Annotated in this window: 46 protein-coding genes; 18 read left to right on the top strand and 28 right to left on the bottom strand. The window is 66.8% G+C overall.

What is annotated here, in order from left to right:
- The 7 genes from WBB14_RS13525 to soxB form a co-directional block, all read left to right on the top strand.
- The coding region (locus WBB14_RS13525; protein WP_424240281.1) for a c-type cytochrome at nt 1–288 on the top strand (288 nt) is incomplete at its 5' end.
- Between the two features lie 40 nt (nt 289–328).
- Nucleotides 329–796, top strand: a complete 468-nt coding sequence (soxY, locus tag WBB14_RS13520; protein ID WP_424240284.1) for a thiosulfate oxidation carrier protein SoxY — start codon at nt 329–331, stop codon at nt 794–796.
- 37 nt (nt 797–833) lie between these two features.
- Nucleotides 834–1,148 (top strand): thiosulfate oxidation carrier complex protein SoxZ, encoded by a 315-nt coding sequence (gene soxZ / locus WBB14_RS13515; protein WP_013396030.1) that lies wholly within the window; start codon nt 834–836, stop codon nt 1,146–1,148.
- An 87-nt stretch (nt 1,149–1,235) separates the two neighbouring features.
- Nucleotides 1,236–2,060: a sulfur oxidation c-type cytochrome SoxA gene (gene soxA / locus WBB14_RS13510; RefSeq protein WP_424240280.1), complete on the top strand. Its 825-nt coding sequence runs from the start codon at nt 1,236–1,238 to the stop codon at nt 2,058–2,060.
- Between the two features lie 10 nt (nt 2,061–2,070).
- On the top strand, nt 2,071–2,727 hold the full coding sequence (gene soxX / locus WBB14_RS13505; protein WP_424240279.1) for a sulfur oxidation c-type cytochrome SoxX: 657 nt from the start codon (nt 2,071–2,073) through the stop codon (nt 2,725–2,727).
- 23 nt (nt 2,728–2,750) lie between these two features.
- The gene (locus WBB14_RS13500) at nt 2,751–3,257 is read left to right on the top strand and encodes a TlpA family protein disulfide reductase (protein ID WP_424240278.1); all 507 of its coding nucleotides are present in this window, start codon (nt 2,751–2,753) and stop codon (nt 3,255–3,257) included.
- 34 nt (nt 3,258–3,291) lie between these two features.
- Nucleotides 3,292–5,001: a thiosulfohydrolase SoxB gene (gene soxB, locus WBB14_RS13495; RefSeq protein ID WP_424240283.1), complete on the top strand. Its 1,710-nt coding sequence runs from the start codon at nt 3,292–3,294 to the stop codon at nt 4,999–5,001.
- Here the strand turns inward: soxB and WBB14_RS13490 are convergent.
- From WBB14_RS13490 to WBB14_RS13470, 5 genes are all read right to left on the bottom strand, one after another.
- On the bottom strand, nt 4,986–5,399 hold the full coding sequence (locus tag WBB14_RS13490) for a DsrE family protein (protein ID WP_424240277.1): 414 nt from the start codon (nt 5,397–5,399) through the stop codon (nt 4,986–4,988). The genes soxB and WBB14_RS13490 overlap by 16 nt on opposite strands.
- An 88-nt stretch (nt 5,400–5,487) precedes the next feature.
- Nucleotides 5,488–6,027, bottom strand: a complete 540-nt coding sequence (locus tag WBB14_RS13485) for a hypothetical protein (RefSeq protein WP_424240276.1) — start codon at nt 6,025–6,027, stop codon at nt 5,488–5,490.
- 157 nt (nt 6,028–6,184) lie between these two features.
- Nucleotides 6,185–6,400 (bottom strand): hypothetical protein, encoded by a 216-nt coding sequence (locus WBB14_RS13480; RefSeq protein ID WP_424240275.1) that lies wholly within the window; start codon nt 6,398–6,400, stop codon nt 6,185–6,187.
- Nucleotides 6,397–6,984, bottom strand: a complete 588-nt coding sequence (locus tag WBB14_RS13475; protein WP_424240274.1) for an AAA family ATPase — start codon at nt 6,982–6,984, stop codon at nt 6,397–6,399. Before WBB14_RS13475 ends, WBB14_RS13480 begins: the two co-directional genes overlap by 4 nt.
- Entirely contained in the window at nt 6,981–8,159 is a 1,179-nt protein-coding gene (locus WBB14_RS13470; protein ID WP_424240273.1) for a phage tail sheath family protein, read from the bottom strand. The genes WBB14_RS13475 and WBB14_RS13470 overlap by 4 nt, the downstream gene beginning before the upstream one ends.
- A gap of 510 nt (nt 8,160–8,669) precedes the next feature.
- Between WBB14_RS13470 and WBB14_RS13465 the strand changes: the two genes are divergently transcribed.
- Nucleotides 8,670–11,141 (top strand): carbohydrate-binding family V/XII, encoded by a 2,472-nt coding sequence (locus WBB14_RS13465; RefSeq protein WP_424240272.1) that lies wholly within the window; start codon nt 8,670–8,672, stop codon nt 11,139–11,141.
- A gap of 137 nt (nt 11,142–11,278) precedes the next feature.
- Nucleotides 11,279–11,887: a LysE family translocator gene (locus WBB14_RS13460; protein WP_424240271.1), complete on the top strand. Its 609-nt coding sequence runs from the start codon at nt 11,279–11,281 to the stop codon at nt 11,885–11,887.
- Nucleotides 11,888–11,901: 14 nt separating this feature from the next.
- Here WBB14_RS13460 and WBB14_RS13455 read toward each other — a convergent pair whose 3' ends face one another.
- Nucleotides 11,902–12,696 (bottom strand): IclR family transcriptional regulator, encoded by a 795-nt coding sequence (locus tag WBB14_RS13455; RefSeq protein WP_424240270.1) that lies wholly within the window; start codon nt 12,694–12,696, stop codon nt 11,902–11,904.
- A 116-nt stretch (nt 12,697–12,812) separates the two neighbouring features.
- Between WBB14_RS13455 and WBB14_RS13450 the strand changes: the two genes are divergently transcribed.
- Together WBB14_RS13450 and WBB14_RS13445 are read left to right on the top strand one after the other, a co-directional pair.
- On the top strand, nt 12,813–13,985 hold the full coding sequence (locus WBB14_RS13450; RefSeq protein WP_424240269.1) for a thiolase family protein: 1,173 nt from the start codon (nt 12,813–12,815) through the stop codon (nt 13,983–13,985).
- A gap of 23 nt (nt 13,986–14,008) precedes the next feature.
- Nucleotides 14,009–14,404: a Zn-ribbon domain-containing OB-fold protein gene (locus WBB14_RS13445; protein WP_424240268.1), complete on the top strand. Its 396-nt coding sequence runs from the start codon at nt 14,009–14,011 to the stop codon at nt 14,402–14,404.
- Nucleotides 14,405–14,457: 53 nt separating this feature from the next.
- Here WBB14_RS13445 and WBB14_RS13440 read toward each other — a convergent pair whose 3' ends face one another.
- From WBB14_RS13440 to WBB14_RS13400, 9 genes are all read right to left on the bottom strand, one after another.
- Entirely contained in the window at nt 14,458–15,810 is a 1,353-nt protein-coding gene (locus tag WBB14_RS13440; RefSeq protein WP_424240267.1) for an MmgE/PrpD family protein, read from the bottom strand.
- A gap of 50 nt (nt 15,811–15,860) precedes the next feature.
- The gene (locus tag WBB14_RS13435; protein WP_424240266.1) at nt 15,861–17,057 is read right to left on the bottom strand and encodes an iron-containing alcohol dehydrogenase; all 1,197 of its coding nucleotides are present in this window, start codon (nt 17,055–17,057) and stop codon (nt 15,861–15,863) included.
- Between the two features lie 25 nt (nt 17,058–17,082).
- On the bottom strand, nt 17,083–18,270 hold the full coding sequence (locus tag WBB14_RS13430; RefSeq protein ID WP_424240265.1) for an acyl-CoA dehydrogenase family protein: 1,188 nt from the start codon (nt 18,268–18,270) through the stop codon (nt 17,083–17,085).
- Between the two features lie 91 nt (nt 18,271–18,361).
- Nucleotides 18,362–19,138, bottom strand: a complete 777-nt coding sequence (locus tag WBB14_RS13425) for an enoyl-CoA hydratase/isomerase family protein (protein ID WP_424240264.1) — start codon at nt 19,136–19,138, stop codon at nt 18,362–18,364.
- A gap of 34 nt (nt 19,139–19,172) precedes the next feature.
- A complete protein-coding gene (locus tag WBB14_RS13420; RefSeq protein ID WP_424240263.1) occupies nt 19,173–20,381 on the bottom strand; it encodes a CaiB/BaiF CoA transferase family protein in 1,209 nt (402 codons plus the stop codon).
- Nucleotides 20,378–21,625 (bottom strand): CaiB/BaiF CoA transferase family protein, encoded by a 1,248-nt coding sequence (locus tag WBB14_RS13415; RefSeq protein WP_424240262.1) that lies wholly within the window; start codon nt 21,623–21,625, stop codon nt 20,378–20,380. The genes WBB14_RS13420 and WBB14_RS13415 overlap by 4 nt, the downstream gene beginning before the upstream one ends.
- An 89-nt stretch (nt 21,626–21,714) precedes the next feature.
- Nucleotides 21,715–22,704 (bottom strand): Bug family tripartite tricarboxylate transporter substrate binding protein, encoded by a 990-nt coding sequence (locus WBB14_RS13410; RefSeq protein WP_424240261.1) that lies wholly within the window; start codon nt 22,702–22,704, stop codon nt 21,715–21,717.
- 392 nt (nt 22,705–23,096) lie between these two features.
- A complete protein-coding gene (locus WBB14_RS13405; RefSeq protein WP_424240260.1) occupies nt 23,097–23,825 on the bottom strand; it encodes a hypothetical protein in 729 nt (242 codons plus the stop codon).
- A complete protein-coding gene (locus WBB14_RS13400) occupies nt 23,822–24,694 on the bottom strand; it encodes a LysR substrate-binding domain-containing protein (protein ID WP_424240259.1) in 873 nt (290 codons plus the stop codon). The genes WBB14_RS13405 and WBB14_RS13400 overlap by 4 nt, the downstream gene beginning before the upstream one ends.
- Nucleotides 24,695–24,819: 125 nt before the next feature.
- On the opposite strand from WBB14_RS13400, the gene argH reads away from it, so the two are divergent.
- Entirely contained in the window at nt 24,820–26,352 is a 1,533-nt protein-coding gene (gene argH, locus WBB14_RS13395; RefSeq protein ID WP_424240258.1) for an argininosuccinate lyase, read from the top strand.
- Nucleotides 26,353–26,376: 24 nt separating this feature from the next.
- Nucleotides 26,377–27,339 (top strand): Bug family tripartite tricarboxylate transporter substrate binding protein, encoded by a 963-nt coding sequence (locus WBB14_RS13390; RefSeq protein WP_424240282.1) that lies wholly within the window; start codon nt 26,377–26,379, stop codon nt 27,337–27,339.
- A 45-nt stretch (nt 27,340–27,384) separates the two neighbouring features.
- Here the strand turns inward: WBB14_RS13390 and WBB14_RS13385 are convergent, their stop codons facing one another.
- From WBB14_RS13385 to WBB14_RS13340, 10 genes are all read right to left on the bottom strand, one after another.
- The gene (locus WBB14_RS13385; RefSeq protein ID WP_424240257.1) at nt 27,385–28,341 is read right to left on the bottom strand and encodes an acyl-CoA dehydrogenase family protein; all 957 of its coding nucleotides are present in this window, start codon (nt 28,339–28,341) and stop codon (nt 27,385–27,387) included.
- Nucleotides 28,334–29,509: an acyl-CoA dehydrogenase family protein gene (locus WBB14_RS13380; RefSeq protein ID WP_424240256.1), complete on the bottom strand. Its 1,176-nt coding sequence runs from the start codon at nt 29,507–29,509 to the stop codon at nt 28,334–28,336. Before WBB14_RS13380 ends, WBB14_RS13385 begins: the two co-directional genes overlap by 8 nt.
- A gap of 12 nt (nt 29,510–29,521) precedes the next feature.
- On the bottom strand, nt 29,522–30,190 hold the full coding sequence (locus WBB14_RS13375) for a CoA-transferase (protein ID WP_424240255.1): 669 nt from the start codon (nt 30,188–30,190) through the stop codon (nt 29,522–29,524).
- On the bottom strand, nt 30,187–30,855 hold the full coding sequence (locus tag WBB14_RS13370) for a 3-oxoacid CoA-transferase subunit A (RefSeq protein WP_424240254.1): 669 nt from the start codon (nt 30,853–30,855) through the stop codon (nt 30,187–30,189). The genes WBB14_RS13375 and WBB14_RS13370 overlap by 4 nt, the downstream gene beginning before the upstream one ends.
- Nucleotides 30,852–31,727 (bottom strand): MaoC/PaaZ C-terminal domain-containing protein, encoded by an 876-nt coding sequence (locus WBB14_RS13365; protein WP_424240253.1) that lies wholly within the window; start codon nt 31,725–31,727, stop codon nt 30,852–30,854. The genes WBB14_RS13370 and WBB14_RS13365 overlap by 4 nt, the downstream gene beginning before the upstream one ends.
- Before the next feature lie 7 nt (nt 31,728–31,734).
- Nucleotides 31,735–32,640 (bottom strand): SDR family NAD(P)-dependent oxidoreductase, encoded by a 906-nt coding sequence (locus WBB14_RS13360; RefSeq protein ID WP_424240252.1) that lies wholly within the window; start codon nt 32,638–32,640, stop codon nt 31,735–31,737.
- Nucleotides 32,641–32,652: 12 nt separating this feature from the next.
- A complete protein-coding gene (locus WBB14_RS13355) occupies nt 32,653–33,819 on the bottom strand; it encodes an acetyl-CoA acetyltransferase (RefSeq protein ID WP_424240251.1) in 1,167 nt (388 codons plus the stop codon).
- Nucleotides 33,816–34,190: a Zn-ribbon domain-containing OB-fold protein gene (locus tag WBB14_RS13350; protein WP_424240250.1), complete on the bottom strand. Its 375-nt coding sequence runs from the start codon at nt 34,188–34,190 to the stop codon at nt 33,816–33,818. Before WBB14_RS13350 ends, WBB14_RS13355 begins: the two co-directional genes overlap by 4 nt.
- Nucleotides 34,183–35,145, bottom strand: coding sequence for a Bug family tripartite tricarboxylate transporter substrate binding protein (locus tag WBB14_RS13345; RefSeq protein WP_424240249.1), 963 nt, complete (start codon nt 35,143–35,145; stop codon nt 34,183–34,185). The genes WBB14_RS13350 and WBB14_RS13345 overlap by 8 nt, the downstream gene beginning before the upstream one ends.
- Before the next feature lie 150 nt (nt 35,146–35,295).
- The gene (locus tag WBB14_RS13340) at nt 35,296–36,228 is read right to left on the bottom strand and encodes a LysR family transcriptional regulator (RefSeq protein WP_424240248.1); all 933 of its coding nucleotides are present in this window, start codon (nt 36,226–36,228) and stop codon (nt 35,296–35,298) included.
- 151 nt (nt 36,229–36,379) lie between these two features.
- Here WBB14_RS13340 and WBB14_RS13335 point away from each other — a divergent pair, with 151 nt between their 5' ends.
- The 5 genes from WBB14_RS13335 (at nt 36,380) to WBB14_RS13315 (ending at nt 40,925) form a co-directional block, all read left to right on the top strand.
- Nucleotides 36,380–37,174, top strand: a complete 795-nt coding sequence (locus WBB14_RS13335; protein ID WP_424240247.1) for an enoyl-CoA hydratase — start codon at nt 36,380–36,382, stop codon at nt 37,172–37,174.
- On the top strand, nt 37,174–38,310 hold the full coding sequence (locus tag WBB14_RS13330; protein ID WP_424240246.1) for a CaiB/BaiF CoA transferase family protein: 1,137 nt from the start codon (nt 37,174–37,176) through the stop codon (nt 38,308–38,310). The genes WBB14_RS13335 and WBB14_RS13330 overlap by 1 nt, the downstream gene beginning before the upstream one ends.
- Nucleotides 38,311–38,349: 39 nt before the next feature.
- Entirely contained in the window at nt 38,350–39,261 is a 912-nt protein-coding gene (locus WBB14_RS13325; protein ID WP_424240245.1) for a LysR family transcriptional regulator, read from the top strand.
- 111 nt (nt 39,262–39,372) lie between these two features.
- Entirely contained in the window at nt 39,373–39,741 is a 369-nt protein-coding gene (locus tag WBB14_RS13320) for a hypothetical protein (protein ID WP_424240244.1), read from the top strand.
- Complete coding sequence (locus WBB14_RS13315) at nt 39,738–40,925, top strand: M20 aminoacylase family protein (RefSeq protein WP_424240243.1); 1,188 nt, start codon at nt 39,738–39,740, stop codon at nt 40,923–40,925. Before WBB14_RS13320 ends, WBB14_RS13315 begins: the two co-directional genes overlap by 4 nt.
- A gap of 54 nt (nt 40,926–40,979) precedes the next feature.
- Here WBB14_RS13315 and WBB14_RS13310 read toward each other — a convergent pair whose 3' ends face one another.
- The 3 genes from WBB14_RS13310 to WBB14_RS13300 all read right to left on the bottom strand — a co-directional run.
- Nucleotides 40,980–42,161 (bottom strand): acetyl-CoA C-acyltransferase, encoded by a 1,182-nt coding sequence (locus tag WBB14_RS13310; protein WP_424240242.1) that lies wholly within the window; start codon nt 42,159–42,161, stop codon nt 40,980–40,982.
- Between the two features lie 14 nt (nt 42,162–42,175).
- Nucleotides 42,176–44,284: a 3-hydroxyacyl-CoA dehydrogenase NAD-binding domain-containing protein gene (locus WBB14_RS13305; protein WP_424240241.1), complete on the bottom strand. Its 2,109-nt coding sequence runs from the start codon at nt 44,282–44,284 to the stop codon at nt 42,176–42,178.
- Between the two features lie 29 nt (nt 44,285–44,313).
- The coding region (locus tag WBB14_RS13300; RefSeq protein ID WP_424240240.1) for an acyl-CoA dehydrogenase family protein at nt 44,314–45,113 on the bottom strand (800 nt) is incomplete at its 5' end.

The raw sequence follows: 45,113 nt of genomic DNA, 5'->3' as shown, positions 1-45,113 counted from the left end.
GCCAAGGCGGCGGGCGCGGACGATTTGGCGGGCGCGCGCCTGGCCTCGTCGGGCGCCTGCGTGGCCTGCCACGCGGCCGATCGCAAGATGATCGGACCCAGCTACCGCGACGTGGCGGCCAAGTACGGCGGCAACGCCGACGCGCATGCGCTGCTGATGCAGAAGATCCGCAAGGGCGGCGGCGGCGTCTGGGGCGCCATGCCTATGCCGCCGAACCCGGCCGTCAGCGACGACGACCTGAAACGCATCGTGGACTGGATTCTGGCCGGCGCACCCGCGCCGGGTTGAAACCTTAGGGAGAGAGGAGACGGCTATGACGCAACAACACATCGATAGGCAGCGACGCAAGGTGGTCGGCCTGGGCACCGTGCTCAGCCTGGCCGTCGCGGCGGGCCTGCTGCGGCCCAGCCAGGCCTGGGCGGTGCAGGTCGACTGGAACAAGCAGGCCTTCGACGCCAAGAGCATGCAGGACGTGATCAAGGCGCTGGGCGGCGGCGACGCCGTCGCCAGCGACCAGATCACGCTGGTGGCGCCCGACATCGCCGAGAACGGCGCGGTGGTGCCGGTGGGGGCCGTCAGCAAGCTGCCCAACACCGAACAGATCTCCATCCTGGTCACCAAGAACCCGAATGCCCTGGCCGCCAGCTTCACATTGCCCGCGGGCACCGAGCCCGAGGTGGCGACGCGCGTGAAGATGGGCCAGACCTCGGACGTGTACGCCCTGGTCAAGGCCGACGGCAAGTACTACACCGCGCACAAGGAAATCAAGGTGACCCTGGGCGGCTGCGGCGGTTGAGCGGCGGATGCGATAAGAGCAATCAAGGAGACAGCACATGGAAGCAAGGCCGATGCGGATCCGCGCCGCGGAAAAAGACGGTGTGATCGAGGTGAAGGTCCTGATGAGCCACATCATGGAGACCGGGCAGCGCAAGGACGCCGAAGGCAAGGTGGTGCCGGCGCATTTCATCCAGGACGTGGTGGTGAAGAACGGCGACAAGGTGGTCCTTGCGGCGCAATGGGGGCCGGCCGTGTCGCGCGACCCGTTCCTGTCGTTCAAGTTCAAGGGCGGCGCCAAGGGCGACAAAGTCAGCGTGACGTGGAAGGACAGCGAAGGCGCAACCCGCACGGACACCACCACGGTGACCTAGCGTTTCGGATGTGTGAAGGAAGGCGGACAAACAATAAACGCCCGCCGGCGCGAATCGCCGGCAGGGCAACCGCGTGAGGAGACATACATGGATAGGAAACGCATGGCTGCCGCCTGTGCGCTGGCCGGCTTCGCGCTGGCCGGGGCGCAACCCGCCGCGGCCGCGACCGAGCAGGACACGGCGCAAGGCATCGCGCAATACCGCGAAATGCTGGCCGACGGCAATCCGGCCGAGCTGATCGAGATGGCGGGCGAGGACCTCTGGAAGGAAAGCCGCGGCCCGAAGAACGCCACGCTGGAAAAGTGCGACCTGGGCCAGGGCGCCGGCGTGGTCAAGGGCGCGTATGCGCAATTGCCGCGCTACTTCGAGGATGCCGGCCGCGTCATGGACCTGGAGAGCCGCCTGGTCTATTGCATGGTGCAGCTGCAAGGCCTGGAGGCCGCCGAGGTCACCAAGAAGCCCTTCTCGGGCGATGGGCAGTACTCCACCGATATCGAGGCGCTGGTGGCGTATGTGGCGGGCATGTCGCGCGGCATGAATATCGCCGTGCCGCAGAGCCATCCCAAGGAGCAGGCCGCATACGCGCGCGGCCGTGACATCTTCTACTACCGCGGCGGCCCCTACGATTTCTCCTGTGCTTCCTGCCACACCGGCGACAACAAGCGCATCCGGCTGCAGGACCTGCCCAACCTGACCAAGCAGGAGCCCGCGCGCGCGGCCTTTGCCAGCTGGCCGGCCTACCGTGTGTCGCAGGGCGCGCTGCGCTCCATGCAATGGCGCCTGCAGGACTGCTTCCGCCAGCAGCGCATGCCGTTGCTGAAGTACGGTTCGGACGCGTCGGTGGACCTGACCGTATTCCTGGGTGTCAACGCCAACGGCGGCCAGATGATGGCCCCGGCCATCAAGCGGTAAAGGGGGAATCATGCGCAAGATACGCACGACCTGGCCCGGCCTGGCGGCCTTGGGCCTGCTCCTGGCGGCGAATGCCGGAGCGCAACAGCCGGCGCCGAAAGCGTCGGTCGACCACCAGGCGCTGGTGGCGGAGCTGAAGGATTCATTCGTCGAGCGCGGCCTCGCCAAGCTGGACCGGATCGACCAGTCGCCCATGCAGCGGGCCTGCTCGATCGCCGAGGCAGGCGGCGAGATGCCGGCGGATACTGCCCTCAAGATCACCCAGGAGGCCGCAGCCAACGTCAAGCCGCCCGCCGACGGCAACTACATCGGCGATTGGAAGCAGGGCGAGAAAGTGGCGCAGAACGGCCGCGGCCTGCAGTTCTCGGATACGGCCAAGACGATCAACGGCGGCAACTGCTATGCCTGCCATCAGATGACCAAGGCCGAGATTTCGTTTGGCAACATCGGCCCGTCGCTCTATCAGTACGGCAAGCTGCGCGGCAATGGCAAGGAAATGGTCGCCTATACCTGGAACAAGATCTACGACTCGCACGCCACCATGCCCTGTTCCAACATGCCGCGCTTCGGCGCGGCGGGCATCCTGACGGAACAGCAGCTCAAGGACGTGATGGCGCTGCTGCTGGATCCGCAGTCCGCCGTCAATGACGACCAGGCCAAGCCTTGAGCGCTACCGCGCGCGGAGGACGCATGAACGCTGTTTCCAGATACGGCCGCCTGCTGCTGGCCGCGGGCATGTTGGCCGCGGCGGCGGCGCATGCCCAGGCGCCGCCCAAGGTGGGGGACAAGCTCGTGATGCCGGACGTGCAGCTGCTGGACGGCACCCGGCTGTCCGCCGCCGATTTTGCGGGCAAGCCGCTGGTGGTGGAGTACTGGGCCTCCTGGTGCCCCTACTGCGCGCGGCAGAATCCGCATCTGCAGAAGCTCACCGAGGCGGCCAGCGGCAAGGGCCTGCGCATCCTGACGGTCAGCATTGACAAGGATGAGCAGGCCGCGCGCGACTACATCGCCAAACATGGCTACACCTTCGGCGTAGCCATGGACAACGAGGCCCTGCGCGCAGTGTTCGGCAAGCGCCGCGTTATTCCCGAAATTTTCGTGCTGGACGCGAACGGCAAGCTGCTTGAAGCCATCCCTGGCGAGATGTTCGAGGAGGACGTGCTCGAACTGCTGCGCTACGCCACGCCGCGCTCCTGAGCGCTTCCTTCCCACTTTCACGGTTGGACCGATGATCAATCGACGCGAGTTTCTTCAGATGCTGGCGGTCGCCTCCGCGGGCGGCATGGGCCTGTCGCACCATCCGCGCGCGGCGGCGCAGGCGGCGCAGGCTTTCTATGACGCGCCCGCTTTCGGCAACGTGCATTTCCTGCATTTCACCGATTGCCATGCGCAGCTCATGCCGATTTACTTCCGCGAGCCCAGCGTCAACCTGGGCATCGGGCAGGCTGCGGGCCGCGCGCCGCATCTGGTGGGTGAACATCTGCTCAAGGCCTATGGCATCGCGCCGGGCTCGGCCCAGGCCTATGCATTCACCTGCCTGGACTTCGCCCAGGCCGCGGGGCAGTATGGCAAGGTCGGCGGCTTCGCCCACCTGGCGACGCTGATCAAGCGCCTGAAGGCCACGCGGCCGGGGGCGCTGCTGCTGGACGGCGGCGACACCTGGCAAGGGTCGGGCACCGCGCTCTGGACCCGCGGGCAGGACATGGTGGACGCCTGCCTGCTGCTGGGCGTGGACATGATGACGGCGCATTGGGAGTTCACGCTGGGCGCCGACCGCGTGCAGGAAGTGCTGGAGAAGGACCTGAAGGGCAAGGTCGAGTTCCTGGCGCAGAACGTCGAGACCAGCGACTTCGGCGACGCGGTGTTCGCTCCCTATTCCATGCGCGAAATGAACGGCGTGCCGCTGGCCGTGATCGGCCAGGCGTTTCCGTATACGCCCATCGCCAACCCGCGCTACATGGTGCCGGACTGGACCTTCGGCATCCAGGAGCAGCGGCTGCAGGAAACCATCGACGAGGTGCGCGGCAAGGGCGCCCAGGCCGTGGTGCTGCTGTCGCACAACGGCATGGACGTGGACCTGAAACTGGCATCCCGCGTGCGCGGGCTGGACGCGATCCTGGGCGGCCACACGCATGATGGCGTGCCCGCGCCGGTGACGGTGCAGAATGCCGGCGGCAAGACGCTGGTGACCAACGCCGGCAGCAACGGCAAATTCCTGGGCGTGCTGGATTTCGACGTGAAGGACGGCAAGGTCGCGGATTTCCGCTACACGCTGATGCCGGTGTTCGCTCAGTACCTGCCGGCAGATCCCGCCATGGCGGGGCTGCTGGAGCGCATCCGTGCGCCCTATGCGGAGAAACTGGCGCAGCCTTTGGCCACCACCGAGGAAACCCTATATCGGCGCGGTAATTTCAACGGCACCTTCGATCAGGTGATCCTGGATGCGCTGATGCAGGTCAAGGGCGCGGAGATCGCCTTTTCGCCCGGATTCCGCTGGGGCACCAGCCTGCTGCCGGGTCAGCCCATCACGATGGAGCACGTGCTGGACCAGACCGCCATCACCTATCCCCATACCACCGTGACGCAGATGAGCGGCGCCACCTTGAAGACCATCCTGGAAGACGTGGCCGACAATCTGTTCAACCCGGATCCGTACTACCAGCAGGGCGGCGACATGGTGCGCGTGGGAGGGTTGCAGTATTCGATCGATCCGGCCGGCGCCGCGGGCGCGCGCATCAGCGACATGCGCCTGGGCGACGCGCCTGTGCAGGCCGACAAGCAGTACAAGGTGGCAGGGTGGGCGCCCGTGGCGGAAGGGGCCACCGGCGAACCCGTATGGGATGTGGTGGCGGCCTACCTGCGCGACCGCAAGACGATATCGCAGGTAAGTCCCAACCAGCCCCAGGTCAAGGGCGCGGCCGGAAATCAGGGCTTGATGTAGGAATAGCCTTCCTGTTGCAGCCGGGTGATGCGGACCACGCCGGACGGCGTGAAGTCCGCTTCCATCACGAACGCGTCCTTGGCGAGCTTGCGGTTCTTGAGCGTGATCTCGCACACCTCGAAGATCACGCCGCGCGCGGCCAGCGCGGAGATCAGCGGACCGACCACGGCCGCGTCCTTGTAATCCGTCATCAGGAAGTCTACGCCGTCGGCATGGGCCACCAGTTTGATGGTGGTGTCAGGCGCCGTATCCAGATGGTTGCGCATGTTGCGCAGCGCGGAAAGCGCCTGCGAGGCGGAGTCGTTGACGTGATAAACGACCTTGTCCGCGGCCAGCGCGGCTCCTGCCGCGCCCATCAATGCCATGCCCAACACCAATGCCAGCAGCTTTTTAAACATACTTGCCTCCCCTGGGTGCGGCAGCCGTGCCGCGGCGCATGGCCATGATATCAGCGCATGCGCGCCATGGGGCAATGCTTGCGTGGTGTCAGGCCGCTTGCGGCGCATCGCCGCCCGGTGCGCTGCGGCCGCGCGGTTTGCCATAGAAGGTGCGCGCGCACAAAAAGGCGCTCACCGCGCCGGGCGCGGCGCCCACGGTCAAGGGAAATCCGAGGAGTTCCTGCCATGGCCTGTCGTGGATGCCAAAGCCGAGCAGGAAGACAAAGCCGTAGAGCGCGCCGATGGCCGCCATGCCGGCGCAGGCGAGCCAGGACGAGCGCGCCGGCCGTAGCGCCCCGGCCACCACGCCGCATAGCAAGGCGGGGACGAAGCCGAAGAGGTAGAACCAGGGCAATCCGTACAGCAGCATGAGCAGGGTTTCCGGATCCCGGGTGGCGAGCGTCAAACCCGTGATGACGCCAGCGCCGCCGATGGCGGGAGCGGCCACGCCAAAGAGGGCGCCGCCGGCGAGCAGATCGCTGCCGAGGCGCCGGCCGCTAGCGTCCGCCGCGCGCTGCCGCTTCCAGCGGTAAGCAATGGCGGCGAACACGCCTAGAAGCAGAATGCCGACCGAAATAATGGGATTCATCGCGTCATGCAGGATGTGGACGGGATACGCGGGTATGCTTTCGGCGGGGATGCCGGAGCATGTGGCGCAACAGGCCTGATGATACCGTGCCGGCCTGCTACCTCTACGCGCGTTGCGTCCGGGCTGGACGCAACGCCATCCTGCAGCCGCGCGGAACTCAGGTCTCGGCGTTGCCGGCGCGCGCGTCGGCGCTGCCAGTGTTGTCGGCGAGGGCGCTCGCCCGCGCGGCGTCGGCCTCGCCGGCCTCGCGCTGATCCGCCGAGCGCCGCATCAGCCGCTTGCTGACCATGGCGGCGACGAAGGCATTGCGTCGGGCCGCGTCGTAGCCGGGGTGGCTGAGTTCGCGGACATAGTCGTTGATTACCGGTTTCATGGATATTCTCTCGTCTTGGCGCCTGGCAAGGGCCGGGCGTGTTGGCTTGGTTCGGCGCGGACGGCATGCAGCAGGCGCGCCATGGTGATTTCGGTGCTGGTGTCGGCAACCGGGAACGCGCGGCTCCAGAGGCGCACGCGCTGGTCCGCCGCAGCGGCCGGAAACTGGACCACGAGGCGTAGCCGCCTCAGGAATGCGCTGTCCAGGTTGGACTTCAGGCCCGCGGCGCGTAGCGCCAGGCCGCGGTATGACTCCATGGGTTGCAGCAGATAGCTGACTTCGATATTGGCGTAGCGGTCGTGGCTGTCCCTGACGTCGGTGCGCTTGCCGAAAAGCGCGTCGGCTTCGTCGAAGAACAGGATGGCGCCGCTCTGTGCGACCGATTCGAACAGGCGGTTCAGGTTCTTCTCGGTCTCGGCGAGGTACCGGCTGACGATCTTCGACAAGTCGATGCGATGTAGCTCCAGTCCTGTCTCGCGCGCCAGCGCCTCGGCCGCTGCCGCGGCTTGGGCCAGCGCGCGCGGGCGGCTTTGGCTACCGGTGTCCCACAGCGCGAGGAGGCGCGATTCGACAGGAGCACTCATGGTCGCTGTCCTTGCGTCTGGCCGGCCCGCTGTTGGACGCGGATGACCACGAACTCGGCCGGCTTGAGCGGCGCGAATCCCACCAGGATGTTGACTACGCCACGATCGATGTCTTGCTGGGTGGTGGTTTCCCTATCGCACTTGACCAGATAGGCATCGCGCGGCGTGCTGCCCTGGAAGGCGCCCTGGCGGAATAGCGCGTTCATGAAAGCGCCGACGCTCAGCCTGATCTGCGCCCAGAGCGGTTCGTCGTTGGGTTCGAACGCGGCCCACTGCGTGCCGCGGGCAAGCGATTGCTCCAGGTGCAGCGCCAGCCGGCGCACCGGCACGTACTTGTATTCCGATGCGAAGTGGTCCGTGCCTTGCAAGGTCCGAGCGCCCCAGCAGACCGCGCCGCGTCCGGGGAAGGCGCGCAGGCAATTGACGCCCAGCGTATTCAGGTTGCGGCTCTCGTCGTCGCTGACCGTGGAGGCCAGGGAAAGGACGCCGGTGAGGCCGGCATCGATGCCGGCCGGCGCTTTCCAGACGCCGCGATTGCCGTCGGTACGCGCATACAGGCCGGCGATGGTGCCGCAGGGCGGGGTCAGGCGGGGCTGGCCGATTTTCAGCGGATCGGCGGTCCGGGTCCAGGGGAAATACACCGCGGCATGGTCTGACCTGGGCAGCGCCGTACCCATGACCGCCGCCGCCATGGAGGCTGCCTCTGCTGCCTCCTGCGGCGCATCGACGATCATGAAGGCGCGCCGCTCCTTGCAGTAGGACACCGCATCGGCAAGCACGCCGTCGTGCGTGACGCCGGGCAGGCATAGCAGGTTGAACGGATGGGCATGGTCCAGCGCGTAGAGGCCCAGGCGTTGAGGGCGCTGGCCGATGAAGGCGGCATGCATGTCTTGCGGTCCGTTCTGAGCAGGCAGGCCCACGCGCACGACCCAGGCCTCGGCGCCGCCGTTCAGAAAAAATTGGAGCACCGCGTAGCCGAGTTCGCAGTCATCAACCAGGCCGCCGAACTCGCGTTCGTAGTCGGCAAAACCCAGGATACGGACCGGTTGGTTGAGCGGTCCGCGCATGGCCGTGCCCAGAAACGCGGCAACCGAGGTCGGCACGCCTGCAACGGCGTGCACGCCTACGGGCATTTCCTGGATATACACCCCGGGATGATTCAGGGCTGTTGCCATGAATAGCTCCTTTCCACGGCTACTTGACGGCGTGTGCTTGCAGCAGGAAAGTCTTCGAGGGACGGCCGGGACGCCGCGGACAGAGGTCCGGGCCTGGGCGCAACGCGCGGGAGTGCCGGCGTGTGGCGGGCGTTGCGCCGCGCTTCTAGTTGGATTGCAGCGGAAAGGCAATCGGGCAAAAGTAGCAGCCCTGATGAGATGTTTTATAGAAGGTCTGATAAAAGCCGGCAATAGCTTTTCAGCGGTGTTAACGTTCTGTTGCTTATTCAGAAGCCGGCCCTGTCAGGACGCGTGGGAGGGGGCCGTCATACGCATGGCCCGTGGCGACGGCGCTGCGGGAAATCCGAGTGGCCGGGGGCCCGACTGGCGGCTGCGGCCCTCAACGAGGAGCGCAAGATGCATAGCCTGATCCGACTGTGGCGCGTGCGTGATTTCCCGGCAGCGCGGTCAGCGCCCGCAGGCCCGCCCGGGCGTCTTTCACATCTTGCACTCGCCTTTGCCCTAGCAGGCATGGCCGCCAGCGCAAGCCTGGCGCCGACCGCCGCGGCCCAAGCGCAAGAGCAGGGACAGAACCCGGCCCAGGCGGCGCCGCCCCAATCCGATGCCCAGGCGGAGGCCGCGCGTTCGCTGCAGTGGCCGCGCAGCTTCGAGGCCGCCGACGGCACGCGGGTGGAACTCTATCAACCGCAGATCGACACCTGGAGCGCCGATCGTATTTCGGGCCGCATGGCGGTGGCAGTCGGCGCGGCCAAGGGCAATCCGACCTACGGCGTGGCTGATTTTTCCGCCCGGGCCGAGGTCAACAAGCCGGCGGGCCTGGTGCATCTGTCGGACATCCGGATCGAGCGCGTGCAGGTGCCCACCGCGCCGCAGGAAGCCGACAAGCTGCGCAAGCAACTCGAAGCGCGCCTGCCAGCCAAGGGCGTGGTTACGCGGCTTGATGCGCTGCAACTCAGCTACACCCTGTCCCAGAACAATCCGGCCACGAAGACCGTCCCCGTGAACAATGCGCCGCCGCGCATCATCTACCGCACGGTGCCGACCGTGCTGGTGCTGATCGACGGTGAACCCGCCCTGGCCCAGGTGCCCGACGCGGCTGGCTGGCGCCGGGTGGTCAACACGCGCGCGCTGATGCTGGCCAATGGCGCGGGCCGCTATTTCCTGCAGGCCGCCGGCCATTGGTACGAAGCGGGCAACGCCGCCGGGCCGTGGACGGACCTCCCGCAGCCGCCTGCCGCATTGCTGGCAGCCGCCGACGCGGCGCGCCGCCAGACCGAGCCCGATCCCTTGATGCCGCATGGCGGCAAGGCGCCGCACCGGGCGCCCGCCATCGCAGTGTCCACCGCGCCGGCCGAGTTGCTGGTGACCGTGGGCCAGCCGGAAATGCGGCCGGTGCCGGGGACCTCGCTGCTGTCGGTGGCCAACGCCGATCACGCCTTGTTCATGAATCCCGGCGACAACCGCTACTACCTGCTGGTGTCCGGCCGCTGGTTCCGCGGCGCCAGCCTGGACGGCCCCTGGTCCTTCGTGCCGGGCAAGCAATTGCCCCGCGACTTTGCGCGGATCCCTGCCCACGATCCGCAATCGGGCGTGCTGGCTTCGGTGCCGGGCACGCCGCAGGCCAAGGAGGCGCTGATCGCCTCGACGATCCCGCAGACCGCCACGGTGTCGCGCAACGCGGCGAAGCTGCAGGTCGAATATGCCGGCGGCGAGCCGACGCTGCGACCCATCGAGGGTACGGCGCTGTACTACGCCGCCAATTCGCAGGTGCCGGTGATCCAGGCCGAGGGCCGTTACTACGCCTTGTCGCGTGCAGTCTGGTTCGTGTCGGACTCGCCCCGGGGGCCATGGCGCGTGGCCGACCATGTGCCGGCCGCCATCTACGCCATACCCGTGAGTTCGCCGCTGCACTACGTTACCTATGTGCAGGTGTACGGCTCCACCGCGCAGAGCGTGGTGTTCGGCTATACACCCGGCTACATGGGCGTGGTGGCCAGTCCGGACGGCACCGTGGTGTACGGCACGGGCTACGCCTACCCGCCGGTCATCGTGCAGGACACCTGGGTCGGCTATCCGCCCAGCTATGGCTACGACGCGGCCTTCGCCACCGCCACCGGTTTTGCATTCGGCTTCGTCGCCGGGGAGACCTGGGGTGGCGCCGCGCCCTATTGGGGGCCCTATTGGGGCGCGCCCTACTGGGGCGGCGTCAACGTCAACCAGGTGGACGTCTATGGCGCCTGGGGCGGTTCCGGCGTGGTCACGCATGCGGCCGGCTGGAACGGCTGGACCGGCACCGAATGGCAAGGCACCCACGCCGAGGGCTATAACCCGCAGACCGGCGCGGCCTTCGAAGGCACGCGCGGCGCCGCTTACAACGAGTACACCGGCAATGCGGCCGCCGGGCGCCGCGACGCCTACACCAACCCCACGACGGGCGCCTCGGGCGCGGGCCGCGCGGGCGTGGTCGCCAACGATGACGGCCAATGGGCGGCGGGCCGCCAGGATGCGCGCACCAATACCAACACCGGCCGCACCACTATCTCTTCCGCCACGGCCACCGGCACGGCCGGCGAGGGGGCCAGCAGCGTGGACCGGCGCGGCGCCACCTACGACCGCAACACGGACAGCGGCATGGCATGGAACAACGGCAACGTGTATGCCGACCACAACGGCAATGTCTACGAGCACAACGACAATGGCTGGCAGCAGCACACCAGCTCGGGCTGGCAACCGGTGCAGCCCAGCGCCCAGTCCGGCAGCAACTACCTCAACGGCCAACGCCAGGCGCGCGACTATTCCAGCGAGCGCAGCGGCGGCATGGACGGCGGCGGCTGGCAGGATCGCGGCATGCAGGGCGGAGGCTGGCGCGACCGCGGCATGGGCGGCGCGGAAGGCGGCGGCTGGCAGGGACGCGGCATGGGCGGACGGGGTGGCGCGGGCGGCGGCTTCGGCGGATTCCATGGGGGAGGATTCCGCCGCTGAGCATGGCGCCGCAGGGCCGACTGGGACGGAAAGGGGGGCGATGCAGCCGCGGGCCGGTCCTCCATGCCGGCCGCATTTGCGCCTTCCCGCCGCTGCGGACTAGACTGGCCGCTTCCCCAACACTCACGCATTTCGCCATGGCGCTGCATAGCTGGCTCATCTACCTGGTCGCGGTCATCGGGTTGTCCGTCACCCCCGGACCGAACACCCTGCTTGCGCTGACGCACGGCGCCTTGCACGGGCACCGCAAGGCGCTATGCACCATCGCCGGCGGCGCGGTCGGCTTCGTCGCGCTGATCGCCTTGTCGATGCTGGGAATCAGCGCCCTGCTCAAGGCTTGGGGGCCAGCGCTGACCGTGCTGAAGTGGGCGGGCGGGGCCTATCTGATCTGGCTGGGCATCCAACTCTGGCGCTCGCCGGGCGTGCAGTTGCAGCCCGCTCCGGACATGCCGCGCGTACGTGGCATGCGCATGTTCAGCCAGGGTCTCCTGTCCGCGATCTCCAATCCCAAGGCGCTGCTGTTCTACGGCGCCTTCCTGCCGCAGTTCATCGATCCGGCCCGCAGCCTGTACACGCAGTTCGCGATCATGGCCGGGACATTCGTGGTGGTGGAGTTTCTGGTCGAGTACGTGCTGGCGCGGCTGGCGCATCGAGTGCGTCCCTGGCTGGAGCGCTCCGGCCGGCGCTTCAACAAGGTGTGCGGCGGCTTGTTCGCGGCCATGGGCGCGGCGCTGCCGGGGTCTTGATCTGCGCTGCGGGCCTATCTGCCCGCATCTCGTTCCAGCCTGGCCTGGATTTCCTGGACCGCGGTTTTCAGAACCTTCACCTTCGCGTCCAGCGGCGTGCCGCTGAGGCGATGCTTCAGGGCGGAAATGCTCAAGGCGCCGACAGGCCGCCCCATCGCGCCCAGGATGGGCATTGCGACGGCGCGCACGTCATCGACTTCCAGCACGTCATTGAGCAGATAGCCGTCCTGACGGGCCCGGCCGATGCGTTGCCACATGCCTTCCAGATTGAAGTTCGGGAACTGCTGCATGGTTCGCTCGCGATTGGCGAGCAAGATGCGTTCGATCTCATCGTCAGGCAAGGCGCTGAGGTAAGCCTGCGCACTGGCGCCGATATTGAGTGGGCGGCGGCGGCCAACATCCAGGACGAAGACCTTGATGGGGTAGGCGCCCTCGGCCCGAGCGATACACACGCCGTCCAGGCCCGACCGAATGGTGAGGAAGATGGTATCGCCGGTTTCATGGGCGACGCGCTGCAAAAAGGGTTGGCAGATGTCGCGCAGATCGTGCGGAGGCGATGCCGCCACGCCCATTTCGTAAACGAGCCCGCCCAGGAAATAGCGCTTTGATTTTTCGTCCTGGCGGATGAAGCCTTCGGCTACCAGCGCCTGGAGAATGCGATGGGTGGTCGGGCGGGTGAGGCCGACGCTCTGGTACAGGTCGACTAGACGCATGCCGGTACGCTGGTGAGTGGTGATAAGGCGCAGCAGCGTTGCGCAACGGTGGATGGTCTGGGTGCCGCTCTTGCCACTTTCCTGATCGTCGCTCATAAAATCTCGCTATATGGACCTTTTGTGTGGTCTTTCCAGCTCATTCCGGATAATTTGTCTGGGAGGGAGCTTATCTGACTCTACATCGATAGTCCACATATAGGGAGATTTTGGAGGTGGCAGATTTGAACGGAAAGGGCACGGCTGGGGTCGCGGCAATTGCCGGCGTGGGCCATACGGATTGGGTCGAGGATTACCGGCGGGTGCGCAAAGGCGAGAAGCCGTTCGATTCCTACGGCTACGCGACGCTGGCTTTCAAGCGCGCCTTGGACGATGCGGGCTTGCGGCGCGAGGATATCGACGGCCTGATCGTCGGACCGACGACCGCCTATGAACGCATGGGTGAAGTGCTGAACATCGATCCGCGCTGGGGCGGGCAGGCGGATGCCGTGCAGGCGGTGTTCCAGGCGGTGATGGCGATCAAGTCGGGATTGGCAGAGGTGGTGGCGCTGGTCTACGGCAATGACCAGCGTTCGGCCGCGGTGCAGTATGGCGGTCCGGAGGCCATGGGGGGCGGGGCCTTTCTGTCTTACGTTTATCACAGCCCCTGGGGGCTGACCTCGCAGGGCGCGTTGTATGCGTTGATGTTCCAGCGCTACAAGGAACTGTGGCAGGCCAGCGAGCGCGATCTGGGCCAGGTCGCGGTGGGCCAGCGCCAGTGGGCCAGCCTCAATCCGAACGCGATCATGCGCAAGCCGATCACGCTGGACGACTATATGGCGGCCGACTACATCGCGCAGCCACTGCGCCTGAACGACTACTGCCTGATCAATGACGGCGGGGTGGCGCTGATCGTGATGGAGGCCAGCCGGGCGCGCAAGACCGCTGCGCAGCCGGTGTTCATCGAAGGGATGGGCCGCTCCGACCTGAACCACCACGCGACCAGCCTGGGGCCGCGCCTGATGGACTTCTATCGTCCGGCGCAGCAGCGCACGGCCGAGCAGGTCTACGCAGCCGCGGGTGTGGGGCCCAAGGATATCGACGCTTTGCTGGTGTACGACAGCTTCAGCCCGCACATCCTGTTTGCGCTGGAAGGTTTCGGCTTTTGCGGACAGGGAGAGGCGGGACGCTTCATCGCCGAGCAGGGTATCGGGGTGGGCGGCAAGCTGCCGGTCAATACCAGCGGCGGGCATTTGTCCGAGTCCTATATGCAGGGCTGGAATCACCAGGTGGAGGCCGTGCGGCAGTTGCGCGGAGGCCTGGGCGAACGCCAGGTGCCGGATTGCCGGCATGTGCAGTACGTCTCTGACGTGGCTGGCAAAGCCATGTCGATCATCTACGGCCGATAAACATTCTTGCCAGGAACCAAATCATGAGCGCAACGCCCCGCCTGTATTCGCCCTATGACGCGCCAATGTGGGAGAGCATCAACCAGGAACAGATGCGCCTGCAGCGCTGTCCCGAAAACGGCGTTTTCCGCTATCCGCCCGGACCCGCCTGCCCGGAATCGCTAAGCCTGGACTACGAGTGGGCACCGATTTCGGGGAAGGCGAAAATCCTTTCATGGACGGTGTTCCATCGCAAGTACCTGCCCGCCTATCCAGCGCCCCACGTGGTCGTGGCGGTGCAACTGGAAGAAGGCCCGATCATGGTCTCGTACATGGATCATGGCGAGTTGGACGGCATCAAGCTGGATGCCGAGGTGCGCATGGTCTATGCCCATCATCCCGACGGCTATCGGGTACCCAAGTTCGAGCTGGCTGCCTGAGCGGGATGAGGCCGGTGGGGCGAATACCCTGCCGGCCTCGGATCGGGCGCCGGTCAGGCGCCGGGCAGCAAGGCCATCAATCTCCTGACGGGCAACCGCTCCAGCCGCAAGGCTTGGTCGAAGAAGGCTTCCCCGTCGGCAGGGCGGACGCCGCCGTGCTGCAGGCAGTCCCGCCATTTTTCGCGCAAGGCTTCCTCGCTCAAGGGAAGTTCCTTGGATCCGCGCAATTGGCGGACTTCCTTTTTCAGCGTCTGCCCGCTGCGCAGGCGCACCAGCAGTCGGTTCCAGCGAACAGTGGAGGGCTGCTCGTCTTCATGGCGGGTAATGCGTGGCATCAAGTCCTGGATCTCGGGTCGCTGCACCGCCTGGTCGGTGAAGCTGGCGAAGTTGATCTTGCCATCGAGTAGCGCAGCGGATATCGCATAAGGCATGCTGAACTTGGCCTCGAGGCCAGTGCCAGGCCGATCATGGATGAGCGGAACCATGCCCCGATGGTTAGACACGATATGCACGGATTCAACGTCCTGTGCGGTGAGCCGGTGTTCGCGCCTGAGATCGAGGATGCCGTCCAGGCTGCGGTGCGTGGCATAGCACAAGGGGTATTTTTTGATTTCGATGCCGCTGCTGGCGAGTTCGGGCGGCTCGGAGCCCAGCCCCGCCAGTACCGGCGCCAGAGGTTCGTCCTGGCCGTACAGGCGCATGAAGCCCTGCGGCCCATCCAGCGCGTCGATGGCGGCGTCCATGCCCAGCTCGGCCAGCAGGGCTGCGCGTAAACCCGAGGCGGCGCAATGTCCGGCCTGGAAGGACTTGGCCATGGTGCCGAAATTGCCGCGAGTGCCTGCCGCTTGGCCCACGGCGATGCCAATGGCGTGCACGGTCTGCCTTTCGCTCAGATTCAGCAGGCGGGCGCAGGCTACTCCCGAGGCCACGGTCCCTAGCGTGGTGGTGGCGTGCCAGCCCTTGGCGTAGTGCTCGTGCGCCATGGCGCGCGCCAGTTTCACAATGATTTCGAAACCGACGGCATAGGCGTCGACCAGTTGCGCGCCCGAAAGGCCGCGCGCCTGGGCCAGCGCCACCAACGGCGGAAGCAAGGCGATGCTGGGATGGCCGCGTAACGGCGAGCTGACGTCGTCGTAATCCAGGACGTGTCCCGCAACGCCGTTGCAGAAGGCTGCGGCTTCGGGCGAGAGCATTTCCCGCCTGCCCCAGACTTGCGCCTCGGCCGCGCCGCCGGTGGAGGCTCCGTACTTCAGGGCGATGGCGGACACCGGTTCGAGACGGCCGGCGATGGCGACGCCCGCGGTATCGATCAGGGCGCGGCCGACTTCCCGCGAGAGGTAGGCATAGGTTCCCGCCGCGGCTGGCGCGGCGGCATAGCGGGCAATGGCGATTGCGGCGGTAGTCATGAAAGTTTCCTGGGAATAGGGCAGCTCTGGGAACCGCGGATCTGCGGTGGTCAGAGCGCCTGGCGCAGCACGGCGGCAAGGCGATCCCGGTGCCGGGAAAGTTCCCGATGTCGGTCCGCATTGAAGTTGAACATCGCGGCATCGATAACCGCAGCCATGCCGTCGGCCGGCACGGCGAGTTCGCTCAGCCGTTCCGGCAGGCCCAATGGTCGCAACAGGACGCCGATGGCATCGACCAGCCGCGCGGGATCGGCGGCGGCCGCTGCCGGCAGGCCGAGCATGGCGCTCATTTCCCGCACGGCCTCCGGGCACAGGTCACCAAAGCAGGCGATGGCGGGGCCGGTCAGGATGGCGTGGGTGGCGCCTTGGTCCAGATGGGAATAGCGGTTGAACAGGGCTGCGCCCAGGGCATAGACCGCCCGCGCGATCCAATGGGCGTCGAAGGGGCGGCCGCCGTCGTCTTCGTCGCGGTTTTGCAGCAGGGCGGCGGCGCACATGTCCAGCCGGGCTGCAGCGTCGCGCGGATCGCGCAGCCGAGGCAGCGCCTGGCGTGCCAGCGCCAACGCATGCAGCCGCGATGCCTGCACCAGCGGATTGGCGCCGCGGATCGCGCCTGCGTTCATGAGCGCGCGCCAGAAAACGGCAACTCCGGTGGATACCGCCAGCGATGGCGGCGCCGTCAGCAGCGCCTCGCTGTCCCAGAAGATGGCGGCGGGACGAGTCTTGGGGTCGTAGAACTCCAGGCGGGCGCCGCCATCGGCGGCCCGTAGGGCGGCGCCGGACCGGTTCTGGGCCGAGGTGGCCGCCGTCAGCACATTGATGAGCGGAAGCTTGGGCTTGAGCAGCCGCGGACTCGCGGGCGGCATTCCTTCGGCGTAATGCGTCGCCAGGTCGAGCGGATCGCCGGATTCCGCAAGCAGGATGGCGACCACGCGCGCCGCCTTCAGCACGCTGCCGGCGCCTGCCGCGATCAGCAGATCAGCCTTGCAGGCGCGCGCGGCGGTGACGGCGGCAAGCACATCCTCCAGCGGCGCATCCTTGCCGATGCGCGTGTAGGCGCCCGCGCAGGATGCTCCCAGAAGCTCTTGCAGCCTGCGCAACAAGGAGGTGCGTGTTGCCACGCTCTGGCCGCACAGGATGAAGGCGCGCCGGGCGTTCAGCCTGCCGAGCTCCCGCGGCAAGTGCGCCAACGCATCGGGGCCCGCGTGCAGGCGCAAGGCATGGGAAATCGAGCTGTAGGAGTCCATGTCGCTGTGGCCTCTGCGCAGGCCTTCATGCGGACGGCAGGCCATTGCGCAGCAGGTCCCGCGCAATGATCCACCGGTGCACTTCGCTCGGTCCTTCCACGATGCGCATGACACGGCACATGCGCGAGATATATTCCAGCGGCAGTTCCTTGGACACGCCCATGCCGCCGAACAGCTGGATGGCGCGATCGACCACGCGCGTGATCATCTCCGTGCCTTGCACTTTCACCAGCGATCCGTCGCGGCGTACGTCGGCATCCCCCTGATCCATTTTCCATGCCATGCGATAGACCATCAGCCGCAGCATCTCGATTTCCTGGTAGCTGTCGGCGATCCACCACTGGACAGCCTGGCGGTCGGCCAGTGGGGCGCCGAACGTGTGGCGCGTATTGGCCTGCTCGATCATCATCTCCAGGCAGCGCGTGGCCAGGCCCAGGCAACGCGAGGCGATTTCCAGGCGCCGCACGCCCAGTCGCTTGGAGATCGGGGCGAATCCGCCTCCCACTTCGCCCAGCACCTGGCTGTCGTCGAGTTCGACGTTGTCCAGCACCACTTCATAGGGATGGTATTCGCCGATCATGGGAAAGGAGGTGGGAATGGTCAGTCCCGGCGTACCCTTGTCGACCAGAAATGCGGTGTAGGCGCCGCTTTTGCCCGCAGCGGGATCGGTCAGCGCCATCACAATCATGAAATCCGAACGGCGCGCGTTGCTGATCCAGAGCTTGGTGCCATTGAGCAGCCACTTGCCGTTCTTGCGCTCCGCTCGCGTCTTGATGGCGGCCGCGTCCGATCCGGCGCCCGGCTCCGACAGGGCCAGGCAGCTCTTCTTCTCGCCGCGAGAATAGGGCAGCAGGTAGCGGTCGACCTGATCGCCGCGGCACAGTTCCTTGAGCAAGAAAAGGTTGGGGCTCTCCGGAGGGAGGACGAAAGGCACGATACTGTGCTTGAGCTGTTCCACGACCAGGCATTTGGTCAGCATGCCGAGATCCTGGCCGCCGAACTCCTCGGGAACGTCGATACCCCACAAGCCGATGCTCTTGGCCTTGTCCTGCAAGGCGGCTTCGAGCTCCGGAGGAATGATGGGCGTATCGCTGAAGCCGCGCTCGGATTCGCGGCGGATGATCAGCGCTTCGTGCGGAATCAGTTCTTCCTTGACGAAGCGGGCGACGGTGTCCCGGACCATGCGGGACTCTTCGGGCAACTCGAAATCCATGGGTTCCTCTTCTTGCTGGATTGCCGTGATCGGCGTTCGTGATTGGGAGCGGCGCCTGTTGCGGCGCACTCACTGTTGCATTGCGGCGGATTCAGCGGCCGCGATAGATGGGTGCGCGTTTTTCCTGGAAGGCCAAGCGGCCTTCTATACGGTCTTCCGTATCGCGCAGCAGCCCGAACACATAGCGTTCGGCGTCGATGGCAGCAGGCAGCGGCATGTCCAGGCCGCTGTGGACCAGGCGCTTGATGGCGCGTACCGACAGGGGCGCGTTGTCCGCGATCCGCGTTCCAATCTCGAGCGCCGTGGGTAGCAGGTCGGCCTGCGGCACTACCTTGCTCACCAGGCCGATGCGCAGCGCTTCAGCCGCGTCGACGCGATCGCCGGTGAGCAGCATGAGCATGGCGTTGGAAGTGCCGATGGCGCGTGGCAGCCGTTGCGTGCCACCGGCACCCGGGATGCTGCCCAGCCGGACTTCGGACAGCGCGAACTGCGCGTTCTGGGACGCGATGCGGATATCACAGGCCAGGGCCAGCTCCAGGCCGCCGCCCATTGCATAGCCGTTGATGGCGCAGATCAGCGGCTTGTCGGTGTCCAGGTCCGCCAACAGGTGATCGGAGCTGGCCTGGCCGAAGGCCAGCTGCGCGAAGCTCTCTTTCGGCGGCATGGTCTTCTTCAGGTCCGAACCGGTGCAAAAGGCCTTCTCGCCCGCGCCGGTCAGCACCGCGACGCGGATGTCGTCGTCTTCCTTGATCCGGCGCCAGGCGGCGCGTAATTCCGCGCGCGTCTCCGGGTCGATGCTGTTCATGGCCTCGGGACGGTTCAGTGTGATGGTCGCCACGTGGTTTGCTACGTCAATGAGCAGTGCCATTTCGGCTCTCCTGCAATTTCAGGTTCGGGATGCGTCAGGCTAGTACGCCGTCGCGGGTCAGTTGATCGATGGCGGGGTCATCCAGGCCAAGCAGTTCTCGACACACCTCGCGCGTGTGCTGTCCCAGCAGCGGAGCCGGCGAGGTCGGGGCGGAGCTGGCGCGGGAATAGCGGTAGGGAGCGCTGTTGTAGGTGCTGGGGCCGACTTCGGGATGGTCCAGGGTGACCCAGTGGCCGCGCGCCGCCAACTGCGGATCCTGCTCCAGCACATCGCGCGCGTCGTGCACCATGCCCGCCGGAATGCCGCGCGCTTGCAATGCCGCGACCAGGGCGTGGGCCTCCTCGCCGGAGGTGGCGGCCTGGATCATTGCGTCGACGGCGTCGTGTTCCGCCAGCCGGCCAGGCAGGGCGCTCCATTGGGGGCGCGCGTCCAGGCGCAGCGTGTCCGCCAGCGCCAGCCATTGCTCGTCCGAGCAGATGCTGAGGGCTATCCAGCGGTCTGCGCCCGCGCAGCGGTACACGCCCTGCGGCGCGCGCTCGGGATGGCGGTTGCCTCGACGGGAGTCGACGACGCCGTTGACGAAATAGTTCATCAGGTGAGGGCCCATCATGGATTGGGTGGACTCTACCTGCGCCAGGTCGATGGACTGTCCCTGGCCCGTGCGCCGCTGGTGCCGCAGCGCCGCGAGTATGGCGAACGCCGTATGGCCGGGATTGGGGATGTGATCGGGATAGTTGGTGCCGGTGCCCGCGGGTTCGCGCTCGGGCAGGCCGGTCATGTGCAGCAGTCCCGTCACCGCGGCAATGGTCAGGCCGTAGCCGAGAGCATTGCTGTCGGGGCCTTCAGCGCCTTGCACGGACATGGATGCATAGACCAGCCGGGGGTTCAGGCGACGCAAGGCCTCATAACTCAGGCCAAGCTTGTCCATCACGCCGGGCGTGAAGTTGTTCGTGACCAGGTGCGCGCCGGCCGTCAGGCGCTTGGCCAGGGCCAGCCCTTCCGGGTGCTTGGCGTTCAGCGTAATGCTGCGCTTGCTGGAGTTCCGGTCGGCGAAGTAACCGCTGCGGTTGACGCCGGCAATGCCGTCCTTGAACGGCTTGGTGAGCCGCAAGGTATCCAGCCGGGCAGCTGTCTCGATCTTGATGACGTCGGCGCCCAGGTCGGCCAGGATCTTGGTGGTGTAGGAGCCTGCCCCTATCCAGGAAAAATCGATGACCCGGATACCCTTCAACAAGCGCTTCATTGCACGACTCCCTGCGCGAAAAGCTGTTCCTGCTCGATGGCGTCAATGCCTGCCCGAGACAGGATTTCGCGGGTGTGTTCTCCCAGGCCTGGCGCGCGGCGATACAACCGCCATGGTGTTTCGCTCAACAGATATGGGGCGCCGGGCATGCGCAGCCGGGTGCCGTCGATGGACGTTACGTCGACGAAGTAGTTCCGGTACTCCCGCTGGACGTTGCCGGCGATGTCGCTGGCGTCGCAGATGGGCGCGATCGGAATGCGGTGCTCGCGGCCCATCTGCTCCAATTGCGCCTTGGTTCGGGTGCGTACATATGGCGTGAACACCTGGCCGAAGATCGACTTGGCCTCGTCCGTGGCCAGGAAACCCTGGTCGGTCCAGCGGGGCTCGCGGAACTGCTCCGCGCCCGCCACGCCTTCGCCGATCAGCCATTCGGTGGTGACCGACCAGAACCGGTTGCTGCCGATGCCGCCCGCCATCATGTAGACATAGCCGTCGGCGCAGGCGAAGGCGCCGGTTCCCGCCAGGCGCTGCGTGCCGGCATTGCGCTTGCGCACGGTGCCTTCCAGGTCGTAGAACTGCACGGCGTTTTCCATGCCGAGCACCACGCACTCCTGCATCGATACGTCGATGTGCTGCCCCGTGCCGCCGTTCTCTGTGTCATGCAAAGCGGCCATCGATGCGACGGCGGCGAACAGATTGGCCGCGCCGACGGCCTGTTCACCGCAGGCCACCATGGGCGCGGTGTCGGGATAGCCGGCCAGATACAGCATGCCGCCCATGGCCATGGCCGTGAGGTCGGTCGCCTGCCAGTGCGCATAGGGCCCTTCCTGTCCGAAGGCGGTGATGCTGGTCATCACCAGATCCGTGCGTACGCGGGTCAGCGATGCATGATCCAGGCCGCGGCGCTGCATGGTTCCCGGCTGCTCGCTTTCGATGATGAGATTGCTCACGCCCGCGAGGCTGCGGAAGACGGCTTGGCCTGCGCTCGAATCCAGATCGATGGCGATGCTGCGCTTGCCGGTGTTCTGGTATTGGAACGTGAGGCTGGCGTCGGGCTGGCCCTGCCTGCCTGCAGCATACGGGCCTGTCCACCGGGTGCGGGCGCCTGCCAAGGGTTCGACCAGGATGACCTCGGCGCCCATGTCGGCGTACAGCTTGCCGCAGTAGTTGCCCAGCGGACCGGCGAGGTCGAGGACGGTCAGGCCTTCAAGCGCGGCCTGGTTTGAAGCATTTGATGTGTGCATGAAACAACCAACAGGATGGCGCCGGCGTTGGGGGGAGGTCCGGGCGCGGTCTACGAGGGAGCGGATACGCGCATCCGCTCCGGTACGCGTTATTGCTGCTGATAGACGCCAGCCTTCTTGGCGAGCTCCCGCCATTTCGGGATGTTGAGCTCGACGCTCTTCTGCATGGCTTCGGGGCTGCTGGCGACGATGGTGTAGCCCTGGGCTTCCAGGCTCGCGCGATGTTGCTGCAGCGCCTTCACGATAGCGGCATTGAGCGTCTTGACCACGGCGGGATCGGCCTGCGCCGGCATGTTGAAGCCGTACCAGGTGTCGGAGTCGTAGCCCTTCAATCCGATTTCGTTGAACGTACGGACGTCGGGCAGGATGTCGCTGCGCTTCGGACTGCCTATGCCGAGCAGGCGCAGCTTGCCCTTCTCGGTCAGCTCCTTGGCGGAGGCGGTCTGCACGAACATCATGTCGATATGTCCGCCCAGCAGGTCGACCATGGCGGGAGCGCCGCCTCGATAGGGCACATGCGTGATGTTCACGTCGGCGAGATCCGCGAGCAGCGCGCCCGCCATATGCTGCGAACTGCCCACGCCCGCGGAGCCATAGCTCAGCTTGCCGGGATTGGCGCGGGCGTAGGCGATCAGGTCTTCCGCCGTCTTGAAGGGCGAGTCGAGCGTCACCGCCAGCACCAGGGGCACGGCGACCGCTACCGACAAGGGGCTGAAGTCCTTGAGCGGGTCATAGGCCAGCGATTGGTACATGGCGGGGTTGACCGAGAGTATGCCGTCCGTCGTCAACATGAAGGTATAGCCGTCGGGCTTCTGTCGCTTGACGAAATCGGCGGCCAGCACGCCGCCGGAGCCCGCCTTGTTTTCGACGACGACCGGCTGCTTGAGCGTTTCCGACATTTCTTTCCCGACGATCCGGGCCAAAGCGTCGGTACTGGCGCCGGCGGCGTAGGGAACGATCAGCTTGATTGGGCCGGAGGGATAGGCCTCCGTGGCATGAGCTGCCAAGGCCATCGAGGCCATGGCCGCGCACAGCGAAATGCGCGCGAATATCTTGTGGCAATACCGTTGGGGGAACACCGTCGTCTCCTAGTCTGTTGTTCGGGTGCCGGACGGTTATGCAGGCGTCCATCCAGGCCGGCTCCGAGCACGCCAGGCGAGATGCGCGGGAGTGCTGCAGGCAACAAATGGTATGGGCGGCCGCAATTTCGGGTCAATGAACTAAGTCCATATGTTGAGATATGTAGCGAAGAAGATTGATTGATATCGTTTGGGTGGAAAGAAACCCATCCCCGGGATGTCAATGTATTGGATATGGAAAATATGCTGTACGCAGGTGCGAAATATCCAGCCGGCCGGAATTTCGGGAGAATTGCTCAGGATTATTTGAGTCCATTAATTGGACTAATTACTCGGACCTTGAAAAAGGAAGGCATAGGCCGCCATGCTGGGGGGCCTTTTCAATCGGCCGTTTACCAGTCTCCCGATTCCGGGTTGAGCTCCACGCGCGCGTCGTTTGCCCGTAGCTGCTCTTCGTTCAGCCGCGACGCTGTTGCGGCATCGATGTCGAACTCGATGCCGAGCGCGCCCGCGACACGGGCGTCTTCGATAGGCAGTTCCCAAGTCAGGAACAATTGCGCCAGATCCAGGCCGGCCGCGAAGTCACTCTCGCGAAAGCCCGTGCCGCGGCGCAGGATGACGCCATGCGGTTGGCCGGTGTCGAAGATCATGGCGGTGCCGCGGACCAGGGGTATGCGCATGCCGGTGGCCGGGAAATGCACGTCCAGGCCCTGGTCTTCGCTCAGGAACAGATTGCAGAAGGCAGCGCCGCCATATTGCCCGCCGTCATGGTGGTAGCGGGCGCCGCGGCACGCCATGAGGGCGATGTCGGCGGACCCCAGCACGTCGGCCAATCCCTGCCCTTGCGTCCAGTCGCGCATGGCTTGCAGGCACAGGCCATAGTCGGGCCACCGCGCCTGAGTGCGCGCCAAGGGCATCTGCTCCACGTCCCCGGGTTCCAGGCACAGGCGCGAGGCCATCTCGCGTTTCCAGTCCGCCAGTACGCGCTGGGGCGGCGCGGGCAGGTCCAGCGTGCCGGTCAGCACGGTGCCGCTGACGCTGCGGCTGCGGATGGCGTCGCCGCTCCAGTAGTAGGACACAAATGGGCCGGACGGACGTTGCGGCGGCGGGGCGCGTTTCATTTGAACGCTTCCCGCACGCATTGCGCCATCCGCGTGGCCAGGGCGCTGACCGGGAAATGATCCGAGGTCACGGCATAGCTGTGGAAAGGGATCTGCTCCGAGAAAGGTATTTCACGCAGGCCGGGCAGCTGGAAGGCGCGCGCCACGACCGGGTTGACGATCGATACGCCCAGTCCCTTGTCGACCATGGTGCATATGGTTGTGGCGTAGGGCGTTTCGATCGAAATGACTCTGGAGTCATCCGGAAAATGGCGGTCGATTGCAGCCCTGTTGAAACTCCCGGAGGGCAAGGAGATGAAGTTCTCTTCAGCGAAGTCGGCAGGTTTGAGGAGCTTCCTGGAGGCGAGCCTGTGGGACTTCGCCACGATGCCCACGCCGTAGGCGGTGTTGATCCGCTCATAGCGCAAGCCGGGAACGTCGGTCTGGATGGAGCAGAAGCCGATGTCGCAGAATCCGGTGGCCATCCATTTGGCCACGACGTCCGAGCCTCCGGTGTTGACCACGACGGGTATGTCCGAGACTTGCTGCCGGAACAGCCGGATCGCATCTGGCAATACGCATTGCGTGATGGAGCCCACCGCGCCCACTCTGAGCAGGCCGGTTCCCCTGCGGCGGATCGAACTGGCGCTGTCGTTCAGCGATTCCAGGCCGATGAAGGCGCGTTCCACGTCGGCATAGAACGCCTCGGCCTCCGGCGTGGGAACCAGGCGGGTGCCGACTCGCTGGAACAGAACAAAGCCCAGCGCTTTTTCAAGCAGCGCTATCCAGCGGCTGACATTCGGCTGTGACGTATGGAGCAGGCCGGCCGCCGTGGTCATGGACCGCGTCATCATTACGGCGCGGAAGGCTTCGACTTGTTTGAAGTTCATGCACGGGCCTCGAATAGTCTCGGATAAAGCATATCATTTTTGTATTAATAGCCTTAATAATCTGATTTGACGCATAAGTTGGCCCAAGCGGAGACTGTGGTTTTCCCAGCAGACAGCCGACCGAGATGGAATCCAAAGTAAGCACCCGCCTGAAGCAGGCCCTCGCGCCCGAGGTGATACGGCATATTTTTCTACCGCGCCTGAACCGCGAGTTCCACGCCAATTTCGAGATGTTGAATCAGATCAACCTCGCGCATTTGTTGATGCTGCGCGATCAGGGCATTCTTGACGAAGGCGCCGCGACACGACTCGCCGCCGCGCTGCTCAGGATGCAGGCCGATGGTCCCGATGCCGTGGAACTAGACCCCGCGCGCGAAGAGGCGTACTTCAACTATGAAGCGCATCTCATGAAGTTGGCGGGCCCGGAACTGGGCGGACGGTTGCACACGGCCCGGAGCCGCAATGACATCGGCGCCACCATCGACCGCATCCGCGCCAGGGACTACGCGCTGCGGATCGTACGCGCCTTGATCGAGGTCGCGGAATCGGCCCTGGTGCAAGCCGGCAGATACGTGGACTGCGTGATGCCTGGCTATACGCATATGCAGGCCGCCCAGCCCATCACCTATGGCTACTACCTTTCGGCGCTGACCGAGGCCTGGTCCCGGGATCTCGACAGAATTCTGCACGCGCTCGAAACCGCGGACGCTTCTCCGCTGGGCGCTTGCGCGTTGGCGGGCACGTCCTTTCCCATAGACCGGGCGGCCACCAGTTCGATGCTCGGGTTCAGCCAGCCGTTGGCGAATTCGCTGGACGGCGTCGCGTCGCGGGATTTTGCGCTGGAATTGAGCGCCGCGCTTTCGATCATGATGATTACCTGCAGCCGGATGGTGCAGGACTTCTACATCTGGTCTACCCCGGAGTTCGGCTATTTGTCCTTTCCGGACAGCATCGCCAGCACCTCCAGCATCATGCCGCAAAAGAAGAATCCGGCCGTGCTGGAGTACTTGCGCGGAAAAGCCGGTCATTTGATCGGGCTGACCACAGCGGCCTTCGCCACCGTGAAGTCCACGCATTTCACGCATTCCGGCGACAGCAGCCGGGAGAGCACCCGGACATGCTGGGAGGCCTGCGAAGAGGCGCTGAAATCGCTGGAGCTGATGAAACTGCTGGTGGAAAGGGTTGAACCGAACCGCAAGCGCATGGCGGCCCGCGCAGCGGAGGATTTTTCGACGGTCACCGATCTTGCGGACCTGCTGGTCCGCAAGGCCGACGCTTCCTTTCGCGATGCGCACCACGTCATTGGCGCGGTGGTCCGGAATGCGCTCGACCAGGGCGTGCCCGCCAAGGACATCACGGCGGAGATGATACGCGCCGCCGCGGTCCAGGAATTGGGACGGGAGATCCAGCTTCAACCGGAAGACATCGAAGCGTGCCTGGATCCCGTCCGCAATGTGGCCGCGCGCCTGTCGCAGGGCGGACCGGCCCCAAGCCTGGTGCTCAGGCATATCGGCGATCTGAGCGTGCTGCTGGAAAAAAGGCGCAAGACCATCGCCGCGACGGCCAAGCGCCTGGGCGATGCCAGTGAATTGCTGCAACAGCGCGTCCAGGCGCTTGCGGCAGCTGAAACCGGTGCGCCTGCCGTGCAGGGCGCCTGAACAATCCAACGAGGGAGTTCAATGATGCTGAAATTTTTCGTGATGCTGGCGGCTGCAATGGGAGTCTGCGCGAGCGTCCAGGCCCAAACCTATCCCAACAAGCCCGTTACGCTGGTTGTTCCTTTCGCGCCGGGCGGAACGGTGAACCTGATGGGGCGCCTGCTCGCCAACCATATGTCCGAGGCGCTGGGCCAGCCCGTCATCGTCGAAAACAAGCCCGGAGGCGGAGGCAGCATCGGGGCCAACTTCGTCGCCAAGGCGCCGGCGGACGGTTATACGCTGTTGCTCGCGACCATGGGACAGCAGTCCATCCAACCCTTGTTGACCAAGAATCCGCCCTACGACGCGGCCAAGGACTTTGCACCCGTCGCCCTGTTTTCCACCGTGCCGAACGTGCTGGCTGTTTCCGCCAACACACCGGCCAGGAACGTTGCCGAGCTGGTGGCCTATGCCAAGGAAAATCCCGGCAAGCTCAATATGGCTTCGGCGGGCATAGGTTCGGTCAACCATATGACCGGCGAGTTGTTCATGTTCCGGTCGGGCGCCAGGTTCGAGCACGTTCCGTACCGCGGCGCGGGGCCGGCGACGGCTGATCTGTTGTCGGGGCAGGTGCAGGTCCTGTTCGCCAATCTGCCCAACGTGCTGGCCTACGTCAAGACAGGGCAGGTGCGCGTGTTGGCGGTGGCGAGCGAGACGCGCAGCGCGGCGATTCCGGACGTGCCAACCTTGGCGGAAGCCGGCGTGAAGGATGCCGTCGTCGAGTCCTGGTATGGCGTCATGGCGCCCGCTGGTACCAATGCGCAGGTGATTCAGAAACTGCAGGACACGATCATCGCCATTGCGAACGACAAATCGCTGGTCGCGCAACTGGGCGAGCAAGGCGCGGTGCCATTCCCCGGAACCAGCGCGGATCTGATGAAGCTCTCGAATGAAGAAACGGCGCGTTGGACCAACATCATCAAGAGCGCCGAGATTCAGACGAACTGATGGCGGGAAGGCCGGCCGCGCCGTGGGCGCCAGCCGGCCGGAAAGCTACTCTTGCATCAATGCGGCCAGTCGCTCCACTTCGATCGCCAGCCGGTAGGCGCGCTTCAGGTAGAGCTGGGCGTCGTGCTCCCAGGAGAAGCCTATGCCCCCATGCACCTGGATGGACAGTTTCACGGCGCGCCGCGATGCGCCGGCGGCCAGGCGGGCGGCCAGCGCCGCAAGCTCGGGATCGGCCGCGGCGCGCGTTGCCAGCAAGGCCTCCACGGCATAGCGGCTGTTGTCCAGGCCGCTCCAGGCGTCGACCAGGGCGTGCTTGATGGCCTGGAACTGCCCGATGGGCCGGCCGAACTGTTCGCGCTCCTTGGCGTAGGCGATGGCTAGGTCCAGCGAGGCCGCCGCGGTGCCGACCAGTTGCGCCAGCAGGAAGGCCAGATGATTTTGCAGCGCGGGCAAGACCTGCGCCGCGGGCAGTTCGGCCTGCGCGAGGGCGGGTCCGCGCAGGCGGGCCAGCGCCACGGTGGGATCCAGGCCCTGCACGGTTTCGAGCACAGCCGGGTCGTAACGCGCCAACAGCCAGCCCTGGTCCTGCCGGCTCAGGCGCAGATACTGGGCCGCAGGGCCGTAGGCGTCGATCCAGCCTTGTTCGTCGCCGGCGCGGTCGCAGCGGATGCTGGCCGGATGCAGGGCCAGGTCCAGCATGACTTCCGCCAGGGCGGGCGTTTGCTCCAGCAAGGCGCTGGCCAGAAAGGCCGAAGCGCCATATGGCAGGGTGAGCAGGGCGCGTCCAGCCCATTCGCCCATGAGCTGGGTGCCGGGACCGTACTCGGCCTGGAAGGCTTCCGATCCTGCTTCCAGCCAGCCCCCTTCGGCCAGTTCCTTCCATAGGGCGCGCTGGGCGGTGTCGTCCGCCGGCAGCGCGCGGCGGGCGTAGGCGGCGGGATGCTGCTGTTCCAGCAGGCGGCCGAAGGTGGAGGACAACAGTGTCCTGATTTCGCTATGCATGTTGTCCCCTGTCCTTGGGCAGGCCGAGCAGGCGTTCGCCCACGATATTGCGTTGGATTTCCGAGGTGCCGGCCACGATGGTTTCGGCGCGCGACCACAGGAACTCGCGCAGTACGCTGGCCTCTCCGGCATGGGGCGCGCCAGCCTGCGGGCCGAGGATGGCGGCCTCGCCCAGCAATTCCACCCGCTGCTCCCAGATCCGTTGGCGGGTTTCGCTCCACAGCAGTTTGAGCATGGCGCCGTCGATGCCAGGCGTGTTGCCTGCGGCGACCTCGCGCAGCACGCGGTCCACGCGCCAGCGTATGACCTGGCACAGGTCCGCCAGCTCGCGCACGCGCCGCGCCTGCACGGCGCGCTCGTCCGGGGCCAGCGGAGCCTGCGCCAGCGCTGCGGTCAGTTGCTGCAGCTCGTCTTCCAGCAGCACGACGCGCGGCATGAAGTAGATGCCGCGCTCGTACTCGGCGGCGGCCATGGCGATGCGCCAGCCTTCGCCGGCTGCGCCCAGGATGCGGCCCTCGGGTACCGGCGTGGCGTCGAACAGCACTTCGTTGTAGTCGGCCTCGCCCGTCATCTGGCGTATCGGTTCGACCCGCACGCCCTCGGCCTGCATGTCGATGAGCATGAAGCTCAGGCCGCGGTGGGCCTGGCTGTCGGGATCCGTGCGCACCAGCGCGAAGCACCACTTGGCCAGATGCGCCTGGGTGGTCCAGATCTTGCGGCCGCTGACATTCCAGCCGGCGGCTTCGGGTTTGGCGCGGGTACGCACCGACGACAGGTCGGAACCGGTCTGGGGTTCGGAATACCCTTGGCACCAGATCTCGCTGCCGTCGCGGATGCCGGGCAGGAACTGCGCCTTCTGCGCGGGCGTGCCGAAGCGCAGCAGGGTGGGCGCCAGGATGGCGTGCGCGATGCTGTTGATGGGTTGCGGCGCATGCAGGCGCGCGCACAGTTCGTGGAAGGCGATCAGCGCGGCGGTGCTGAGTTCGCGGCCGCCATACTCGCGCGGCCAGGTCAGCGCGATGAGGTCGGCTTTGCACAGCATGCGGTTCCAGGCCTGGCGGCATTCCTGGGTGTGCGAGGCGGTGGCCGGATGCTGCTCGCGCAGCTGGGCCAGCGCGGTGCGCAGCCAGGCTTCGGCGTCTTCGAGAAAATGTTCGGTGCGTATCATGGTTGAGAGCGATCAGGAGTCGGGATGCAGGACGCGCGGCGCGTCCTCGACGCGCACGGGCGCGTCGATCCAGCGGTGCAGTTCGGAAGGCAGCAGGCCGTCCACCAGGGCCAGGGGCACGAAGGCTCCGTCGCGCACGTCGAAGATGCCGATGTCGGCATAGACGCGCCCGACCACGCCCGCGCCGGTCAGGGGCAGGGTGCAGCGGCCGCGCAGGCGCGGCGCGCCCTCGCGGGTCAGCGCTTCCATCATGACCCAGACGTTGCGCGCGCCCACCGCCAGGTCCATGGCCCCGCCTACGGATGGCATGGGATCGTCCGCGCCCAGCGACCAGTTCGCCAGGTCGCCTTGGCAGGACACTTCGAAGGCGCCCAGCACCGTGATGTCGATGTGGCCGCCGCGCATGATGGAAAACGAATAGACGTGATCGAAGATGGCGGCGCCCTCGGTCAGCGCGATCGACTGCTTGCTGGCGTTGATGAGGTCGCCGTCGGCGGTCTCGTGGTCTTGCAGCAGGCGCATGCCGAGAATGCCGTTCTCGCTGTGCAGCTGCACGCCGCGCGCAGGGTCCAGGCGGTCGGTGACCATGGTGGGCATGCCTATGCCCAGGTTGACCACGGCGTGCGCCGGCAGGTCGTCGGCCACCAGGGCGGCCAGCTGTACACGTGACAGTCTTTTCATTGCGGGCTCCCCAACAGGCGGTGCACAAACAGGCTGGGCGTGACGATGGCGTCGGGATCCAGCGCGCCGCAAGGCAGGATCTCTTCGACTTCGACGATGGTGCTGCGGGCCGCCATGCACATGACCGGACCGAAGTTGCGCTGGGCGCGGCGATAGACCAGATTGCCCGATTGGTCGGCCCGGTGCGCGCGGATGAAGGCGAAGTCCGCGCGCAGCGGTTCTTCCAGCACGTAGCCGCGGCCGCCGAACACGCGCGTCTCGCGGCCCTCGGCCAGCGGCGTGCCATAGCCTGTCGGCGAGTAGAACGGCCCCATGCCCGCGCCGCCGGCGCGGATGCGTTCGACCAGCGTACCCTGGGGCATGACTTCCACCGCCAGCTTGCCGGCCCGCACGCGCTCGCGGATGACGTCGTTGCCCGGCATGCGCGGGTAGGAGCAGACAATGCGGCTGACGCGGCCCGACGCCACCAGGGCCAGGAAGCTGGCTTCGCCGGCGCCGGCGTTGTTATTGATCAGGGTCAGGCCGTCCACGCCTTGTTTGGCCAGCAGGCCGGCCAGCAAGCGCGCGGGTATGCCCGAACCGCCGAAGCCGCCCACGAAGATTACGGCGCCGGATTCGACGCCGCGCAGGGCTTCTTCCACGTTTGCGCAAGTCTTGTCTTTCATTGTTCCTCCTCGGCCCAGGCCGCGCGGCCCTGGGCGCACAGGGCGCCGGCCTGGTGGCAGGCCAGGGCCACGCCTTGCGGCTGGCGCCATAGCGACACGGCCACGTCCAGGCCCGGATAGACCGGCGCCATGAAGCGCAGGTCCAGTTCGCCCAGGCGCAGGCCGGGCAGTTGCCGCAGGCAGGCTTCCAGGGCGCGGTTGACCATGCCCAACAGCGCCGCGCCGTGCAGGATGGGACGTGCATAGCCTGCCCGCCGCGCGGCAGCCGGGTCCACATGCAGCGGATTGCGGTCGGCGTTCAGGCGGTACAGGGCACCCTGGTTGCGGCTGGTGGGCAGGACGATGACGCTGTCCGGTGGCGTGGCGGGCGGGGCGGGGATGGGCGCGGCCAGCGCATCGCTGAGCGCGGCGTCGCCGCCCGAGTAGCCGCCGTCGCCGCGGCAGATGTTCAGTTGTTCGATGACGGCGATTTCCCGCCCCGTGGCGGCGTCGCTCAACGCGCGCCGCGTCACGACGAAGGCGCCGGGGCGCTTGTCGGCGATGCGCGCGACTTCCATCTGGCAGGTGACTTCGCCGGTAGCGGGCAGGCGGCGCGTGAAACGCATGCGCTGCTCGCCATGCACCACCTGGCTCCAGTCCAGGCCGTGGCGCGGATCGCGCATCCAGAAGCCGGGATAGGCCAGCACGCAGGCCATGGCGGGCAGGGCGCGCAGGCCCTGCTCGTAGATGAACCGGGTTTCGTCGCCGACGGGCTCATCTTCGGCCAGGCCCGCGCCCACGCCCAGGGCATACAGGATGCTGTCATCCTCGCCGTAGGCCTGGCGTTCCGGCGCGAAGACGTGCGACTTCAGGCTGCGGTAATCCAGCGCCATGGCGGCCTCAGACCGGATCCCAGGCGAACACCTGGGCCGAGGTGTCCAGCGGCATGAAGGAGGCGCGCAGCGCGGCCATGCCGTGTTCGGCGATGCTCTCCGTGGTCCAGCCGTCCGAGCGATGCACCGAGCGCACCGGACGCGACTGGCTCATCAGGAAAATCTCGTTCAGGCGGATGGCGAAGACCTGCCCCGACACCTCGGCGGAAGCGTCCGAAGCCAGGTAGCAGATCAGCGGCGCGATGGTTTCCGGACCCATGCGGCGGATTTTCTCGACGTGACGCGCCTGTTCCTCGGTTTTGGCCGGGATGGTCTCCGTCATGCGGCTCCAGGCCAGCGGGGCGATGCAGTTCGAGCGCACGTTGAAGGCGGCCATGTCCAGCGCCATGGCCTTGGACAGGCCGACGATGCCGAGCTTGGCGGCGCAATAGTTGGCCTGGCCGCGGTTGCCGATGACCGCCGAGTTGGAGGTCATGTTGATCAGGCTGCCTGCGCCCTGTTCGCGGAAGTGGCGGGAGGCGGCATGGCTGAGGTTGAAGCAGCCGTACAGATGCACCTTGACCACGGCATCGAAGTCCTCGGGCGTGAGCTTGTGGAACATCTTGTCGCGCACGATGCCGGCGTTGTTCACCACGGCGTCCACCCGGCCATAGGTATCGGCGGCGGCTTCGATGATGCGCTGCGCGCTGGTGTATTCGGCCACCGAATCGCCATTGGCGATGGCCTCGCCGCCGGCGGCGCGGATTTCCTCGACCACTTGCGCGGCCGTGCTTTGCGAGGCGCTGGTGCCGTCCAGCGACACGTTCAGGTCATTGACCACCACGCGGGCGCCCTGCGCCGCCAGAGCCACGGCCGCGGCGCGGCCGATGCCGTTGGCCGCGCCGGTGACGACCACTACTTTTCCTTCCAGCATGTCGAATCTCCTTCAGTCCATCCAATTGGTCAGCACGGTGCTCGCCTGGGCGCTCAGCACCCCGCCGTTGCCGTGCACGAGCGCGGTGCGCGCATTCTTGACTTGCCGTTCGCCGCATTCGCCGCGCAGCTGGCGTACCGCTTCCACCAGGCCGAACATGCTGTACATGCCGGGGTGCACGCAGGACAGCCCGCCGCCATTGGTGTTCACCGGCAGCTCGCCGCCGGGGGCAATACGCCCGCCGGACACGAAGGCGCCGCCTTCGCCCTTGGCGCAGAACCCCATGTCCTCCAGGAACAGGATGGGATTGATGGTGAAGGCGTCATAGAGCTGCACCAGGTCGATGTCTGCCAGCGCCACGCCGGCCCGCTCGCGCGCCAGGTCGGCGCTTTGCCCGGCCACCGTGCGGGTCAGGTCGGCCATGCAGGCGATCTGGCGATGCGAGTGCGCCATGGCCGTGCCTTGCACGTAAACGGGCCGCGCGGCATCGGCGCGTGCCGCGGCCGTGACCACGATGGCGCCCGCGCCGTCGGTCACCAGGCAGCAGTCGCGCGCGGTCAGCGGCGAGGAGATCACGCGCGCGGCCAGCACGTCGGCGATGGACAGCGGTTCGCGCTTATAGGCTTCCGGATTCAGCCGCGCCCAGGCGCGCGCGGCCACCGCGACTTCGGCCAGCTGCTCGCGGGTGGTGCCGTACTCATGCATATGGCGGCGGGTCGCCAGCGCGTAGCTGGTGGGCGGATTGAAGGGCTGGAACGGTTCCTCGTAGGGAAACGGATCCAGCCGGGCGCGGGCGCCGGAGGTCGCCGAGACGCCATTGCCGCCGCGCGGGGCGGCGCCGTAGGCGATCACGATGTTGCGGCACAGGCCGGCCTGGATCGCCGCCGCGGCGATCAGCAGGTGGCCGACGAAGGAGGCGCCGCCGATCTGGGTGCTGTCCATGAAGCGCGGGAACAGGCCCAGGTACTCGGAAAGCTTGTTCAGCCACATCGACGAGGACAGGCTGGCGCTCATCAGGCCGTCGATGTCTTCCATGCGCAGTCCGGCGTCGCGCACGGCCTCATGCACCGCCAGCGAGGTGATTTCCAGGTCGTTCAGCCCGCCCGCGTCGCCTATGCCTGCGGTGGCGCAGCCGGTGATGGCGATGGCGCCGCGCAGGCTCTTGTTCCAATCCGTCATGGCGCCTCCCGTCCGAACACCACGCGGGCGCGCTGCGGATCGGGCCGGGCCGTCAGCCGCATGCCGATGCGCGGTTCGCCTTCGTCCAGCAGCGTGGACATCATGCGGAAGCCTTCGTCCATGTCGGCCAGGATGACGTTGCGCGCGGGCGTCTGCGGCGTGGCGGGGATTTCCGAATAGGAATAGAGCGTGGCGCCGGCGCGCATGGGCCGCCAGGCATATTCCTGCGAGCGGCAGTGGGTGCAGTGCGTGCGCGGGAAGAAGAACGAGAGCCCGCAGCTGCGGCACACCTGGACCTCCAGGCGTCCCGCGCGCAGCGCTTCGGCAAAATAGGCTTCCGGCGACAGCGAGCCGATGCGGACCTCACTCATCCTTGACCCCGGCCTGGGTGATGACGGCCTGCCACTTGTCCATTTCGTCGCTGACAAACTTCTGGTATTGGGCCAGATCCATGTCGCCGGGCTCGGAACCGGTGGAGCGGATGTACTCCTGCGTGGCCGGCTGCATCACCGACTTGCGGATTTCGCTGTTCAGCGTCTGCACGATGTCGGCGGGCGTGCCGGCCGGAGCGTAGACGCCGACCCAGGTGCTCAGGTCGAAGCCCTTGTAGCCCAGTTCATTGAGCGTGGGCACGTCGGGATAGCGGGACTGGCGCTGCGCCGAGGCGATGGCCAGGGGCACGATCTTGCCGGCTTGCAGATAGGCATTGGCGGTGACCGATTCGGCCATGCCGACGGGAACCTGCCCCGACACCAGATCCGTCATGGCCGGACCCGCGCCGCGATAGGACACATGCATCAGCGGCAGGCCGCTTTGCGCCCGCAGCAGTTCGCCGACGATGTGGGGCGCGCCGCCGGCGCCGGCCGTGCCGTAGGGCACCGAGGGCTGCTTTTGCGCATAGCTCTTGAAGTCCGCGAAAGTCTTGAGGCCCAGGTTGGCGTTGACCAGCAGGAAGTTCGGGCTGACGGCCAGCAGCGCTACCGGGGCGAAATCCTTGCGGGCGTCATAGGGCAGCTTCTTCAGCACGGGATTGATCACGTGGCTGGTCGCGCCCACCAGGATGGTGTAGCCGTCCGGCTTCTGCCGCGACACGTACTCGGTGGCGATCTGGCCGGTGGCGCCCGGCTTGTTCTCGACCACGAAGGGTTTGCCCAGGCGGGTCTGCAGATCGGCCGCGATGCGCCGCGTCAGGATGTCGGTCATGCCGCCGGGGGCATAGGCCACCACCAGGGTGACGGGCTTGGCCGGATAGGTGTCGGCGGCGGCGATGGCGGGAACAACGGCAAGCAGCGTCAACAACTGCTTCAGGCCAGGCTTGAGTTTCATGTCGGGGTCTCCTCGGGCTGCGGGCTGGATTGCCCTGCTTGGTTATGGCGCCGAGGTGACCGTCCGGATAGCGCGTGGGGTGGGACCTCGACGCGCTAATGATGGAAGCGGTCCATCATGCAAACAATTGATTAATTATCATGAAGGCATTCAGAAAAGCGATGAATCGCCGGCGGCGGCGGGCTGTCCCTGTTCAGCCAGATGCGCTTCGAAGGCGGCGAGAAATGCGGCCGCGGCGCGCGACAGCCGGTAGTCGGCCCGGCGCAGGACCGACAGTTCGTGCAGGGCTTGGGGGCGGTCGGCGATGCACAGCGCTTTCAGGCCCATTTCCTGGCAGACGTTGCGCACGTAGCCCGGCATGACCGTAATGCCCATGCCTCCGCGGATCATGGCGAAGGCGGTGGTCAGGCTGCCGGTCTGCGCCACGCTGCGCACCGTCAAGCCCTGGTCGTGCAGGATCTGGTCCATCTTGCGGCGCACGGTGTAGGTGCCGCGCAGCAGGATGTGGGGGTAGCGGGCCAGCTCGCGCCAGCGCGCCTCGTCGTGCCGCGCCAAGGGATGGCCGGCCGGCACCACGGCATACATGGGGCCGCGGTAGACCACGCGGCTGTCCAGCCTGGGGTCCTGGCTTTCCATCGCCACCAGCCCCAGGTCGGCCTTGCCGTGCAGGACGTGTTCGGTGGCTTCGTCGCCGGTGAGTTCATGCAGGTCGAAAACGATGTTGGGATGCCGCGCATGGAACTGCGCCACCACCGGCGCGATCAGCGTGTGCATCATGATGGGCGAGGCCGCGATGGAGACCTCGCCGCGTTCCAGGCCGGCCAGGCTGCTCAGGCTGCGTTCGGCCGCGCGCAAGGAACCAAAGGTTTCCTGCGCGTAGGCGTACAACTCGGCCGCGCCTTCCAGCAGTTCGACGCCGCGCGCCGAGCGCTCGAACAGCGCCATGCCTATCGTCTTCTCCAGTTCGGAGCAGAGCTTGCTGACGGTGGACTGCGTCAGGTTGAGCGCCTCGGCGGCGCGGGTGAAGTTCTTCAGCTCGTACACGGCGCAGAAGGCCCGAAGCTGGCGCAGCGTGATACCCATGGTGAGACTCCCGCAAGAGGCGGCTATCGTACCCAAGCCGCCCGGGTTCATGCATTTATTCCATTCAAGACTTATTTCATGAAAATTACTCGTTTGTTGTGATGAAACCATACCCTTAGCATCGATGGCCATAACCCTAGCTGGAGTTTCCATGACTGCGCCTATCCCTGCTTTCGCCCATGCCCTCGTGACCCGCGACGAGCGCGGCGTATACACCTTGCAGATCCACGATGCCAAGAGCTTGAACATCCTGGCCTCGGCGGTCACGCTGAGCCTGACCGAGGCCGCCCGCTGGATCGCGTCCCAGGACGACGCCCGCGCGGTGGTCATCCGCGGTTCGGGCGAGCGCGCCTTCGTGGGCGGCGCCAACATATATGAAATGGCCGAGCTCGATCCGCAGGGCGCGCGCGAATTCATCACGCGGCTGCGCGACCTGTGCGATGCGGTCGCCGCGATTCCGGCGCCCACCATCGCCCGCATTCCGGGCTTCTGCCTGGGCGCCGGCATGGAGCTGGCCGCGGCCTGCGACATCCGCCTGGGATCGAAGGACGCGGTCTTCGGCATGCCCGAGGTGCGCGTGGGCATCCCGTCGGTGATCCATGCGGTGCTGCTGCCGGCCATCATCGGTCCTGGCCCCACCAACTGGCTGCTGCTGACCGGCGAGACGGTGGACGCGGCGCAGGCGCGGCAGTGGGGCTTCCTGGAATTCGTCAGCGAAACCGGCGCGCTGGACGCGCTGGTCGAACGGACGGTGGCGCCCATCGCCGAAAGCGGCCCGATCGCCGTGCGCTCGCAGAAGGCGCTGCTGCGCTACTGGAGCGAGTCCACCGTGGAAGCCGGCCTGGACCGCAGCGTGGCCGCGTTCGGCGAGGCCTTCACCACCGACGAGCCGCGCCGCTACATGGCCCCCTTCGTCAACCGCAAGAAGCAGCAGGAGGCCAAGTAATGGCTGGCCCGCTTGCGGGCGTGCGGGTCATCGACATGACTTCGGTGGCCATGGGACCGTACGGCACGCAGATCCTGGCCGACATGGGGGCCGAAGTGATCAAGGTCGAGGCGCCCGAAGGCGATGTGTTCCGTACCTCGGCCCCGGCGGCGAGCCCGGGCATGGGGCCGGCCTACCTGAACCTCAACCGCAACAAGTACAGCGTGACGCTGGACGCCAAGACGCCGGCCGACCGCGACCGCCTGCTGCGCCTGATCGACGGCGCCGACGTATTCGTGTCCAACGTGCGTCCGGCGGCCCTGGCGCGCCTGGGCCTGGACGCGGACACGCTGCGCGCGCGCAATCCGCGCCTGATCCATTGCTCGGCGGTGGGCTTTGGCCAGGACGGCCCCTACGCCGCGCGTCCGGCTTTCGACGACATCATCCAGGCGATGAGCGGAATGGCGGACCTGCAAGGCCGCAACAGCGGCGCGCCGGCCTACGTCAACACCATCATCGCCGACAAGGTGGCGGGGCTGACGCTGGCGTACGCGATTCCCATGGCTTTATACGAGCGTGAGCGTTCCGGCCAGGGGCAGGCGGTCGAAGTCCCCATGTTCGAAACCCTGGTCTCCTTCACCCTGGTCGAGCATATGAGCGGGCACAGCTTCGTGCCGCCGCTGGGACCCATGGGCTACAGCCGCGTGCTGTCGCCGCAGCGGCGTCCCTACCGCACTCGCGACGGCTACCTGGCCTTGCTGCCCTATACCGACGCGCAATGGCGGCGCTTCTTCGCCCTGGCCGAACGCGCCGATCTGGCGGCGGATGCGCGCTACGTCGACGCGGCCTCGCGCGCACGGCACTTCGACGAGCTTTACCAGGACCTGGCGGACATCGTCGCGTTGCGCGGCACCGGGGAATGGCTGGCGCTGCTGGCGGACGCGGACATTCCGCATTCACGCGTGAATACGCCGGAATCCTTGTTCGAGGATCCGCACCTGAAGGCGACGGGATTTTTCCAGCAGGTGGAGCACCCGACCGAAGGACCATTGATGGCCGCGGGCATCCCGGTGCGCTTCTCGCGCACGCCGGGCGAGATCAAGCGCCAGGCGCCGCGCCAGGACGCCGATCGCGATATGCTCGAGCCTGCGCGCTGAGGCCGGCATGGCCGGCGGCGCCTGGCGGCGACTTCGACCATGAACATCACTCTTAAGCAATTGCGCGTGTTTTGCGCGCTTTACGAACTGCGCAGTTTCACGGCGGCCGCGCGCGCGGCCTTCGTGACCCAATCGGCCGTCAGCAAGCTCTGCGCCGAACTGGAGGCCGAGGTTGGCCAACCACTGTTCGAGCGGTCCACCCGCAGCGTCACGCCCTGCGACGGCGCGGCGGATTTCTATGCCTATGCCCAGGAAATCCTGGGCACGGTGCGTGCCGCCGAACGCAGCATGTCGGGCCTGCGCACGCTGGAACGCGGCACCGTGGGCGTGGCTACCTCGCCCCTGATGATGGTCGGCCTGCTGGGCGAGGTGGTGGCCGACTATCACCGCGCCCATCCCAGCGTGAAGCTGGACCTGTTCGAGCTGTCCACCGACGACACCATCGAGCACGTGCGCAATGGCCGCGCAGACTTCGGCATCGTCTCGGTCGAAACCCCCTCGGAAGAGCTGGCCACGCGGGTCATCTACCGCGACACCATGTACGCGGTGTGCGCGCCGCGCCATGCGTTGACGCGCAAGCGTTCCGTGTCGTGGGCCGACGTGGCCGCCCACGATCACATCATGCTGCGCAACGTGTACAGCGTGCGGCGCAGCCTGGACCGCGTGGCGGCCGATCTGAACCTGGAATTCCGCTACCGCATCGAGGCCGGCATGCTGGTGTCGGCACTGAAGCTGGTCGGCGCCGGGCTCGGCATCACGGTGGTGCCCGGCTATGCCTGCGACCTGGCGCGGCAACTGGGCCTGCGCATCCTGGCCATCGATGGTGCGCGCAAGCACGGGCATGAGCTCTGGTTGATCCAGCGCCGCAATGCGCGGCTGTCGCTGGCGGCCACGGCCTTTTTGCAGACCACCGAGGACTATCTGCGCCTGCGGCAGTCTGAAAGCAAATGATCCAGGTTTGGAATAGGTATGAAAAATAGTCGCTTGTTGGGATAAGCGGGTCGCAACCATCATACGGTCCGAGTTCAGGAGGCCGACCTGCGGCCCTGACAGGAGACGAGCATGATCCGACCGTTCAGTGCCCGTCGTCGCCTGCTGGCCGCAGTCAGCCTCATTGTCCTGATGGCGCTGGCCCAGGGCGCGCATCCCGCAAGCCCATCACCATTGTCGCGCCGCTCTCACCTTCCCTACCAGCCCAGCAAGGACGTTCCCGACGCGGTGACGCAGCGCTTGCGCGACGCGACGGGGCGGGCCTTGGGAGATCCGGCATTCCGCGCAGCGCCGGAAGCAATCGGCCGCGCCGTGATGCCGTCCCTGTCCGCGGAAGAGGCGCTGGCGTTTCACGCCGAGGACATCCGGCTCTATCGTGACATGGCTGACGGCTCTACGTTGCCGCAGCAGACAACGCAATCAAAAAAGGTGGAGTCGTGAATATCATTTCCTCGGTGCAATCGGATCTGGCGGAACTCACGCGCATTCGGCGCGACATCCATGCTCATCCGGAGCTGGGATATACGGAAGAGCGTACGGCATCCATGATCGCGCAGCTGCTCAGGGATGCAGGCCTGGAAGTCCACACCGGCATTGGCAAGACAGGTGTCGTCGGGGTGCTGAAAAAGGGTTCGGGCGCGCGCAGCATCGGACTCCGCGCCGATATGGACGCGTTGCCGATACAGGAATTGAACCAGTTCGCGCACGCCAGCCGCCATGAGGGCGTCATGCACGCCTGCGGCCACGACGGGCATTCCGCCATGCTGCTGGGTGCGGCCCGTTACCTGGCGCGCGAAGGCCACTACGATGGCACTGTCCACTTTGTGTTCCAGCCGGCCGAGGAGTCCGGCGCGGGCGCCAAGGCCATGATCGAAGATGGCCTGTTCGAGCGATTTCCGATGCAGGCCATCTTTGGCATGCATAACCGGTCCGGCTTGCCGGTGGGAAAGTTCGGCGTCAACGAAGGTGCGGTGATGGCATCCAGCTGCACCTTCCGTGTCGTGGTCCAAGGGCGGGGCGGGCATGGCGGCCGGCCTCAGCTGTGCGTGGATCCGGTGCCGCCGACGTGCGAGATCGTGCTGGGCATCCAATCCATCGTTGCCCGCAATCTCGATCCCCACGATCCTGGGGTAGTGTCGGTGACGCGGTTGCGCGCGGGCGAGGCCAACAACGTCATTCCAGACCATACCGAGTTCAGCGGAACGATAAGAATTTTTTCGGCGGCGACGCTGGAGCTGATAGAGCGCCGCATCAAGGCGATTGCCGGGCACGTGGCCGCCGCCCATGATTGCGAATGCGAGGTGTCGTTCGAAAGAGGCTATCCCGCCACCATCAACGATCCGGAGGCCGCCAGGCTGGCCCGCCGCGTCATGCGGGATATCGTGGGCGACGAGCATGTGCTGGCGTTGCCCCCTTTGACCGGGTCCGAGGACTTCGCGTTCTATCAGCAGCGCATTCCGGGCGCCTACGTGTTCATCGGCAATGGGTGCGGCGATCACCGCGAGCCCGACCATGGCGCGGGGCCATGCGTGACCCACAACGCCAGCTACGATTTCAACGACGGCATCATTCCCCTGGGCGCCACGTATTGGGCACGTCTGGCCGAGGCCTATCTTTCTGTCTGAGGGCCGCGGCGGGGGGGCGGGGCGGCTGGGGCCACCCCGATTTTCTTTGCGCGTTCAGAAGATCTCGAACAGTCCCGCCGCACCCATGCCGCCGCCCACGCACATGGTGACGACCGCGTACTTGGCGCCGCGGCGGCGGCCCTCCAGCAGCACATGGCCGGTCAGCCGCGCGCCGGTCACGCCGAAGGGATGGCCCAGCGAGATCGAGCCGCCGTTGACGTTGAGCCGCTCCATCGGGATGCCCAGGCGGCGCTGGCAATACAGCGCCTGCGAGGCGAAGGCCTCGTTCAGTTCCCACAGATCGATGTCCTCGACCTTGAGGCCATGGCGTTCCAGCAGGCGGGGTACGGCGTAGACCGGGCCTATGCCCATTTCGTCAGGAGCGCAGCCGGCCACGGCCAGGCCGCGGAAAGCGCCCAGCGGTTCGAGGTTGGCGCGTTCGGCGTCGCGGGCTTCCATCAGCACGCAGGCCGAGGCGCCGTCGGCCAGTTGCGAGGCATTGCCGGCGGTCACGTAGCGGTCCGGACCCATGACGGGAACCAGTCCCGCCAGGCCTTCGGCCGTGGTGGACGCGCGGTTGCAGTTGTCGGCGCTGACGGTGACTTCCTCGCGGCGGGTGGCGCCCGTGGCCTTGTCGGTGATTTCCATGGTGGCGCGCACGGAGATGATCTCGTCCGCGTAGCGGCCTTCGCGCTGTGCCGCGGCGGTGAGCTGCTGGCTGCGCAAGGCAAAGGCGTCCTGGTCTTCGCGGCTGATGCCGTAGCGCTGCGCCACGACGTCGGCGGTGGCGATCATGGGCAGGTAGAGCCCGGGGATCTGGTCCTGCAGCCAGCTGTCGATGCCGCTGACGCCGTCGTCGCGGGTGCGCAGCAGCGAGCAGCTTTCCACGCCGCCAGCCACGACCGGGCCGGACTGGCCCATGACCACGCGCGCCGCCGCGTCGGCCACGGCCTGCAGGCCGGAGGCGCAGAAGCGGTTGACGGTGGCGCCGGCAACGCTTTGCGGCAGACCCGCACGCAACGCCGCCTGGCGGGCCACGTTGCGGCCGGTGGTGCCTTCTGGGTAGCCGCAGCCCAGCACCACGTCCTCGATGCTGTGCGGATCCACGCCAGCACGTTCCACGGCGGCCTGGATGGCGTAGGAGGCCAGGGTCGGCCCCTGGGTGATGTTGAACTCGCCACGCTTGGACTTGGTGAGCGGGGTGCGCGCGGTGGCGACGATGACGGCTTCTCGCATGGTGCAGCGATTCCTTATTTGGGTTGGTTCAGCTTGCCGAAGGTGGCGCCTTCGCGCGCCAGGCGCCGCAGCAGTTCCGAGGGGGCCCAGAACGCCGCGTCTTCCTCGGCATAGGATTCGATGTCGGCCAGGACGGCCGCCAGGCCGACGTCGTCGGCGTACTTCATGGGGCCGCCGCGCCAGCGCGGAAAGCCGTAGCCGTTGACCAGCGCGGCGTCGATGTCGGCGGGCCGCAGGGCGATGCCGTCGTCCACCACCTTGGCGGCTTCGTTGACCAGGGCAGCCATGTAACGCCGCACGATGTCCTCGTCGCTGAAAGGGCGGGCTTCGATGCCGCGCGCGGCCCGTTCCTGATCGATCAGCGCCAGCACTTCGGCGTCGGGCCTGCCGCGCTGGCCGCGTTCGGGGTAGAGGTAATAGCCCCGGCCGGTCTTCTGGCCGAACCAGCCGCGCTCGCACAGCCGGTCGGCCACGCGCACGTAGCGGGTTTCGGGCGGGCGGGTGGCGGCCTTGCGCTTGCGCGTCGCCCAGCCGATGTCGCCGCCGGTCAGGTCGGCGGTACGGAACGGACCCATGGCGTAGCCGAAGCGTTCCAGCGCCTGGTCGATCTGGTAGGGCGAGGCGCCGTCTTCCATCATGTGGTTGGCGGCCTCGCGGTATACGTAGAGGATGCGGTTGCCGATGAAGCCGTCGCACACGCCGGCGCGCACCGGCACCTTGCCCAGGCGCCGCGCCAGCGCGAAGCCCGTCGCCACCACGTCGTCGGCGACCTGCTCGGGCACCACGATCTCCAGCAGCTTCATGATGTTGGCGGGCGAGAAGAAATGCAGCCCGATCACGTCCTGCGGGCGAGAAACGCTGCGCGCAATCTGGTTGATGTCCAGGTAGGAGGTATTGGTGGCCAGGATGGCGCCAGGCTTGCAGGCCCGGTCCAGTTCCGCGAACACCTGCGTCTTCACGTCCATGTCCTCGAACACCGCTTCGACCACCAGGTCGACCGAGGCAAGCGCCGCGTAGTCGGTTGCCGCGCTCAGGCGCGATAGGCGCCGCTCGCGCGTGGCTGCGTCGAGCCTGCCGGAACTGACCTGCCGCTGGTAGACGCTATCGATCCGCTCCTGGCCGGCCTGCAGCGAGGCGGCGTCGCGTTCGATCAGCACCACGTCCAGGCCGGCATCCAGCATGGCCACGGCAATGCCGGCGCCCATGGTGCCGCCGCCGATGACGCCGGCCTGTTGCACGGGGCGCGGCCGGACCGCGCCGGCCGGCGATTTTCCGGCCTGCCTTTCGGCGAAGAAGGCATGCGCCAGGCCTTTGTGCTCAGGGCTGGCCACGCATTGCAGAAAGGCCTCGCGCTCGAGCTTCAGGCCCTCTGCCAACGGCAGTTCAAGCGCGGCCTGCAGGCAATCCAGCAGCAGGCGCTGGGCCGGCAGGGAATGGGGCTTGGCGGCCAGGCGCTCGCGTTGCGCCGCCAGGGCGGCCAGTCCAGCCTGTTGGTCGTTGGCGGCAGAGGCGTCGCGGCGCACCATGGCATTGCCCCTGCACAGCGCCCGGGCCTTGCGTACCGCGCAGTCCAGCAGTTCGGCTTCGTCGCAAACCTCGTCCAGCAGGCCCAGCGCCAGCGCGACATTGCCGTCCACGCTACGGCCTTCCAGGATCAGGGGCAGGGCAGCCGCTGCGCCGATCAGGCGCGGCAGGCGCTGCGTGCCGCCACCACCGGGCAGCAGGCCGATCTTGACCTCGGGCAGTCCGAGCCTGGCGCCGGCGGCGCCGACGCGGGCATGGGCCGCCAGCGCCAGTTCCAGGCCGCCGCCCAGGGCCACGCCTTGCAGGGCCGCGACTATCGGCTTGCTGCTGGCGGCGATGAGGCTGGCCACGTCGCCGGCCCAGGGCGCCTGCCTGGGCTGGTCGAATTCCCGGATGTCGGCGCCGGCGCTGAAGTTGCCCTGCGCGCCGTGCAGCACGATGGCCAGCACGGATGTGTCCTGGGCGGCGGCCTGCAAGGCTTCATGCAGTTGCTGGCGCAGCGGGTGGTCCAGCGTGTTGAGGGGAGGGTGGTTCAGGCCCAGCAGCAGGACGCCGTCCTGTTGGGTGGCCTGGATACGGTCTGTTGCGGTGGTTGCCATGGCGGGGTCTGGATGAGTAAAGGCGGAGATCAGGCGTCGGCGGGGGCGGCCAGACTGTCGGACAGCAGGGTCTGATGGTCGTCCTGCGAGCCAAAGGCCGCGTCGCAGCACAGCAGCTTGCGGTAGTAGTGGCCGATGGGATATTCGTAGGCCATGCCCATGCCGCCATGCAGTTGGATGGCTTGGCCGCCCACGTGGCGCGCGCTGCGGCCCACGGTCAGCTTGGCCAGGCTGAGGTCGCGGCGCGCCTCGGCGTCGCCGGCGGCGGCTTCGTCCGCGCGCAGGGCGGCCAGCAGGGTCATGGAACGCGCCCGCTCGGCCGCAATCAGCATGTCGACGTAGCGGTGCTGCAGGACTTGCAGCGCGGCCAGCGGCTTGCCGAACTGGCTGCGTTCGTGCAGATAGTCGCGGCAGATCTCCAGCGAACGCTCCATGGCGCCCAGCGCCGCCGCGCAGCTGGCCGCCAGGCCGCGGTAGACGGCGCGCAGCAGCAGGGTTTCTGCTTCCTGGCCGCTGGCCAGGCAGGCCGCGGCCGGCGTGTTCTCGAACAGCAGGTCGGCGCTGCGGGTGCCGTCTGCCAGCGGGGCGCCGGCGCGGGTCAGTCCCGCCGCGTTGCCTTCCACCAGCAGCAGCGCCAGGCCGGCTTCGCCGTTTGCCGTCACCACCAGCCAGTCGGCGTCCGCGCCGTTGTCCACCAGCGTCTTGCGGCCGCTTACGCGCCAGCCCTGGCCATCGCGTTCGGCGCGGGCGTCGGCCTGCAGCGGCGCGAAACCGCGGTCGCTTTCGGTCCAGGCCAGGGCCAGGCTGGCCTGGCCGGCGATCGCGGCCT

The organism is Achromobacter sp. (assembly GCF_049647645.1).
Lineage (GTDB): Bacteria > Pseudomonadota > Gammaproteobacteria > Burkholderiales > Burkholderiaceae_B > Achromobacter.
This window is presented reverse-complemented; position numbering and strand designations above follow the sequence as displayed.

Coding starts and splice junctions, on each gene's coding strand:
- WBB14_RS13325 (WP_424240245.1), top strand. CDS start 38,350: ATGAACATCACTCTTAAGCAATTGCGCGTGTTTTGCGCGCTTTACGAA.
- WBB14_RS13345 (WP_424240249.1), bottom strand. CDS start 35,145: ATGAAACTCAAGCCTGGCCTGAAGCAGTTGTTGACGCTGCTTGCCGTT.
- WBB14_RS13470 (WP_424240273.1), bottom strand. CDS start 8,159: ATGGCAACAGCCCTGAATCATCCCGGGGTGTATATCCAGGAAATGCCC.
- WBB14_RS13390 (WP_424240282.1), top strand. CDS start 26,377: ATGCTGAAATTTTTCGTGATGCTGGCGGCTGCAATGGGAGTCTGCGCG.
- WBB14_RS13440 (WP_424240267.1), bottom strand. CDS start 15,810: ATGACTACCGCCGCAATCGCCATTGCCCGCTATGCCGCCGCGCCAGCC.
- WBB14_RS13385 (WP_424240257.1), bottom strand. CDS start 28,341: ATGCATAGCGAAATCAGGACACTGTTGTCCTCCACCTTCGGCCGCCTG.
- soxX (WP_424240279.1), top strand. CDS start 2,071: ATGCGCAAGATACGCACGACCTGGCCCGGCCTGGCGGCCTTGGGCCTG.
- soxZ (WP_013396030.1), top strand. CDS start 834: ATGGAAGCAAGGCCGATGCGGATCCGCGCCGCGGAAAAAGACGGTGTG.
- WBB14_RS13305 (WP_424240241.1), bottom strand. CDS start 44,284: ATGGCAACCACCGCAACAGACCGTATCCAGGCCACCCAACAGGACGGC.
- WBB14_RS13415 (WP_424240262.1), bottom strand. CDS start 21,625: ATGCACACATCAAATGCTTCAAACCAGGCCGCGCTTGAAGGCCTGACC.
- WBB14_RS13355 (WP_424240251.1), bottom strand. CDS start 33,819: ATGACGGATTGGAACAAGAGCCTGCGCGGCGCCATCGCCATCACCGGC.
- WBB14_RS13500 (WP_424240278.1), top strand. CDS start 2,751: ATGAACGCTGTTTCCAGATACGGCCGCCTGCTGCTGGCCGCGGGCATG.
- WBB14_RS13455 (WP_424240270.1), bottom strand. CDS start 12,696: ATGAGCGACGATCAGGAAAGTGGCAAGAGCGGCACCCAGACCATCCAC.
- WBB14_RS13380 (WP_424240256.1), bottom strand. CDS start 29,509: ATGATACGCACCGAACATTTTCTCGAAGACGCCGAAGCCTGGCTGCGC.
- argH (WP_424240258.1), top strand. CDS start 24,820: ATGGAATCCAAAGTAAGCACCCGCCTGAAGCAGGCCCTCGCGCCCGAG.
- WBB14_RS13310 (WP_424240242.1), bottom strand. CDS start 42,161: ATGCGAGAAGCCGTCATCGTCGCCACCGCGCGCACCCCGCTCACCAAG.
- WBB14_RS13485 (WP_424240276.1), bottom strand. CDS start 6,027: ATGAATCCCATTATTTCGGTCGGCATTCTGCTTCTAGGCGTGTTCGCC.
- WBB14_RS13340 (WP_424240248.1), bottom strand. CDS start 36,228: ATGGGTATCACGCTGCGCCAGCTTCGGGCCTTCTGCGCCGTGTACGAG.
- WBB14_RS13430 (WP_424240265.1), bottom strand. CDS start 18,270: ATGGATTTCGAGTTGCCCGAAGAGTCCCGCATGGTCCGGGACACCGTC.
- WBB14_RS13465 (WP_424240272.1), top strand. CDS start 8,670: ATGGCCGCCAGCGCAAGCCTGGCGCCGACCGCCGCGGCCCAAGCGCAA.
- WBB14_RS13350 (WP_424240250.1), bottom strand. CDS start 34,190: ATGAGTGAGGTCCGCATCGGCTCGCTGTCGCCGGAAGCCTATTTTGCC.
- WBB14_RS13445 (WP_424240268.1), top strand. CDS start 14,009: ATGAGCGCAACGCCCCGCCTGTATTCGCCCTATGACGCGCCAATGTGG.
- WBB14_RS13420 (WP_424240263.1), bottom strand. CDS start 20,381: ATGAAGCGCTTGTTGAAGGGTATCCGGGTCATCGATTTTTCCTGGATA.
- WBB14_RS13365 (WP_424240253.1), bottom strand. CDS start 31,727: ATGGCGCTGGATTACCGCAGCCTGAAGTCGCACGTCTTCGCGCCGGAA.
- WBB14_RS13360 (WP_424240252.1), bottom strand. CDS start 32,640: ATGCTGGAAGGAAAAGTAGTGGTCGTCACCGGCGCGGCCAACGGCATC.
- WBB14_RS13425 (WP_424240264.1), bottom strand. CDS start 19,138: ATGGCACTGCTCATTGACGTAGCAAACCACGTGGCGACCATCACACTG.
- soxA (WP_424240280.1), top strand. CDS start 1,236: ATGGATAGGAAACGCATGGCTGCCGCCTGTGCGCTGGCCGGCTTCGCG.
- WBB14_RS13375 (WP_424240255.1), bottom strand. CDS start 30,190: ATGAAAAGACTGTCACGTGTACAGCTGGCCGCCCTGGTGGCCGACGAC.
- WBB14_RS13400 (WP_424240259.1), bottom strand. CDS start 24,694: ATGAACTTCAAACAAGTCGAAGCCTTCCGCGCCGTAATGATGACGCGG.
- WBB14_RS13330 (WP_424240246.1), top strand. CDS start 37,174: ATGGCTGGCCCGCTTGCGGGCGTGCGGGTCATCGACATGACTTCGGTG.
- WBB14_RS13475 (WP_424240274.1), bottom strand. CDS start 6,984: ATGAGTGCTCCTGTCGAATCGCGCCTCCTCGCGCTGTGGGACACCGGT.
- WBB14_RS13490 (WP_424240277.1), bottom strand. CDS start 5,399: ATGTTTAAAAAGCTGCTGGCATTGGTGTTGGGCATGGCATTGATGGGC.
- WBB14_RS13370 (WP_424240254.1), bottom strand. CDS start 30,855: ATGAAAGACAAGACTTGCGCAAACGTGGAAGAAGCCCTGCGCGGCGTC.
- WBB14_RS13480 (WP_424240275.1), bottom strand. CDS start 6,400: ATGAAACCGGTAATCAACGACTATGTCCGCGAACTCAGCCACCCCGGC.
- WBB14_RS13405 (WP_424240260.1), bottom strand. CDS start 23,825: ATGAAACGCGCCCCGCCGCCGCAACGTCCGTCCGGCCCATTTGTGTCC.
- WBB14_RS13435 (WP_424240266.1), bottom strand. CDS start 17,057: ATGGACTCCTACAGCTCGATTTCCCATGCCTTGCGCCTGCACGCGGGC.
- WBB14_RS13335 (WP_424240247.1), top strand. CDS start 36,380: ATGACTGCGCCTATCCCTGCTTTCGCCCATGCCCTCGTGACCCGCGAC.
- WBB14_RS13320 (WP_424240244.1), top strand. CDS start 39,373: ATGATCCGACCGTTCAGTGCCCGTCGTCGCCTGCTGGCCGCAGTCAGC.
- WBB14_RS13460 (WP_424240271.1), top strand. CDS start 11,279: ATGGCGCTGCATAGCTGGCTCATCTACCTGGTCGCGGTCATCGGGTTG.